We start from the raw sequence: 57671 nt of genomic DNA on the forward strand, positions 1-57671 counted from the left end.
CTATGTACATATTACCCGGTGAAGTTGCCAGGTCGAGGGCGTTATTTTCTTTTCCGGGCACTCTTACACTGGCATTATCGTAGGTTACATCTAATATTCCATGATTAGCAAAAGACGTTACATCTGCAATTTGTGCACCTGAGGAAGGAGCTTCTGCAAATGGCCAGTTGCCGACAAGTCCCGACGTCAGTGCACGGAAATCCCATACATCTCCCGTGGTAACACCAAGAGCATTAGAAGCATCGATTCTCCAATAATAATTGGTTGCCGGATTTAAATTATTAAGCTGATATGATGGTGTAGCAGAATAAGGTACGGTAGCAATATTGCTTAAATTTAAAGGATCTGTTCCAAAATAAATTGTATACGCTGTTGTATTTGAACTGCCATTCCATTTTAAAAGCAGGCTTCCATTGTTCAGCTCAACGTTATTATTGCCGGTTGTCGGAATCGGATTACTCGCTTTTACGGGAGCTGATGGAATCGGCGGTGTGATTACTGACGTATTGGATGTGTAAACTGAAGATTCTGAAGCATTTGTTGCTTTAACTCTATAATAATATTGAGTATCAGGCGTTAAACCGGTTTCATTATAACTTGTTGCATTCGCCCCCAAAGTTGCAATGACTGTAAAATTAGTGCCATCAGTAGAACGCTCTACAATATAATGAGTTTCATTCGTAGCATTATCATTCCAATTAACCGTCAAAGAACTTGAAGGTGAAGTTCCTGTAGATGTTACTGCATTCGTGAAATTCACATTTGTTGGCGGAATAATGAAATCCGGAGGAGTTATATTGGGTAAATTGTTAATATAAACTTCAATATTCAGATATGGAGCATGTGTTGTGCTTACTGCCAAAGCATCGAAGACATTTGGATTCAGTCCGTTGGCTGTTTCCCACGCATCCGGCATCCCGTCATTATCCGTATCCAAAGGAGCCGGCGCACCATAAACGTGTCCTGCACCGCCATTGGTAAACCCAAATTGAGCCGTTAAATCAGTTTGCACATACACATAAGTGGCTGTTGTCCCTTTTGACAGTAAATCTGAAATCATTAAACCATCTACCTGATCACGTCTTGGATAAGATGCTCCTGCATTTGCAACAATTTTGTCGTATGCCTGCTGAGCGGTTAATGTCGGGTTTTTCATTGGATAATCGTATGGGCTGGCCATTATTGCTGCCGGATCTCCTACGGGATATCCTGTTAAGTTTTGAGGGACTGCACCTCCATCCAAAATTCCGTTTTTATTATTGTCAAAATAATTTCCGGAACCATATAGATTGAAGTTGGCATTTCCTACGCTGAAAGGAGTGGTAACCGTATTGCTCGTATTTGGACCTCCGATAAAATAATTGTTGATGATATTGGCAAAAGAGCTTCCCGCCGAATCTCCGCCCATAATATATGCTTCTCCGGATTGTGTGTGCCCATATGTATTTCCATAGTTACCCCAGTTGTAAACTACATTATTGACAAACTCATTAATTCCTTTTATTTTATTATTACGGGTTTTATTGCAGATATATAAATTTCCGATCAGACTGATCTTACCTCCCGGCGGCGGTTGCATTAATCCTCCCGCAGAATGATTATGACGGTGCATTCCTTGTCCTATAATAGAATTCTGAATCGTTATATTATCGGGACTTGTTCCGTTATTATCCCAGTTAACAGAAAATACCTCATCTGTTCCCCAGGTGAAAGTCATGTGATCCAAAATAATATTAGCTCCGTTGGCTATTCCTGAGGCGTCCTGATTTTGAGATGTTCCGCCATAACGGATACGAAGATACCGGGCAATCGTGTTATTGGCTCCGGTAAATGAAACTCTGGGACCTAAAAATACGATCCCTTCTCCGGGCGCTGTTTGTCCGGCAATTGTGGTATTAGCGGCCACAGCAACAACCGATTGTAAATTAACAATACCGCCCACTTTAAATATCACAAAACGCCCCGGCTGGCTTACTGCATCACGGAATGAACCGGGACCGCTGTCATTTAAATTGGTAACCAGATAAATCTGAGGATTTGCAGCACCTCTTGCTCCCGTAGTATATCTTCCAAAACCGGTAGCTTCCGGAAATGCCAATGTCTGGGCACTAAAATCAACAGTGGATAATGCTAATCCACAAAACAGTAAAGATTTAAGGGTTGACTTAAACAGTAGAGATTTATTTTTCATAAATATAATTTTGTGTTAACTAATCTATCCACAAAACCAGTAATGAGCATCCTGCCCCGTCCTGCCGATCTCTATATCAGGTAATTATAAAAAACATTACTTTCTGCATTTAGTTATTTAAAACTGATACGTCCAAAATAATCAAGATTCTCCATTACTGTTTCTTATTGGACATTACTACCTACTAAAACATCAGCAAAAAAGCTTCATACCTATAATTTTGCCATAAATGAAAGGGCGGCATCGTGTATATTTTTGTGGAACTAAATGATGAAGTCTGTTCTAGAATAAAATATGGACTCAGTACTTTTAAGCCTCAACTGTTGTCAGGCGTTTTTAGCCGTTATTGCTAATGATTTTGGAGAAACTTTTGCATTATTTATTGCCTTAGAATCTGATGACTAAAAGGAATAGAATCTGTTTCCAATCTTCGTTTTGGAGAGCAGAAAGAACAGCTAAGTATTTCTATTTGAATGAGTTTCTGAACTCCAAAGGCGAAACGTTTGTCTTTGTTTTGAAAAGCTTGCTGAATGATTGTGAATGTTCAAAACCCAATTCGTAAGCAATTTCTGAAACGGAAAGATTTGTCGTTGATAGTTTCTCTTTAGCCTTTTCTATGATTGTGTTCTGAATATATTGTTGTGTATTCAGCCCTGTCAGTGAACCCAACATATCACTCAAATAGCGTTGCGACAGCTTTAATTCCATGCTGATATATTTCACGGACGGCAGACCATCTCTCAAGCTGTTTTCTTCTTTAAAATAATTGTCTAAAAGTTTGTCCAAAGAAGCTATGATATCATGATTGACCGCTTTTCTTGTGATGAATTGGCGATTATAAAAACGATTACTGTAATTAAGCAGCAATTCTATTTGTGATACCAGAACATCCTGGCTGAAACTGTCAATATTGTTGGCTAACTCGTTGGCTATTGTCGTAAATAAATTGGCTGTAATTTCTTTTTCTTTTGCCGACAAAAACAAGGCTTCTGAAATATCATAAGTGAAAAAACCATATTTATGTATCGTATTTGCCAATGAATAATTTCGTAAAAAGTCAGAATGAAAATACAAAGCAAAACCTTCGTAGTTTTCTACATCTTCCGGCGAAAAAACGATTTGTTTAGGTTTCAAAAATGCTAATCCGCCTTCTTCGAAATCGTAATGTCCTTGTCCGTATTTTATTTGACCCTTGAATGTAGGCTTAAAGGAAATTTTATAAAAATCAAGACTTATTTTTTGTCCTTTTGGAAACTTTTCAATCGAAACCTCATTATAATCAACCAATCCAACCAATGGGTGCAAAGGTGCAGGAAGTTCCAGTTCCCGCATAAGTTGAGATATGCTCTTAATGTGCTTTATATTAGATTGTCGTTCCATTTTATATTACGAATTTAATCAATTTTGTTTTGACGGACGAATAATGATGTCGCCAATCTCTACATCGGCTGGCTGGCTTATTGCATAAATCACTGCATTAGCAATAGCAATTGGATTTATAGCAATTTGTTCCATCTCATTTTGGATAGTTGCTTTCATTTCTTCATTTTTTAGGTTGTTCGCAAAATCTGTTTTCACAAATCCGGGCGAAATGCCCGTAATACGTATGTTTCCGTTTGACTCCTGACGAAATGCTTCTGCAATAGTACGAATGGCATTTTTAGTTCCGGCATAAACCCCTTGCATTGGAACAATCTTTATTCCTGCAGTAGAAATGATATTGATGATATGTCCTGATTGTTGCTGTTTGAAAATAGGAATTGCAGCAGCCATTCCATACAAAACACCCTTGAGGTTAATGTCAATCATTTCTTCCCAACCATCAACATCCACTTCATCAATGCGACTTAATTGACTGACACCTGCGTTGTTTACAATTACATCTAATTTCCCGTAATGTTCAACTGCTGTATTTACGAACCGCACTAAATCGGCTTTGTTTTTCACATCAATTTTAGTAAAGGTGGCTTCGCCACCTTTACTTTTAATTTCTTCAACAAGTTGTTGCAATTGTTCTGTCCGCCTTGCACCCAAAACAACCTTTGCACCGTTTTCTGCTAATTCTATTGCAATGGCTTTCCCCATTCCGCTGCTTGCACCTGTCACGGCGACAACTTTTCCTTTAATATTCTGCATTGTTGCCGGTTTTTATCTGTCAATCTGTTTTTCTAAAAATTCAGGATAGCGGTCGCCTACGAGTGTAATTCCATTGACTGTTGTGTCAATTTTTGCAAGTTCATCGGTTGTTAATACTACATTTGTACTGTCAATATTTTCCTCTAGTCTATGTAATTTTGTAGTCCCGGGAATTGGTGCTATCCAGGGCTTTTGAGCTAATAGCCAAGCCAATGCTAATTGTCCGGTCGTCACATTTTTTTGTTGAGCAATCTCAGAAAGCGCGTCCACTAAAACCAGATTGGCCTTTATGTTTTCTTCTGTGAAACGAGGAATAATATTTCTACGGTCGATATCCTCTAATTTTTTGTTTATGATGCCTGTGAGGAAGCCTTTGCCCAAAGGACTGAACGGAACGAAACCAATTCCTAACTCTTCTAAAGCGGGTATGATTTCATTTTCCGGTTCACGCCAAAATAAAGAATATTCGCTTTGCAATGCTGATACAGGTTGAATGGAATGTGCTTTTCGAATTGTTTTAGCACTTGCTTCCGATAAACCGAAGTATTTTACTTTGCCTTCCTGTATCAGATCTTTTACTGTTCCTGCAACATCTTCTATCGGAACATTCGGATCAACTCTGTGCTGATAAAGCAGATCAATGTAATCTGTTTTTAATCTCTTTAAAGATGCTTCGGTTACTGCCCTGATCGTTTCTGGTCTGCTGTCTAAACCAACTGCCGGTCTGGCATCTTTACAGCCGAATTTTGTAGCGATCACTACATCTTTTCTATAAGGCTGAAGTGCTTCGCCAACAAGTTCTTCGTTGGTATAAGGCCCGTAAGCTTCTGCGGTGTCAAAAAACGTGATCCCTCTTTCAACTGCGTTGTGTAGTAGTGTTATGGCATCTGTTTTATCAAGACCTTTGCCATCCAAAAAGTTTAAACCCATACAGCCAAAGCCCAATGCTGAAACCTCTAATCCGCTATTTCCTAATTTTCTTTTTTGCATAATTTCTTTTTTTAATTATTGTAAAACTGACTTAAATTTCAAGTACAAAATTCTTAATTGCCGTCCGATGAAATGTATCTGAATTGGTATTTGTTGTAGTCAAATTTTCAAACGTTTTTTACACATTATAAATTAGTCCACTGCCTTTTATCTAACGATTTGATAGCCGTCATCTCATCGGAAGACAACTCAAAATCAAATGCATTGAAATTTTCATTTATCCTTTTCATATTCGCTGATTTTGGAATAACCACGACATTTTTTTGAATTAGCCATCTCAGCACTACTTGGGCAATGCAGAGAGAAAACGATTTAGGGGTACAATATCATTTAATGGAATTTAGATACTGCCAAATCTTAGCAGAACCCGGATACAAAAGCAAGGAAATTTCTTTATGGAAAGTCCGATCATCCTTTTAGCGGTGATCATCTGGTTCTTTAATATTTCCAACTCAATTGTACAGCATCGATATATGAAATTCTGTGGCATTTTTTAAATTTCTAATATTGCCACGATTTTGCCACAAACTTGTGAAGTGTTATTGAAAACTTAGTAATTCATATAAAACAAAAAAATCCTGCAAAATCAATGTTTTGCAGGATTTACCTATTTTTAGTGCTTTTTAAAAACTTTAAAATTGCACCTGGCGGAGAGTGAGGGATTCGAACCCCCGGACCTGTTACAGTCAACAGTTTTCAAGACTGCCGCAATCGACCACTCTGCCAACTCTCCCTGAACTCCGGCTATGCCTTCGTTTTCAGTGGTTCAAATATAAAGCGTTTTTTAATTTCAGCAAAATATTTATCCTAGAAATTTTAACAAAACTTAATAATACACTAGAAATCAATCCGATTATTTCATACAGAATTTTAACTTATATCGATTCTGACCTGAGTACAAAAGGTATTTTTATATCGCAAAACAAAGAATATATAATTTTTTGATTTTTAAAGTTAAACAATGCCCCTTCGCTTATTTATGAAACACAAATATCTTAACTGGTTTTATTTTGATAAGCGAAGCGGCTTTGCTTAGCCTGAATATCCATCTATCGGAAAATTCCTTGTCTACCATTGTGATAAATAAATAAAAATATATAAAACAGTTTCGGCTAAAGCCTGATTGATTTTTTTATCTCTTTAAACGGGCTAAAGCCCGTTCGAATTGAATTAAGTTCAGTTATGTTTTTATACAGCAGACTTAAAAATCTTTAGATCTCTCCTTAATTAGCTTATCTCCTTCATGTATCTTAATGGTTCAAAAAATTATTTGAAAAATCTACGAGAACTTTTTTCTCACAGATTTATCTGATTGAACTGATTTTTTATCATTGAAAAATAAAAAAGCGTACCCGGAAGTACGCTTCATATCAATTTTGATTTGCTTATTAATGTAATTCAGCAAGGTATTTCTCTGCATCCATAGCTGACATACAACCGCTTCCTGCTGCTGTAATTGCCTGTCTGTAAATATGATCCTGAACATCACCCGCCGCAAAAACTCCCGGAAGATTCGTTCTTGAAGATCCTTTCTCTGTCAGGATATATCCGTTTTCATCCAAATCTATCTGGCCAACGAAGATATCGGTATTCGGCTTATGACCGATGGCAATAAAGATTCCGTCAACATCAATGGTAGAAGTTTCCTGAGTCTGGTTATTGATTACCACAGCTCTCTCCACAAGGCTGTTCTCTCCTTCAATACCGATTAATTCATGATGAAATCTCACTTCAATATTCGGTGTGTTGTCTACTCTGTGGATCATCGCTTTTGAAGCTCTGAACACATCTTTTCTTACCAGCATGGTTACCTTTCTGCATAGTTTAGCAAGATAAGTAGCTTCTTCTGCGGCCGTATCTCCTGCTCCAACTACCACAACATCTTTTCCTTTATAGAAAAATCCGTCACAGGTAGCACAGGCAGATACTCCTCCACCTGCATATTTTTTCTCATCATCAAGGCCTAAGTATTTTGCCGTAGCACCGGTGGAAATAATAACTGTTTTAACCAGAATTTCTTTATTTCCTGCATATAGCTTGTGAACTCCACCCACTTCTTTGGAAAGCTCAACTTTAGTGATCATTTCGTAATGAACTTTAGTATCAAATCTTTCTGCCTGCTTCTGCAAATCCATCATCATTTCCGGACCTGTAATACCGGCCGGATATCCTGGAAAATTGTCAACCTCAGTGGTTGTAGTTAATTGTCCGCCCGGCTCCAAACCTGTATACAATTCAGGTTTTAAGTCTGCTCTTGCTGCATAAATTGCCGCTGTGAAACCAGAAGGTCCAGATCCTACGATAACACAATCTAAAATGTTTTGCTCCATATTTTGCTTTTCAAAAGATTATAAAATTAACGAGCGCTAATTTCGTAATTTTTAATGTTTTATTAAAGTTATTTTAATGATACTTGTCAATATCGAATATGTGAATTGTCAATTGTTTTTTTGAGGCTAAATTGCGAAAGGGCTGAAAAGCTGAAAGGCGAAATTGTAAAAATTGCAAAATCGTAAAATCGTAGATCATAGATTATGAAACTGTCAATTCGTTTAACTTACCTTTCCCAACTCATAACTCATAACTTATAACTTATAACTTATAACTTATAACTCATAACTTACTAAACCTTCAGCTTAATCTTATCCACATGAATAATCTTGTACACCAGTTCTTTGATCAGTTCGGCTTCGCTCATATTCACGGCTCCCAGACCTTTTCCTTTCATATCAAATTCTCTCAGGATAGAGATCACCCTTGTTGCATGTTTTAAAGGATATAATCTTGCACTTTCAGCGTAATCTTTTATAAAATAAGGATTGATTCCCATTTGGGAAGCGATGGTTTGCGGTGACTGTCCCATCATCGTCTGATACATAATCACATTGGAAAAGTAATTATACAGGCTTGCCAGCATCATTACAAAAGGATTGTTTTTAGGGTTTTTCCCCATAAAATGAGCAATTTTAAATGCTGCATTGGCGTTTTTTGTTCCTAAAGCTTTCTGTAATTCAAAGACATTGTATTCTTTACTGATTCCGATATGGTTTTCAATAATGCTTCCATCGAGAACCTCATCGTTTTTAAGAATGATTTTAAGCTTATTCAGTTCGTTGGCAATTCTTGAAAGGTCGTTTCCAAGGTATTCTGCAAGAAGATGGGAGATATTCGGAGCTGTTTTAATGCTTAATTTGATGCATTCATCAGCAATCCATTTCGGTAGATTATTTTCTTTGATTGATTCGCTCAGAAAAAGGGCTTTTGCCTTATCCAGGGCTTTTGTAACTTTTTTCCTGCTATCCAGCTTTTTATGTTTGTGGGCAAAAATGAGAACTGTAGACGGAACTGGATTTTCCACATAAGCTTCCAGAATCCTGTTTTCTTCTTCATTAAGCTTTAAATCCTGGGCTTCTTTTACAATAATCACCTGCTTGTCGCCCATCATTGGAAACTGCCTCGCCAATGAAAGTATTTCCTGATAAGAAGTATCTTTTCCATAAGCAACAGTCTGGTTGAATGCTTTTTCATCTTCTTCCAGAAACTCATGTTCAAAGGCTTTTACAACAACATCAATAAAGTAAGCTTCTTCTCCGTGGAAAAAATAAATCGGTAAAACTTCTTTATTTTTAATATTTTTGAGGATTAAATCTAATTCTTTCATCTTTATAATGGAACTTCCAAAACTGAACTTTCAGGAAACTTTTGATTTTAAATTCAAGAAAGACAAAGATAAGTTTTTTATTTATGATTTAGTTCGTAAAACTTACCTTTTGCTTACCCCTGAAGAATGGGTACGGCAGCACTGGATACATTATTATCTTACCATAGAATCCTATTCTGTATCGGCTTTAATTACAGAAAAAAAGATTGTTCTGAACGGTTTAACCAAAAGAGTTGACCTGCTGATTACGGAAAAAGCCCAACCTAAAATACTGATCGAATGCAAAGCTCCGCAAATTAAATTAACGGAAAAAACTTTTGAGCAAACTGCAAGATATAACTCCATTATCGGGGCGAAAGAAATTATTTTAACCAATGGTTTGCAGCATATCAATGCATATTTTGAAGACGAACAGTATCAGTTTTATAAGCCGTAAAAATCCAGCATAGGCAAAAAACTTTTATTCATAAATCACATAATTGATCTTATCTACCCCTGTATTTCCAGTTTTAGAATCATAGGCATAAACAATAAGCTCATAATTACCTCCTTCTGCAATCGGCACACTGGTTTCAAATAAATTGGTGGAAACAAAGGACAGGCTGGTTTCGCTTAAATAAGTTCCGTTTCTTTTTAAAATTGCTTTGATTTCAAATTTATCCGGATTCCATACTCCCCCTTTTTCAACAACACAGCCACACATCATCACTACATTGGCCTCAATGGGAAGCTTTTTATCTTTAAGTGATTTCAGCGCCATATATTGGTGGGTACGGGGTTTTAAAATATCGATGATAAAGCCCGGAATTTCCATAATAATTCCATCACCCAGAATATGCTTTCCCGGAATGAGCCAAAGCTCTGTGCTCACGATAGCCTGTGCCTGCTTGTTGTTGAATGGCGAAAGCACCTCAACATTCACAAAGGTAGGTTCGGTAATATCAATTTTAGCTAAAAACTGTGCCGTTCCATCATCCACAATCGAACTCTCCCTTGTTTTGGGCACCTTCATGATCAGATCTGTATTTCCGGTGCTGCCGCTTGTTTTTCCTTCTGCTAAAATCTTATTGTTGATCTTATTTCTGATGATGACATAAGCACCTCCTAAAGAACTGCCGATAAATTTTGCGTCTCTGGCTTTAGCCCTGATAATAATTTGGGTTTCCGTTGCTGAGCAGGCAAAACCACATACAAGAAGAAGGCATAGGAATAAATTTTTCATAATCATTTATTTTGGTAAAATTGTTTTTAAATATTCTTGTTTAAACTTGTAATAAAATGAAGATCGTTCCAGTGCATCGTCAATCCCATCCAGATACTCAAAAATACCCAGGTCTTTATTTATAACCTCGAGAATGGCAGCTTCACAACTATTCCATAACGTTTCAAACTGAGGCATAAGTCGAATGGCTTTGGCTGAAAGTGATACCATTTGCTTTCTTTTGTCAGCTTCGTCATTTTTCACCACTAAATAGCCTTTGCTGTTCATTTTTTTGATTGTAATCACCAGCGAAGGATGTGAATATCCCAAAGAGTTGGCAATATCTGCAATGGATAATTTTTCTTTGTCTTTAAGCAGCATAAAAATAAGATACCAGTTCGGTTCAATATCATAATCCAGCTCTTTATACAACTTTTTAACGCCTTGTGCCATCCTTTCGCTTATTCTTTTCAACCTGGAATCCAATGCTTTGTAGCCAAGTTCTTTTATAAAATCAGAGTTCATTGAAATATTTAATGCTGTAAATATATAAAAAATTAGTGAACTGTATAGTTGGCTATATATTTTTTTTTATTTATTTAAAAAATGATAAGGAAAGAACGGGCTTACAGCATGTTGATAAGCTCACCATCTAATTCCGAATGTTAAATATTTTACAAATCGGGTGTCCGGATGCTTCTAAATAAAAAAGTTTTGTGAATTTTGTGTTATACTAATTTTAAGCAAATTCAATAAGAAAGAATTAATATGGAAATTAAAAACATTGTATTCGATTTTGGCGGCGTTTTAATGGATTGGAATCCGAGATATTTTTTCAAGGATTACTTTAATGATGATGAAAAAATGGAATACTTCCTTACCCATATTGCACAACAGGAATGGAATGAGGAGCAGGACCGTGGAAGAAGTCTTGCTGAAGGAACGGAAGTTCAGGTTAAAAAATTCCCCGAATGGGAAAAAGAAATCAGGGCGTATTATGATAACTGGACGGTCATGTTAAAAAGTGACATCCCTCACAATGTTGAAGTTCTAAAGAAATTGGGTAAAACCGGATATCAATTATACGGTTTAACAAACTGGTCGGAGGAAACATTTCCGTACGCTTTGGAAAATTATGACTTCTTCCAGCTCTTTAATGGAAAAATAGTTGTTTCGGGAACAGAAAAACTGATCAAACCGGATCCGAAAATCTGGCATGTTTTATTGGAAAGATATGATCTCCAGGCCAATGAATCTGTTTTCATTGATGACAATCCAAAAAATATTGAAATGGCACAGTCATTAGGTTTCAATACAGTTCATATCACTCCGGATACAAATTTAGAAGAAGAGCTCAATAGTTTAGGGGTGAAATTTAAATAGACGTTTATTAACAAAATTCTATTAATCCGCATTATAAGTTATTTTTATTTAATTTAGATGAGGATTTTTATTGATCCTATGCAGAGAAAAACAGAAATAATAAATTATTATCATCGATTTTCTTGCGTAATACCTGTTTAATGATCTACAAAATTACAAAATATGATACGTTCAATCTTATTCACTGCTTTATTGATGACCTCAGGCGCTTTATTCAGTCAAAAACTCTCAACAGTTTCCTATCAGGACGGTTCTCAGAAATTAAACGGCCTTGTAACTTCCAATGCCGGAAAAAAACTTCCGGGAGTTTTGATTCTTCCCGCCTGGAAAGGGATAGATGACGAAGCTAAAATTGCTGCCGCTGAGCTTGAAAAACAGGGTTATATTGCCTTCATTGCCGATATTTACGGAGAAGGAAATATTCCTGCCGACAATACTGCTGCAGCAAAAACTTCAGGTTATTACAAACAGAATTATGAAGCTTACCAGAAACGCATTGCATTAGCCCTTGAACAGCTTAAGAAAAGCGGGGCCATACCGTCAAAAATTGCTGTTATAGGGTATTGTTTCGGTGGTACCGGAGCTTTAGAATCAGCAAGAGGAAATTTGCCTGTAGCAGGTGTTGTTTCTATTCATGGAAGCCTTACAAAGGATCAGACCAGAAAAAACGGAAACATCACATCTAAAATCTTAGTTGAAAATCCGGCTGATGATCAGGGAGTGACCCAACAGGATTATGACAACCTTATCAAAGAGATGAATGAAGGAAAGGCAGACTGGCAGATTATTACTTACGCGCATTCAAAACACACGTTCACAGATCCGAAATCGCCGGATTATAATGAAGTAATGGCAAAGAGAGCCTGGAACCATACGTTGATGTTTTTAAAGGAAGTTTTAAATAATTAATATAACAATCTCACAGTGTAACCCGTGTAACAATTTTGAAATCATTCAGAAAATCATTGGTACACTGTTAGATTATCAGATTGGTACATTGCTTAGTCTACACCCTCTTCTTCCCTGTGCACAAGCTCTATTGAAAATGCAGGAAGACAGATGGCAATGTATTCACAAGGCTCTGAATAAGGATTGCTGTACCGAACTCTTGCCCCTTTTTCAATAAGAATGCTCTGGCCTTTTTCTAAAACAACTATTTCACCATCAATCTCAAATTGCTTTTTTCCTGAGACAATGATGGTAAATTCATCGAATTCAGGCGTCTGATGGGGTTCACTCCATTCCGGAGGTGCCACCATATGGGCGATGGAGATATTTGGATTCTGGGTTGAGTTTCCCCAATGCTCTTCAATTAATTTTCCATCTGTAGTAGGAACAACAAATGGAGATTTCTGAATTTTATATTTTTTCATTTCTGCCAGTTTTCTTTTGTTATTTCATATACAAAATTAGTTCTCGTAGGCTCTCCGAAATAAGCAACCTCTTCTTCGGCAATTTTCTGTCCGCCAAGCCTTTCCAAAGCGATTTGCGAACGAAAATTTTCTTTTCCGATATGGAAATGAACCTTATCTACAAATCCGAAGATATAATCCAGCATAAGCTGTTTGATCTGCGGATTAATTCCTTTTCCCCAGGATTTTGTCCCGTAAAAAGTGTACCCTATAAAAATACTGTTGTTCTTTTCATTAAAATCATAATAACGGCTGCTTCCCAGCACATCCCCGGAAGCTTTATCCATTATTTTAAAAGCTCCTTTACTTTCAATGGCTCCTTTGAAAAAGTTTTCAAAGACTTCTCTTTTATAGCGGTCTTTATTGGGATGCTGCTTCCAAACTTCAGGATCAGAAGCCACTTCGTATAAAGACTCAAAATCCCCTTGCTGTAAGGGGATTAATTGATATTCCCGGTTTTCTAAAACCGGTTGGATAGAAAAATTCATTTCTTAGCTTTTTGTTTTTGCAGCGTCAGATTCTATTTTCTTGATTTCTTTCAGCTTATCGGAAATTTTGATAACGGCATCCAGTTTTGCAGGCTTTAAAGCAACTTCCGCCTGAGCCATATCCCATTTGATCACTAAATTCCCTGAGTTTTCGTCAGTAGGGTTTAATGTGATCTCAAACCATTCCTGTTTGTCTGCCAATTTATTAACAGGCACTGTAACGTCTACCACATCCTGTTTAGGATCGTAGGTATAGGCTCCCCATTGCTGGAAATCTTTATTTAAAATTACTTTCCATTCTTTTTCCGTAGGAATGATGAATAAACCGTAAGTACCTGCCTGTACTGTTTTTCCACCGAAGTTAACGGCCTGTCCGAAGGTGATTTTTGTAGATGAATTGGCTCCCGCTCTCCAAACCTGTCCGTAAGGAACCAGTTCTCCGAAGATCTTACGTCCTTTTACGCCCGGTCTTCCGTAATCGATGGAGATTTTAGACATTGAAAACTGCTGTTCTACCTTTTGGCGTGGGCTCAATGCCGGAACGGAATAATCCTGAGCTAAACCAAATACTGAAGCCGATATGCAAAGTGCAAATAGTAACTTTTTCACGTGTAAATTTTTCTTTAAAAATACGAAAATCAAAACAAAATAGCCTTCTCCAATTCCAATAATTTTTGCTTTCTCCAGATTCCGCCGGCATAGCCTACCAGTTCGCCATTTGATCCGATAACACGGTGACAGGGGATTAAAATTGCAATTTTATTAATGCCGTTTGCAGTTCCCACCGCTCTTATTGCTTTGGGATTTCCTAAAAATTCAGACTGCTGTTTATAGGTACGGATCTCTCCCATCGGAATCTCACGCAAAAGCTGCCATACTTTTTCCTGAAACTCAGTTCCGGTAATATATAAAGGGACTTCAAACGTTGTTCTCTTCCCTTCAAAATATTCTTTCAGTTCTTCTTCCAGTTGTCTGAAGTGCTTATTTTCACCCTGCACAATTTCTGCATTCAAAGCTTTTGACAATGAAATAAACTGTTTTTCCATATTCTTCCGGTCGGTGAATTCAAGTAAACAGATTCCTTTATCTACGGCGCAGGCAAACATATCTCCGAGTGGAGTTGATATGGTTTTAAGATGTATGATTTCCATATGTTTTAAATAAAAAAACCTTGTCAGTAAAAAAACTTACAAGGTTTAAATGTATATATTTTTTTATTAACATCCGTAAATTGAGGAAACTCTTCATGATGATCAATAAAAAGGTAAAATAAATAACTTTTATTTTAACCTCAACTTTTTATTTCCAGCACTCTTTTCGCCTGCTCAATATGTCTCAGATTATGATAGATAACAAAACGAAAGGTATCGCCAAGCTTCAGTTTGATAAGTTTTGAAATGCTGATCCCGGTTTTTGTTTTTTCAAGATCAATGGTTTTTGCTCTTTCCAATAAGTCTGACAATTGATTTTGCTGTTCGATAAATGCATTTAAAACATTTTTATCCAATCGGCTGTGAATGGGATTCATTTCTTTAACGGTTTTCATCGTCTTCAGCTTTTCTTTCGGAAGCATCATCTTGGCAAAATAGTTTCCTAAAATCCCCGGCGAAAAAGTGTTTTTTGGTGCTGAATCAGAGATTAAAATTCTTTTTTTAATTTCAGGAATATAAAAATTCCCATAGCGATTAAGATGTTCGAAACATTCCAAAACACTCCAGCTGTTTTCCGAAACCCTGTAATTTAGCTCATTTTCCGACTTATCCAAAAGTGTTTCAGTATATTGAATATTCTGACGAGTGATTTCTTTTAATTCTGAGATTAGCTGTAAGGAAGAAATTTTCATTGATGATTTTTATGCAAATTTCAGGATTGAGTTTTTTTTAAATATTGACTGAGCTCAAGATTTTTTTAATCTTGACAAGGTCTCCGGGCTCATTCGCAGATAATTGGCAATATGTTTGTCCGGAATTTCCTGAAACAGCTTGGGGCTCCTGTTTAAAACCCTTTCAAATCTCTTTTTCGGGGAGCTGATGAGTAAATCTTTTTCTCTTTCAAGCTGTTGCAATACCAGATCTTCTAAAATGAAATTCCATAGTTTCAGATTTTCATCACCGGAATGGATAAATTCATAGAAATCTTTTTTTGAAGCTACTCTTACTACTGTTTTTTTTAGGGCCTGAATATAAAAATCCGATGGCTTTCCGGATAAAAAAGAATCCAGTGAAACAATAATATTTCCTGTATACCCGAAACGGATAATGCGTTCTTCGTCTTCATCCATGATAAAAATCCTTACACTTCCGTTTTCAATAAAATAAATATGGGTATCTGTCTCTTCTTTCACTTTCAGAAACTGATATCGCTGAATTGTTTTTTTCGTCTGAAACAAGTCGGCATCAAGCAATGTTTGGATAATATTCACAGAACTAAATTCATTAAATTAAAATTAAGAAAATTACAAATGTTTCAATAATTATTTCTTTTTCATCCCAAAAATAAGGGGTAATTTTCAGGTATAAAACTTTTAATCATTAACTCATTAAACAAATGTTCAAAAAAACAAATATCATCTTCCTTCTCATTGCAGTGTTCTTCAATGTTAATGCACAGGAAACAGTTCCGTTCCGGCTTACAAAATACAATAATATCATTGTAAAAGCGCTGGTGAATGAAAAAGATTCACTGGATCTTATGTTTCAGATTGCGATGGGTGATGCCTCAATTTCTCCTGAACGCACGAGAAAAGCAGATCACATTATTTTTGATAAGGACGAAATCAGTGATAATAATACGGTACAGATAGGAAACATTTCAAAGAAAAGCATCCGTTTTTTTGATAATGAAATTTCAGGACATGAAGCCGACGGAAAAATAGGAACAGGATTTTTTGCAGGAAAAGCATTCAAAATCGATTATGATAACAACCAGTTTGTTATTTATGACCAGCTGCCGGATTTAAAGGAATACCAGCTTATTACGGTGTATCCGGAGAGAGATCAGTTATTCATCAATGCTGATAATATTATTGACGGAAAGCAGCAGGAAGGGCATTTCCTTCTTCAATCCGGGTATTCCGGCGGGTTACTTTACAATAACCAGTTTGCGGAAGACCATGAGCTGGATAAAAAGCTGCAGGTCACCGGAGAAAAAACACTGAAAAATTCCAGCGGGAAAAGCGTGATAACCAAGCAGGGAATTTTACCGAAATTCAGAATAGGAAATATCATTATGGAAAATGTTTCTGCCGGATTTTTTGCCGGAGATCTCAAAACACAGAAAGTAAGTTATTTCGGAGCAGATACCCTGCGAAGATTTATCTGGATCTTTTCTGCTGACAGGAAAACAGCCTACATTAAGCCCAGCAAATATTTTTCTGAACCTTATTTTAAAATCAATTAAAAATAAAAATCCCCGGTTTATGATAAGCCGGGGATTTTTTATTAACGGATTTTTCATCCGACATTAATATTTATTGAGGCATTGCTTTCCATTTCTGAAGAATCGAGGTATAAAAATACATGAAGATAAAGCCACAAACCAGGATAATATAGCTTAGGTTAACATCCAGAATTTCTATAATATTATTGCAGCCCACATATTGTCCGTATTTATCGATTGATTTACAGTTGGCATCCTGATGAAGACTAATAATCCCGAAAATAAGGAATACAAAAAGAACAAATCCGTTCATCGAAATATTGACCAGAACCGAAGAAACCAGTTTTCCGGCTTTCTTCATCATGAATAAAGGAACAGAAAGAATTGCCAGGGAAATAACCAAAGTAAAATATGCAACAAAAAATTTCTCATTCCCTTTTACAGATAAAGAATATAAAACTGTAACCAAAGTAACAAAAAGAATTAAAACTCCCGCACTGATCACGCTGAACAACAATGAACGTAAACCTGTAATCCTGAAGCTAAAAATAAAAGTGGACAGGAAAAATGCGATCCAAAGATAAACATGGATATTTTCCCTGAAAAATTTGTTAGATTTTACGAAATCCACATTGGATAAAAACTGGGAAAGATTGTCCGTATAATAAAAATAACGGGTCATATTATTCTTAAAATATTTTTCAGGAGAGATCTCTTTATTCAGTTCCGGGTTGAACATTTTAATTGTAATCGTATCATTTACGATAACACCATTCTCATCCACTACGGCTGCTGAATCTTCAAGAGCGGCATCAACTGCATCATCTTGAGCATACTGATCACCTGGATTATTTTCGAATTTTTTGATGAAATACCTTACCTCAAAATTTGGATTTTCCGGAGCGTACACCATTTTTGTCCATTCATCGGCATCTATATTATTTTTTATCCCAAATTCTTTTGAAATTTTTAAAAAGTCAGACAGCAAATTTTTAAGCTCTGTAGAATTATTTTTATTGAGAAGCTCGGTCGTTTCTTTATTAATTTCAAATCCTTTCTTTTTGGACTGGTCATTATTGTAATTTTCCTGATAGCTGTCATATCTATAGTGGTCCGGATAATCTTTTTCATTAGCATCATAGAAAACATCTGAAAAATTGTAAAAAGACAAACCCGTCGTTTTAATATAGGGTGAAACATCCACCACTTCTTTTTTGAAATAATAGATTTTAGTGCTGTCCTTTATTTCAGAATAGGCAATGGGTGTTTTATTGGATTTTTCGGGTTCAGGAATAGCGTAATTTTCGTACCGGTCCTGCTGACGGGAAACTTTAGAATAAACGGAGTAATATTGATAAACCCTGTTATAATACACAAAGTATTTTTTATTGCGGTCTATTTTTTCAATTTTTGTTTCGCAGTACAGATCATAAAAAGGTTGTGGAAATTTCCTGTTATCCAAAGTATACTTCGCCAGATCCTGCGAAAGAAACGGATATGTTTTATTAATCACTTCTACTTTTTTTACCATTTCATCATCCGGATATTTGTTGTTGACAAACATCTCAAAGCCTGTCATATAAGAGAAATAAAATGTGATACAGGAAAACAGGATGATAAAATACTGTACAAACTGTGAAAACAGCTTCCATTTTGAAGAAGGATAAAAGTTTTTGAACGCATTGTTCTTAAACATCATGATCAGCCAGCCCACAATCATCAGAATAGAAATAATGAGATGGATGAAAATAACTCCACTCCTGAAATAATCGTCTTTAACAGAGTATTTCTGTAACGAAACGGGATTGCTGTGGGATAGATAACCGATGATAAAAAACAGGATATGAATAATTAAACTTGCCAGAAGCATCCACACTATTCTGGTGTTCCAGACCGTAGGATATTTTTCCAGCAGATATTGATTGAATTTATTTATTTTTTGCATTTCTGGTCAGATTAAAGGGAATTAACTTACAAAGAATCTTCTGGTAGAAGATGAAATATTGCGGATATAAACAATATCTGTTTTGGCATTGCCCAATGCCGTCATTACCTCATGAAACTCAGTTTCTGCAGAGAAATAAGCTACATATACTCCACCATTGAAATTGAGTTTTTCCAGATTGAAATTCTTGAAAACTTCAAGCAGATCTTCTCTTGAACATGGAGCATCCATTTCAATGATCAGCTGATCATTTTCATTATTTTTCAGGTCTGAATTGTCTTTGTATTGCCCGTTTTTCAGGAAGATCACTTTATCCGAAATCTTTTCTACTTCGTATAGCTGCTGTGAGCTGAGAATTAACGCAATCGGATGATTTACCGAATTGGCAATTGATTTTAAATCCTCAAGGATCACCTGTTGAGCCAGCACATCAAGATTGGCTAAAGGTTCATCCAAAAGAAGAATCTCAGGTTTTCTCAGAAGGGTTCTGGCTAATTCAAAACGCATTTTATATCCTGATGAAAGCTCACTCCACTTAAGGTGTTTATAATTCCATAATCCGAGGCGGGCAATCATCATCAGGGTTCTTGTTTCATTTTCTTCAGGATTGATCCCATAGTTGGAAAATACGAATTTCAGATTATCTTTAAGGCTTCCATACCATTTTGCTGTTCTCTGCGGAATATAAACCAGTTTGGTACGGAGATCATAATCATCTTTGGGATTTTTATTGAATGAATAATCTAGTCCACCTTTATTAAAAGAAATTTCTTTAGCCAAGATCCTCAAAAGCGTTGTTTTTCCGTTTCCGTTCTCGCCCACCAATCCATAGACCTGGCCTTTATTGATTTCCATGGAAACGGGTCCCAGAGAGAAACGGTTGCTTCCATAGGACTTTACAATATCTTTTGCTCTCAGAACAGATTTTTCCAGCGGATATTCCGGCACCTGGATTTTTTCAATTTTCTGAAGAAGTTTTTTTGATTTTTCGATGAGTTCTCCTGTTTGATCCGGATATTGTTCTTTCCAGTCTGTCAGGGCGATGGCTTCTTTATAAATCTCCATGTTCTGGGTATCCATTGCACAGTCCAGCAATTTTCTAAAACCTAAAACCGTGTCTTTATTCTCAAAAAAATGATAGACTTCACCTACTCTTTGCTGATGTTTCGTCATTTGGTTTTTGTATTATTAATTTAGATTTTCTAAAGATAGAAATTTTTGATTCTTAAATACGGAAATAAAAAACAACAAAGAACTAAATTATATTCTTTTGTCTTGAAACAAAAGAAACAAAAAATTCAAGACTTGGAACCTTTCACTAAAAATTAATGATATTCACTAAAAATTCTAAACTCGAGCGGATTTAATAGTTTCATTTTGTTTCAGTCTTTCTCCCGCTCTCAGACAGTAGAATTTTCTTAACGTTCACATCATTAATTTTCTTAACGTTACAGTTTCCTATGTCGTTTTAATTTAGAGTTGAGTTAGCAATAGAGATTTATTTACATTCCCATCGAAGACATCATCATCGACATATAATAATTGGCGCAGTGTAATGAGTTCATCAATATGATTTCTTTATTGGAAAATGTTTCAAAAGCGTCGGATGTTGTTATCTGATATTCATAATTCATGATATTCCATTTCAGATGTGGTTTCATGATCAGAAGCTCGACCCCGTTCTGGTCTGTAAGTGTAAATGAATCTTTGAAAATACCTCTATGCTTAAAAACATAACTTTTCTTTTCATCATCAAAGTAAGTTTGTACAACAATTTCTCCGTTCCAGTTCATTCTGAATTTCAGAAATACTTTTTCTCCCTGTTTAAGCTCAATCGTTGTTCCCCAGAAACCTTTAGGTTCAACCTGGTAGCCTGAATTTTCAGTTTCTATTATTGCATTAAACTTAAACCAACTTTGGTAAGAAAGCTTACCGATTAAGTTACCGTCTTTTGTCACATCAAAAGATAAAGAGCTGTTTGATTTTGCCTGATATTCTGCCATGGTTATTTTAATTTGATGGAATTTATCTGTTTTTAAATTTTCAAAGCGGGCTTACCTGTTTCTCCAGTTTTTTATTTCTATTCTGTACCTGTCAATATTCATTTTCTCACTTTGGAGCAGATTATTGCTTATTTCTTTTCCGTTTGTAAATTTTGTATAAACTACAATTCTGTTTATTGTCGGATCAATTATATAAATAGAATCAAAGGCCTTTCCACAACTTTCATTAAAATCTTTTTCAAGGATGATCTTAGCAATTTCTTCATTTTGAGAAAAGAAATATCTTTTGGTATAATTTCCACATTCCGGATGGCCGTTAAACTCAATGCCTTTCAGTTTTCCGGCTTTCAAATAGGCATAAGTAGGATGCAATCCATCCCCGTCAAATAATATTTTATCTGAATCAGAAACAAAATTTTGAAATTCGTTTTCAAATTTGTTATGATACGAACACTGAGGTAACAAAAATAAAGCTGAGATATATAGTAAAATTTTAATATTTACTCTCATAAATCTTTAACTTCTATCCATAAGTTGCTAATAATGCCGAATTTACACAAATTCTATCAATGAACAAATAATTTAATTCACCCAACAAAAAAACCTCACAGATTTTTAAAATCTGTGAGGTTTAAAATATTTATTTTTTGAAATTACATGGTTTCCATTTTGAAGCTCATACTTTCAATCACTTTCAATATGGCTTCTACCGTATCCATTGAAGTCAGACAAGGGACACCGTTTTCCACACTCATCCTTCTGATCTGGAATCCATCTCTTTCAGCCTGTTTCCCTTTTGTAGTGGTATTGACAACATACTGCACTTTTCCTTTCTGGATCAGGTCGATCAGGTTTACACTTTCTTCTCCGATTTTGTATCCTATTTTGCATGGAATTCCTTTTTCTTCAAAGAATCGAGCCGTTCCTTCCGTAGCCCAGATTCTGAAACCTACTTCATGGAATCTTGCAGCCAGATCAGCAGCTTCCTGCTTGTGTTTATCAGCTACCGTAAAGAGAATTGAGCCGTGCATCGGAACTTTTCTTCCTGCTGCGATCAATCCTTTGTACAGCGCTTTTTCCAAGGTGGTATCTTTCCCCATTACTTCTCCCGTAGACTTCATTTCAGGGCCTAAAGAGATGTCAACTTTTGTCAGTTTTGAGAACGAGAACACAGGAACTTTTACAAATACCCCTTCTTTATTCGGTACCAGTCCGTTCTTGTAACCTAAATCTTTCAGCTTTTGTCCTAAGATTGCTTTTGTAGCCAGATTAGCCATCGGAACATCCGTGATTTTGGAAAGGAAAGGAACCGTTCTCGATGAACGTGGATTCACTTCGATTACAAAGACATTTCCTTCGAACAAAACATATTGGATGTTCATTAATCCGATCACATTTAATCCTTTAGCCAGTCTTTCAGTGTAATCGACCAGAGTATCCAGTTCTTTTTGAGAAACATTCTGCGGCGGATACACTGCGATTGAATCTCCCGAGTGAACTCCCGCTCTTTCGATATGCTCCATAATTCCCGGAATGATTACCGTTTCACCGTCACAGATCGCATCTACTTCCACTTCTTTTCCGGTAATATAACGGTCTACCAATACCGGGTGTTCCGGGCTTGCGTCTACCGCATGTTCCATATAATGCGCCAGTTCCGTTTCCGTATACACGATTTCCATCGCTCTGCCTCCTAAAACGTAGCTCGGACGTACCAAAACCGGATAACCGATCTCATTGGCAATTTTTATCGCTTCTTCTTTGGAAGTGGATGTTTTTCCTAGAGGTTGGGGAATTCCCATTTCCTGAAGTGCTTTCTCAAATTTATCCCTGTTCTCGGCTCTGTCAAGATCTTCCAGTGAAGTTCCCAGAATTTTCACTCCGTGGCTTGCCAGTTTATCTGCTAAGTTGATGGCTGTTTGTCCTCCGAACTGAACCACCACTCCTGTTGGTTTTTCAAGCTCGATGATGTTCATTACATCTTCTTCCGTTAATGGTTCGAAGTATAATTTATCAGAGATTGAGAAGTCTGTGGAAACAGTTTCAGGATTATTATTGATGATAATCGCTTCGTAGCCCATTTCTTTGATCGCCCAAACCGAGTGCACCGTTGCATAGTCAAACTCAACTCCCTGTCCGATTCTGATCGGCCCGGAACCAAGAACGATGATCTTTTCTTTGTCTGAAACCACACTTTCATTTTCTTCTTCGTAAGTTCCGTAGAAATAAGGGGTTTCACTTTCAAATTCTGCAGCACAGGTGTCTACCATTTTATAAACCGGCATCACTCCGTTTTCTTTTCTGAAATTGAAAACTTCTCTTTGAGTTGTATCCCAAAGAACAGCGATATTCAGATCGGCAAAACCTAGTTTTTTCGCTTTGATTAAAGTTTCCCTGTCAAATTTATGGTCTGCAATTTCTTTTTCGAAATCAATCAGTTTTTTGATTTTCCAGATGAAGAATTTATCTATTTTACTCCATTCTACGATCTGCTCCCAGTCATAACCTCTTCTTAAAGCATCACCGATAATGAATAATCTTTCATCATCACAAACTCTTATTCTTCTTTCGATTTCTTCTTCTGTAAGGGCTAAAGCCTGTTTTGTTTTTAAGCCTAAATGCCTGATTCCCGTTTCCAGAGAGCGGATCGCTTTTTGTAAAGATTCTTCAAAGTTTCTTCCGATTGCCATTACTTCTCCCGTTGCTTTCATTTGTGTTGAAAGTCTTCTGTCTGCCGTTTCAAATTTATCGAAAGGGAATCTCGGGAATTTAGTCACCACATAATCCAGGGCCGGCTCGAAGCAGGCATATGTTTTACCTGTCACCGGATTCATGATTTCATCCAAGGTTAAACCTACCGCAATTTTAGCAGCAATCTTAGCAATCGGATATCCTGTTGCCTTACTCGCTAAAGCTGATGAGCGGGATACTCTTGGGTTTACTTCGATGATATAATAGTTGAATGAATGCGGGTCTAAAGCCAGCTGTACGTTACATCCACCTTCAATTCCCAAAGCTCTGATGATTTTCAGGGAAGCATTTCTCAGCAACTGATATTCTCTGTCGGAAAGCGTCTGAGACGGTGCTACCACGATAGAGTCTCCGGTGTGAACTCCTACCGGATCTATATTTTCCATGTTACAAACCACAATTGCATTGTCGTTGGCATCACGCATTACTTCGTATTCGATTTCTTTGAAGCCTGCAATTGATTTTTCGATAAGACATTGCGTCACCGGGCTGTATTTCAGTCCTAATTCTGCGATCTCTTTCAATTCCGTTTCGTTGGAAGCGATACCTCCTCCTGTTCCACCCATTGTGAAGGCAGGACGAACGATCACGGGATACCCGATTTCATCAGCGAAATTTAGAGCTCCTTCCACGGTGTTTACAATATCGGATTCAGGAACCGGCTCATTCAGCTCACGCATCAGCTCACGGAATAAATCTCTGTCTTCCGCTCTGTTGATCGCAGAAAGAGTTGTTCCCAATACTTCAACTTTACATTCTTCAAGAATTCCTGATTTTTCCAGCTCTACCGCCATATTCAAACCAGTTTGACCTCCAAGAGTCGGTAAAAGTGCATCCGGACGTTCTTTTCTGATGATGTGACTTACAAATTGCAGTGAAATCGGCTCGATATATACTTTATCTGCGATTTCCACATCCGTCATAATCGTTGCCGGGTTTGAATTGATCAGAATCACCTTATAGCCTTCTTCTCTCAGAGAAAGACAAGCCTGTGTTCCCGCATAATCAAATTCCGCAGCCTGCCCGATGATGATAGGCCCGGAACCTATTACTAAAATTGTTTTTATATCTGTACGTTTTGCCATTTTACTTTTTTTAGATACCAGATGTCAGATTTCAGATTTCAGACTTTCCAGTGTTGTTTTTTACTTTTAGATTAGATTTGAATGTATATATCATTCGTTGGATTTCATTCAGACTAGATATTAAACTGTTCACTTTTTCTACATTTAATAAATTTAATTCCCTTGTTAAAATTAATTGTGTCTGCAATTCAAAAGAGGAAGCATTTGCAATACCAAGAAAATGATAAAATTCTCTGTCATTATTTCTTCCTGCTCCTTCCGCGATATTGGATGGAATAGAAACTGCAGATCTTTTAATTTGAGAAATCAAACCAAATTTTTCATCCCCGGGCAATTCAGTACAAACTAGATAAACTTCTTTTGCAAGTTCTATTGATTTCTGCCAGAAAAGTAATTTCTCAAAATTGTGCATGATAAAGTCTGTTATCTGATGTCTAATATCTGAAGGTCTTTATTTATTCTTAAAATCTTCCATTAATTGAATAAATTCGTCGAACAAATAGTTTGCATCTTCCGGGCCGGGGCTGGCTTCCGGGTGGTACTGTACTGAGAAGCAAGGGTGGATTTTGTGTTTCAATCCTTCGTTGGTTCTGTCGTTCAGGGCGATGTGGGTTTCAATTAAATCCGTGTCTTTAAGGCTTTCCTGATCAACTGCGTAACCGTGGTTTTGAGAAGTGATGGAAACTTTGTTTTTTTCCAGGTCTAAAACCGGGTGGTTTCCACCTCTGTGCCCGAACTTTAATTTGAAAGTTTTTGCTCCGCAAGCCAGACCGATCAGCTGATGTCCCAAACAGATTCCGAAGATCGGAACTTTTCCTAGTAACCCGCGGATCATCTCCAATGCGTGTGGATTGTCTTCCGGATCACCGGGACCGTTTGAAAGCATTATTCCGTCAGGATCCATTAATAAAATTTCTTCTGCCGTTGTATCTTGTGAAACTACGATGATATCACAGTTTCTTTGAGAAAGTTCTCTGATAATTCCTAATTTGGAACCGAAATCTACCAATACTACCTTGAAACCTCTTCCCGGGTTGGCGTATGGTGTTTTTGTGGAAACCATTTCTACCTGATTCGTAGGGAATGTTGTAGATTTCAATTCTTCAGCTACTGCATTTTCATCTGCATCAGCATTTACAATTTTTCCTTTCACAACTCCTGAATTACGAAGAATTCTTGTTAGTCTTCTGGTATCGATTCCGGAAATTCCTGAAAGGTTTTTCTTTTTGAATAATTCATCTAAAGTGATCTGTGTACGGAAATTGGATGGTAAGTCACAGATTTCTTTTACAATAAGCCCTTTAATGGCAGGCTCGATACTTTCATAATCATCTCTATTAATGCCATAGTTTCCGATAAGCGGATAAGTCATGCAAACAATCTGACCGCAGTATGAAGGATCAGAAATCAATTCCTGATAACCTGTCATTCCTGTATTGAAAACCACTTCTCCGGCAGTTTCCAATTCTGTTCCGAAACCTTCTCCATGAAATACTTCACCGGACTCCAGTATTAATTTTTTCTTCATTTTTATTTATCTCTTTATTCTATTTTTTCTTTTTTAATCTCCCTCTGAATAAGAAGAATTTTAGTTTTGTCTGTTATTTAAAAGTGTGACCTTTTTGTTCCAAAGCCTCCTTCAAAATTGCCATTCTTGCGAAAACACCGTTCTGCATCTGTTTAAAGATTCTTGAACGTTCACATTCCACTAAATCTGTATCGATCTCCACTCCTCTGTTGATCGGTGCGGGGTGCATAATGATCGCTTCTTTTTTCATGGCTTTCTCTCTTTCTTTGGTCAAACCATATTTTCTATGGTATTCGGATGCAGAGAAACTCATTTTTGAATCATGTCTTTCATGCTGGATTCTTAACAGCATCAGAACATCCACTTCGTGAATCAACTCATCTACCGCCAGATAAGTCCCGTTGATTAAAGCTCCTTCATCAAACCATTGTTCCGGTCCTGAGAAATATACTTTTGCTCCTAACCTTCTTAATGCTTCTGCATTGGAGTTCGCAACACGGCTGTGCTTTACATCGCCGACGATTCCGATTTTCAGGCCTTCAAATTTCCCGAATTCCTGGTAGATGGTCATCAGGTCCAGCATACATTGTGAAGGATGGTTTCCTGTTCCGTCTCCTCCATTGATTACAGGAATGCTGATGTTTTTCAGTTCTTCAAAGTAGCGGTCTTTCTTATCTCTTATCACCACTAAATTTACGCCTAAGCTTTCTATAGTTTTTACTGTATCGTATAAACTTTCGCCTTTATTTACAGAACTGTGAGATGCGTCGAAAGGTACTACCTGTAAACCCAGTTTTCTTTCGGCGATATCAAAGCTTGTTTTCGTTCTTGTGCTGTCTTCAAAGAAAAGATTTGAGCAAAAAACTTCTCCTTCAATTTTAGCAGTTTTTCCATTGGCAAAAGCAAGTGCTTCTGTCAGTATACTGTTGATTCTCTCGGTACTTAGTTCTGTAATCGTAAACATAATATCTTAATTTTTTACATAAAAAAAGCGAAGACAAAATCTTCGCTTAATAACAATAAATATCGTAAAGGGCGCTTTCGCCCGGTAAATCTAATGATATAAATACTCTTTTATTCATTAGGTGCAAAGATATAAAAATTTACCGACATGGCAAAACCTAAATTCAAAAAAAATTAAAAACCTTAATTCTTCATTATTTTCATTTTTTCTTAATATTTTTGTTATCATCAAACTACCGTATGGACGCAAAAGATAAATTAATTCTCAGCATTATTCAGGAGGACTCTACTTTTTCTGTAAAAGAAATATCAGAAAAGATCGGTCTCACCTTTACTCCAACTTACGAACGTATCAAACAGTTAGAAAAACAGGGAATTATCGAAAAATATGTTGGGCTTCTGAATCGGGAGAAACTGGGCCTTAATATCGTCGTTTACTGTAATGTCCGCCTTAAAGAGCAATCTCAAAAAGTGCTTGAAACTTTTGAAAAAAACATTGGAAAATATGATGAAGTACAGGAAATCATCAGTCTTTCCGGCGAATATGATTATATGCTGAAGATTATCGCAAAGGATATTAATTCTTACAATGATTTCGCGGTCAACGTTATTTCAAATATTCCTAATATCGGGCAATATCACAGCTCCATCGTTCTGCATGAAGTAAAAAAGTCTACCAAATTTAAAATCGATTTAGATTAAAAGTAAACCATTAAGAAAGTTTAAGTGATTAAGAGCATTAAGTATTTACATACAGATATAAGAATGTTTTCTTAATTAAACTTAAACCCTTCATTGATCTTAATGGCTCAAAATTTAACCCAATAATTTATTTTTCAGCTTATTAAACTGGTATTCAATTTTATCGAGACAAAGATTTCCAATGCTTCCCTGATGGGTATGATTTAAGTTTCCTGTTTCGAAATCAAATTCATTATTTTCAATTTCCCGGCCTACCTTCACATAGGCATCACGAAAAGAACTTCCGTTTTTTACTTCTTCATTGATCTTCTCTACGCTGAAAAGGTATTTATATTTCTCATCTTCTAAAATCCCGTCTTTAACCTGAATATTGGGTAAGGTATAGCTTAGAATTTCCAGGCATTCTTTTAATGAATCAATAGCAGGAAACAAAATTTCTTTCGTCAGCTGAACGTCTCTGTGATATCCTGACGGCAGATTGGTGGTCAACAGAATAAGCTCATTCGGCAAAGCCTGTATTCTGTTGCATCGTGCTCTTACCAACTCAAAAATATCGGGATTCTTTTTATGGGGCATAATGCTGCTTCCCGTGGTAAATTCTTTAGGAAAGCTTATAAAATCAAAGTTCTGACTTAAATACAGGCATACGTCATAAGCGAATTTCCCAAGTGTTCCGGCTAATGTTGCCATAGCCATCGACAATATTTTTTCCGTTTTTCCTCTTGTCATTTGAGCATAAACGGAGTTATAATTCATCGATTGAAAGCCCAAATTATAGGTTGTACTTTCACGGTTGATTGGAAAAGAAGAACCGTAACCGGCAGCTGAACCCAATGGATTTTTATTGATCATATTTTTAACTGAAAACAGCATTTCAATATCATCTGACAGGGCTTCTGCATATGCCCCGAACCAAAGCCCGAAGGAAGACGGCATCGCAATCTGCAAATGGGTATATCCCGGAAGTAAAACATTTTTGTGCTGTTCTGCCAGCTGGATCAATATCTGGAAAAACCCATCCGTTAAGATTGTTATTGCCCGGATTTCGTCTAACAGATACAATTTAATATCCAATAAGACCTGATCATTTCTGGATCTTGCGGTATGAATTTTCTTTCCGGTATCACCCAGTTTTTCAATCAGGATCGCTTCAACCTGCGAATGGATATCTTCTGCTTCTTTATCAATTTCAAAGGTTCCGTTTTCAATATCTTTTAATATTTCAGACAAAACAAGCAACATCTGCTCTGCTTCCTCACTGGAGATAATTCCAACTTCTGCAAGCATTTTACAGTGAGCCATTGAGCCCTGAACATCATATTTTGCTAATCGCTCATCGAAATCCAGGTCTTTTCCTACTGTAAATGTATTGACTAATATATTGGTGGCAAGGTCATCTTTCTGCCATATTTTTTTCATAATGATTACTATTTAAATATTATAGTATTTGATTTAAAATTTGTTTTGACTTCGCTCAGCATCATATCCTTATTACGATTACCACCAAGACTTTAAGTATTTTCCACATTCAACAAAAGCCTTCATTTTTAATTTTCTTTTTGCATAAATCTTATTAAAAACTTTCTTCTTCATTATTGATGCTGAGCTGGGTCAAAACATTGTTTCGGAGCCGGAAGTTTGAAGCCGGAAGCTGGAAGTACTAATAATCCATACTCAGCTTCCCTCCTCCATCTTCCATCTTCTCTCTTTTTATAAAACTTTCTCCAGAATTTCAATATAAATATCAATTCCTTCTTTTATTTCATTGATCTCAATAAATTCATCCGCTGTGTGGGAGCGCCTGCTGTCTCCTGGGCCGAGCTTCACCGATGTACATGGAATGATTGCCTGATCGGAAGATGTCGGTGAACCGTAAGTGGTCCTGCCAATTGATAAACCTGCCTGTACAAAAGGATGTTCTTTTTCTATCTTTGAGGAATTCAATCTTAGGGATCTTGCAGTAAGCGTTGATTTCATTTGTGACTGAATGATTTCAAAGGCTTCTTTATTGGTGTATTCGTCTGTAACTCTTACATCCAGCGTAAACTGACATGCTTCCGGGACCACATTATGCTGAACTCCTGCATGTATTCCGGATAATGTAATTTTTACTTCACCCAGATCATCCGAAACTTTTGGAAACTTAAAGTTTAAAATGGTTTGCAGATCTTCCAGGCATTTTACAATAGCGTTATCATTATTGGGATGGGCAGCATGAGAAGGGGTGCCTTTCATCTCCCCGTCAATAACCAGAAGCCCTTTTTCTGCAATCGCCAGGTTCATCTGCGTTGGCTCTCCTACAATAGCAAGTTCCACATTCGGAAGTTGCGGAAATAAAGCTTCGATCCCATCAAAACCTGAAATTTCCTCTTCTGCCGTCAGAGCAATGATTAAATTATATTTTAAATCTTCTTTTTCATAAAAATGTAAAAAAACCTGAGCCATAGAAACCAGCGAAGCTCCTGCATCGTTACTGCCTAAACCATAGATCCTGCCCTCTTTTTCAATTGCCAAAAACGGATCCAGAGTATAAGCTTTATTCGGCTTAACCGTATCATGATGTGTATTGAGCAAAACAGACGGTCTGGTTTCATCAAAATGTTTATTGACTGTCCAGATGTTATTTTTAAAACGATGTGCAGGGATGTGATGCTTCTTAAAAAAGCGTTCAATCTCTACCGACGTATTGTATTCATCTTTGCTGAATGAAGGTATTTCAATCAGCTTTTTGAGCAATTCAACTGCATTATTGAGCAATTCGTCTTTATGATAAACAGATTTCAGTTCCTGCATGGTGGTTTTCTATATGGTTTTTCAATTCGGTTTCTTTGATTAAGAACACTTTATTTACATTATTTTTTATTGCGGCCAGTGCGTTTTCAAGCTTTGGCAAAATCCCTTTATGGAGTTTTCCGGTCTCTTTTAAAATCGAAAAGCTTTCTTCCGAGACATTTTTAATAACTGAATCGGGATTATCTACATCTTCCAGCACTCCTTCTTTATCAAAACAATACAACAATTCAACATCATACATTTCAGATAAAGCCTGCGCTATTACAGAAGCAATGGTATCTGCATTGGTATTGAGAAGATTTCCTTTTTTATCATGGGTAATCGCTGAAAAAACAGGAACCAGATTAAGACTGATCAGTTCTGAGATCAGTTTTTTATTAATGCTCTGTGGATTAATATCTCCTACAAATCCAAAATCGATTTCAGGGTGAATTCTTTTTTCCGCCTGAATTATATTGGCGTCTGCACCGGAAAATCCGATTGCATTGCAGTTTTTCTGCTGAAGTTTTGCTACTATATTTTTATTGATCCCACCTGCATACACCATCGTCACAATATCCAGCGTATCTTTATCCGTAATCCTCCTCCCATTAATCAACTTCTGAGCTATTCCCAGTTTATCGGCTAAAGTCGTTGCCAGCTTTCCACCGCCATGAATAAGGATTTTCTTTTCTTTAATTTCTGAAAACTGTACCAGAAACCCATTCAACAATTCCTCATCGTCAATCAATGCGCCGCCTATCTTTATGATGTATAATTTTTGTTTCATTGTTTTATAGCTAGGTATATCTATCATGGATAGGACTGCATCCTATCTTTTGTTAAACCGCCACGTTGTGGCTCTGACTTCCTGAAGCCCTTTTTATATTTATTTCTTAATGATTTCATCTAAAATTTCAGAAAAAACGGCCTGTGCAGAGAAAATCCGGTTTTTTGCCTGCTGATAAATAATGGAATTCTCACCATCCATTACTTCATCGCTTAATTCTACATTACGACGAACGGGAAGACAGTGCATTATTTTCGCTTCATTCGTACCGGCCAGTTTTTCATTTGTCAGCATCCAGTTTTCTTTTACTTCAGGCATTGTTGCATATTCATCAAATGACGACCAGTTTTTTACATAAATAAAGTCTGCATCTTTCAGAGCTTCATCCTGATCATGAATCACCGGAGTATTTTTTGTGAAGTTTTTATCTAAATCATACCCTTCAGGATTCGTAATCACAAAATCAACATCCATCTGCTGCATCCATTCTGTAAAAGAGTTTCCCACCGCCTGGGCAATCGGTTTGATGTGAGGAGCCCAGGTCAGCACAACTTTAGGCTTTTGCTCTTTGTTCCAGTTTTCTGTGATCGTGATACAGTCAGCCAGACTCTGCAAAGGATGACGGGTTGCTGATTCCAGGGAAATCACCGGCACTTTTGCATGCTTTTCAAACTGACTCAAAATACTTTCATTTACGTCATCTTCCTTACTTTTCATTCCTGCAAAACAACGAACTGCAATGATGTCACAATATTGGTTTAATACTTCGATGGCATCTTTTATATGTTCTACCGTATCTCCATTCATCACCGCTCCGTCTGCAAATTCAAGGTTCCAGGCTTCCTGTGCTGCATTTAAGGTTAAAACATTTAGTCCTAAATTCTGTGCTGCAATCTGACTGCTTAAACGGGTTCTTAAGCTCGAATTTAAAAATACAAGTCCTATGGTTTTTCCCTTTCCTTTCTCCGTTTCCGAAAGTGGGTTTTCTTTTATCTGTAAAGCTTTTTTTATGATTTCCTGTAAGTTTTCTACATCGCTTACAGAGGTGAATTTTTTCATTTTAAATTGATTTTAAAGATTTTTCATCTGTGTTTTTTGGTTATTCTAACTATACTTCGTTTCATTCAGAATGACAAGGCGCATAGTTAAAACTTTGCATTTAAGCTTTATCGGCTTTTTAAATTTCCTCAAGAACCGTTTTCAAAGCATTGATGAAAATATCGGTTTCTTCTTTTTTAATATTAAGAGCCGGCAAAATCCTCAGCACCGCTTTATCATTAGAATTTCCCGTGAAAATATAATGACCGTAAAGCAGGTTTTTCCTCACCTCAGCACAATCACGGTCAAGTTCTATCCCGATCATAAGACCTTTCCTTCGGATCGATTTGATATGTGGGAAATCTTTAATCTCATTTTCAATATAATCACCCATTTCCCGGGTATTTCCGATAAGGTTTTCATCTTTTATCACATCCAGAACTGCAATTGCTGCTGCACAAGCCAGATGATTTCCACCGAATGTCGTTCCCAGCAATCCATTGCTTGCTTCAAATTTCGGATGAATTAAAACCCCGCCGATCGGAAAACCATTTCCCATACCTTTGGCTGTGGTAATGATATCCGGCTTAATTCCAAATTCCTGATGGGCAAAAAAATATCCGCTTCTTCCGTACCCTGACTGTACTTCATCCAAAATCAGAACTGCATTGTATTCTTCACACAATTCTTTGATTTTAAATAAAAATTCGGCTGTCGGAATCATAATTCCGCCCACTCCCTGAATCCCTTCAATGATTACGGATGAAATGTCATTTCCCTGAGCTTTAAAAATATTTTCAAGCTGTTCGATATCATTCCATTCCGATTTGATGAAGCGTTCAGAATAGTTTACCGGAGCTACAATTTTCGGATTATCCGTTACAGAAACCGCCGCTGAAGTTCTTCCGTGAAATGATCCTGAAAAATAAAGCACTTTACTTTTTCCATTATGGAAAGAAGCGAGCTTTATAGCATTTTCGTTAGCTTCTGCTCCTGAATTGCATAGGAAAAGATTAAAATCTTCATATCCCGAAATTTCACCCAGCTTTTGCGCCAGTTCGGTCTGCAGATTATTTTGCACTGAATTGGAATAGAAAGAAATTTTTCCCAGCTGATCTTTCAGTTTGCCCTGATAATACGGATGATTATGCCCGATAGAAATCACGGCATGACCACCATAAAAATCAAGGTATTTTTCTCCTTTTTCATCCCAGAGAAATGATCCCTGAGCTTTTACAGGATTTATGTTAAATAATGGATATACGTTGAATAAATTCATTTTAGTTGTGAGTTGTTAGTTGATGGTTGAGAGATTTGAGTTTTCGAGTTAGAACTCTTAAGTCTTTTTATACTCTTAGAATTGAATTGATCATTTTAAAATTCACTATTGACTTATTGACAATTAACACCTTAAAATGCTACCGGTTTCAATCCCAGACCTAAATGCTCTTCCCACTTCATTGCAATATTCATATTCTGAACCGCCTGTCCGGAAGCTCCTTTTAATAAATTATCAATCGCTGAATGAATGACCACCACATTCCCGTTCTTTTCTATATGAATCACACTGCGATTGGTGTTGACAACTTGTTTTAAATCAATTGGCTTTTCACTTACTTTCACAAAAGGCTCATCTGCATAAAAATCCCGGTACAACTGATAAATATCTGAAAGTTCTAAATCTGTTTTCAGGGTTGAACTTGTAAAAATTCCTCTTGCAAAATCTCCCCGCCATGGAACAAAATTCAGGTTTACTTCTTTTTCATTAAAAGCATTTAACTGCTGTACAATTTCTTCCACATGCTGATGTGTCAAAGTTTTATAGGCCGAAATATTGTCATCACGCCAGGTAAAATGAGTTGTCGCCTGCAAAGACTGACCGGCTCCTGTGGAACCCGTAATTCCTGTTGTATACACTTCCTTCAGTAAACCTTTTTCTGCTAAGGGCAACAATGCCAGCTGAATGGCTGTTGCAAAACATCCCGGATTTGCAATACTTTTTGCCCCTGAAAGATTTTTTTTATTGATTTCCGGCAAACCGTAGATAAAGTTTCTGTTTCCGAAGTTTCCATCCAAACGGAAATCATTTCCCAGATCAATTACCAGAGTTTCGTCTTTAACAGAATTTTGAGACAGCCAATTCTGACTTTCTTTGTGAGGAAGGCACAGAAAAAGAATATCCACTTCCTGCGGCTTATCCGTCAGAATCATTTCACAAACCGTCGCTAAATCCGGGTACAAATCAGAAATATTTGTCCCCGAATTAGAACGACTATATAAAAAACTCAATGACACATTGGGATGAAAAGCCAGCAACCGCACCAATTCACTTCCCGTATACCCGTTGGCTCCTACAATTCCTGCTGTTTTTTTCATTATTGATTATTTGGATTAATCATTTTGGGGTTATTCATTATTGATAGGATTTCATTCTATCCTAAATTAAATCGTTCCTTCGGAACTCATTAAATTGATTAATGTTTTGAATTAATCTGGTGATATATGTTCAGAGAATTGCTTACTATTTTTGTGTATCCTTTCACATCTTCTCCCGTCCAGGCTCTGTTTGCTTCGCCATAGCTTCCGAATTTATCTGACATTAAATCATGATCAGACTCAATTCCGTTTAATACAAAGCGGTACGGATGAAGGGTTATAAAAACTTTACCGCTTACAGTTTCTTGAGAATCTGATAGGAAAGATTCTATATTTCTCATAACCGGATCAAGAAATAATGCTTCGTGAAGCCAGTTTCCGTACCAGTCGGATAACTGCGACTTCATCATTTGCTGATATTTCGAAAGGGTATGTTTTTCCAATAAATGGTGAGCTTTGATAATTACCGATGCGGCGGCGGCTTCAAACCCTACTCTTCCTTTAATCCCTACAATGGTATCGCCTACATGAATATCACGGCCGATTCCATATGCAGAAGCCAATTCCTCAATTTTTTTGATTGCATATACCGGGCGTTCAAAGCTTTCGCCATTCACTCCATTAATTTCCCCGTTTTTAAATTCAATTTCCAGTTCAGTCGGCTCAGTTTTTTTAATCCGGGAAGGAAATGCTTCTTCGGGAAGAGAATTTCTCGATGTTAATGTTTCCTTTCCTCCAACGGAAGTTCCCCAGAGCCCTTTATTGACAGAGTATTGTGCTTTATGAAATTCCATTTCATAGCCGTGGTTTTTCAGAGACTCAATTTCCTCTTCACGGGATAAAGCCATATCACGAATCGGCGTTATAATTTCCACATCCGGACACATCACTTTGAAAATCAAATCGAAACGAACCTGATCATTTCCTGCTCCTGTACTTCCGTGAGCAATGGCATCAGCATTTATTTCCATCGCATATTTTGCAATTTCCTGAGCCTGAATCGTACGCTCAGCACTTACAGAAAGCGGATAGGTATTGTTTTTCAATACATTCCCGAAAATCAGGTATTTTACACATGAATTATAATAATCTTCCTGAGCGTCAACGCACCTGTATTTCTTTACCCCAAGATTTAAGGCTTTTTTCTCCAATTCTTTTTCCTCTTCTTTAGAAAAACCTCCGGTATTTACAGTTACTGCAAACACTTCATATCCCAGCGTTTCACTAAGATATTTAGCACAGTAAGAGGTATCAAGGCCTCCGCTAAACGCTAAGATGACTTTCTTTTTCATCTGTTTCTTTTTTATTATTATTAATTTCAGGCGAGTTTTGTTCGGTATATTTATGCTCTTCCTGATTTATTTTATGATTAAATTCATTTTCGGGCTGACTGACAGCCTCATTTTCATTACTATTTTGCGGAACGAAAAGCATTGCCGTACACAGGCAGTTTTTACGTTCTTTTTTAATTAGAATTTCATAATTAACACAGTTTTTACAACCATTCCAAAATTCTTCATCCTGAGTCAATTCAGAATAAATAACAGGTTTGTAGCCTAAATCACTGTTGATTTTCATTACGGCAAGCCCTGTCGTCAACCCAAATACTTTTGCATCGGGATATTTATCTCTTGACAGTTGAAAAATCTTATTCTTGATCAAAGTTGCCACTCCTTTATTCCTGAAATCCGGAGACACAATAAGGCCTGAGTTTGCAACAAACTGACCGTGTGACCAGGTCTCGATATAGCAGAACCCCACCCATTTTCCGTTTTCAGTAGCAACCACAGCATTGCCTTCTGAAATCTTTTTAGTTAAATATTCTATGGAACGCTTCGCGATCCCGGTTCCTCTCCGTTGTGCAGAATCATACATTTCCTGCTGTATTTCACTTACATACATTAGATGTTTGGACGAGGAAATTTCTATTTCCATTTATTTATCTGAATTTTTTGGCAAATTTAAAGTATAATAACTTTAAAAACCAAATTAAAAAGATATTTTTTTTGTTTAAATACAAATAACAAGATATTATATCTTATTTAAAATTTATAAATTTGCTAAATTGTTATATATTTGCTAAAATACTATACATGGAAAATAAATGTCCTAAATGCAACAGCGATAAAGTGGTCAAAAGCGGAATCATTAATGAAAAACAAAGATTCCGTTGCAAAGACTGCAATTATTATTTTACCGTTAAAAAATTAGGCAAACAAATCGATGATTATTACGTAACAAAAGCGCTTCAACTCTATCTTGAAGGTTTGAGTTATCGTGAAATAGAGCGCATTATAGGAGTTTCTCATGTAACTATAAGTTCGTGGATAAAAAAATATAATATTACAAGACCACCTCATTCGGAGTTCCATCCGGTATATAAAATCCTGAAGCAAAATGAGCTTATTGAGTACATGGCCAAAGAAGAAAACATCAAAAATTCAGGTCTCATTATTACCCAGTTTGCAGATAAGTATATGCTGATTAAGTGGGAAAGGTTTAAAAAATAAATTTGGAGAGTTATAAGTCATTAATTATGAGTTATAAGTTTTCGGAATGCAGTAAAATCTAATTTAAACAATATATAATCAGATATTTATATAGTTTTAAATTTTAAATTCAAATAAAAAAAAACAATACTTCTCCAACTCATCATTCATAACCTTAAACTCATAACTATATACCTACCATTAATATATATTAAATTTTCTTAAATAGATTATTAATTCCAATTTGGCATTCATAAAATAAGCACCAAAAAATTGATAATTTATGAAGAAAATATTCACATTTATTGGATTAGCCCTAATCAGCAATTCTTTATATTCTCAAGGCTCTCCTGATTACGGAAGCGGATTAAAATTAAATCTCAACCCTGAAGGAGACAAGTTTGTCAGATTTATTTTATGGGATCAGTTCTGGTTAAGAAACACAGAAATGAATCCCGGAAGCATGGTTGGCGGTGAACCAACAGATAATGCATGGAGCCTGGGAAACCGGAGACTCCGGGCATTGGCTTATGCACAAATTTCCAAAAGATATATGATTTTAGTTCATTTCGGAATTAATAATCAGACTTTTATTAACGGTGGTGCTACCGGAACAACAGGCACCGGCGGTTATGGAAACGGAAAGAAAACTCAACTGTTTTTTCATGATGCCTGGAACGAATATGCAGTACTTCTTCCCGGGGAAGCAGGGAAATTCAGTTTAACATTGGGAGCAGGATTGCATTATTATATGGGATTATCCCGGATGACTATGGCTTCCACTTTAAATTTCCTTACGGTAGACTCTCCCGTTTTCACGTGGCCGTTGATCGATAATTCGGATCAGTTTGCCAGACAGCTGGGAATGTTTGCTAAAGGAAAATATGGAAAATTCGAATACCGGTTAAGCCTGAACAAACCTTTTGCAACAGATCTCGTTCCGGCTAATGTTACAGATCCTTCAAAAGCCGTAGCTGTAGACAACAACGGAAACCCAAGTTTCTCCAAAGCCGGTTATTTTGAATACCAGTTCCTTGATGAAGAATCCAACACGCTTCCATTCAAAGTAGGTTCATACCTGGGAACCAAGAAAGTTTTCAATATCGGTGCCGGTTTTTACCATCAGGCAGACGGAACAAGAACTTCAGTCAATTCAAATATTGAAAAACATGACATTACCCTTTTAGCAGTTGATGCTTTTGCCGATATCCCGCTTGGAAATGCAAAAAACAAAATGGCAGTTTCCGCTTATGCAGGTTATTATAACTATCAATTCGGGCCCAATTACCTGAGAAACCTGGGAACGATGAATATTGCCGCTTCTGATCCTAATTTTGCAGGTGAAAAAGCCATTGCAGGAGCAGGAAATCTACAGCCAACAATCGGGACAGGTAATATTATCTATGCTCAGGCGGGATTGCTGTTACCAAGCCAGGCTGAAAAACCAAAAATCAGAATTCAGCCTTTTGCCGCTTATACTCACAAAAATTTTGAAGCGTTCGATAAATCTTCCTCACAATTTGACGTTGGCGCCAACTGGTTTATAGATGGCCATCATGCTAAAATCACGACACAATATTCGACAAGGCCGGTTTATACAAGCCCTACTGAAAGTCCGAAATCAAAAGGTGAATTTATTGTTCAGTTTCAGATTTACCTATAAACTTAGTATATCATAAACCATTAAGAAAAATGAAGATGTTAAGACGGTAAACACAACGCCGAATAAACTTGCAGTGAACTTAACTATTCTTCATCACTTAAAATCCCTTAATGGTTTAAAAATAAACTCAATACAATTTTGGATGAACTAATATCATTTTCATTAACATCAAAAATCAAGCAATATGAGCGAAAACCATCACGAGAACTATGAGAATATGACCGAAAAGCAGAAAAACCGCACCATTTGGAGCGTTATCACTGCTTCATCACTCGGTACACTGATAGAATGGTATGACTTCTATATTTTCGGAAGCTTAGCCGTTGTTTTAGCAACAAAATTTTTCCCGGCAGATAATCCTACCGCGGCATTTTTATCTACACTGGCCACTTTTGCCGCCGGATTTGTAGTCAGGCCGTTCGGAGCTTTGTTTTTCGGAAGATTGGGAGATCTTATCGGAAGAAAATATACTTTCCTGGTCACTTTACTGATTATGGGATTCTCCACTTTTCTTATCGGGTGTATTCCCAGCTATGAAACGATCGGGTTTCTTGCTCCCGTCCTGGTCTTAATTTTAAGATTACTACAGGGGCTTGCTTTAGGCGGAGAATACGGAGGTGCTGCCACTTATGTTGCAGAATATGCACAGCCCAACCGCAGAGGTTACTGGACCTCATGGATCCAAACCACGGCAACGGCAGGTCTTTTCATTTCATTAATTGTAATTTTGGTTACCAAAAATACACTTTCCGCAGAGGAGTTTGACGGCTGGGGATGGAGAGTTCCTTTCTGGATTTCGATTCTGATGGTGGGAGTTTCTTACATCATCAGAAAAAACATGAAGGAATCACCACTTTTCGCAAAAGCCAAGAGTGAGGGAAAAACTTCTAAAAATCCTTTAAAAGAAAGCTTCGGGAATAAGTATAATTTTAAGTTTGTCTTACTGGCTTTATTCGGAGCTGCGATGGGACAAGGGGTAATCTGGTACACCGGGCAGTTTTATGCCATGAGCTTCCTTCAAAAAGTAATGAATGTAGAATCTGCACAGGTAGATTCGTTAATGGCCACTGCGTTGTTTTTGGGAACTCCATTCTTCGTGTTTTTCGGATGGCTGTCTGATAAAATCGGAAGAAAAGCAGTAATGATGACGGGAATGCTGGTCGCTATTTTAGCTTACAGGCCTATTTACGACAGCATGTTTAAAAGTGTAACTCTTGAAAACAAAACGGTAGCAGCCAATGGGATCACAGAGAAACGCACGGCTAAAATTCACAATAAAATTATGACCGACAGTCTGATAACGTTTCACAAAGAAACTTTATTTACAGACGGTACTTTAATCAAAAAAGACAGTATTGTTCACTGGTCAGCCAATGGTCCGGTTATAAAAGACGGTAAGGCCGAAGAGCCGAAAGTTTCCCAGTCTTTAATATTAAATGATGACACAAAATGGTATCTGGTATTTCTGGTATTTATCCAGGTGATCTTCGTAACGATGGTTTATGGCCCGATTGCAGCATTCCTTGTGGAAATGTTCCCGGTAAGAATCCGTTATACTTCAATGTCTCTGCCTTATCATATCGGTAACGGTGTATTCGGCGGGCTTCTTCCGGCAGTGGCTACTTATCTGGTTACCGTAGGAAAAGATGCGGGACATCCCAGCTGGTATCTTCAGGGACTTTGGTATCCTATTGGTGTCGCAACGGTCTGTCTGATCATAGGATTGATATATCTTAAAAATAAGAATAATAATATTCATGATTAAAGATTAAATCACTCAAATTTTTATTAATTTTAAAACTACTAAAATGAACGGATTAAAAAAAATATTTGGCATTCTCTGGATTTTAATTGCACTGGTTGTAGGATATTTCGGAATAACAGTAATGGGGATTCCAAAGATCACTTCCGGAAAGCAGGAAGATCTGGTTTTCGGTATCATCATCCTGTTTGTGCTGATGCCGATTATCTCGGGAGGATTGGGAATTTTCGGATATTATGCCTTAAAAGGGGAATATTCCGACGACAAGATTTAAATATAAAAGCTTACTGATAATTGATGAATGATGACAACAACCATCCATTCATCAATTATCTTTTATCAATCATCATTATGAAGAAGAGACACGAACAAAAACTGATTATCCTGAGCATCGGGCTGATGATTGCCTTCAGTATCCCGATTTCATTATTATTTAATAGTGAAAAGGAGATTTCCGGCTTCCCGATGATTCTGGTATATATATTCGCTGTCTGGATGGTTTCCATCATTATATCTTTTGTAATCATAAAAAAGTATGATGAGTAGTTTCGCGTTATTTATCGTAGTCCTGATTTATCTGGCTCTTTTGTTCTTAGTAGCCCATTTGGCAGAGAAGAAGAGAAGTAAGCTGTGGATCAATAATCCTTATATTTACGCGTTATCGCTGGCCGTGTACTGTACAGCCTGGACTTATTACGGCAGCATCGGTGTTGCAGCAACCAGCGGGTTAAACTACCTTCCCATTTACATCGGTCCTATTATGATTATTCCTGCATGGATATTCATAAATACAAGGATTGTAAGAATTTCGAGGGTAAATAAAATAAGCAGTCTCGCCGACTTCATTTCTTTAAGATACGGAAACAGCAGAAGTTTCAGTGCGATTATTACGATTGTCTGTCTTTTTGCCATCATTCCTTATATCGGACTGCAGATTAAGGCTATTTCCGAAACGTTCCATCTGGTTACGGAAACCCCTATGTCAAAAAATATCCTGACAGACAATGCTACTTTTGTGGTGATATTAATTGCTTTATTTTCATCCTATTACGGAACACGATATGTAGACGCGTCAGAAAAACGTCTCGGAATTATATCCGCGATCGCATTGGAAAGTTTTTTAAAGCTGTTTTTCATTATTATTTTAGGCTTATTTGTTATTTATTTTGCATTTGACGGGTTTTCAGATATTTACGAAAAGGCAAGCAAATTTGAAGATTTCAAACAAAAAAATACATTCAATGGGATTGAAGGTGCTTTAAACTGGATGATCTTGTGCATGATTTCGGCTACAGCAATTTGTATTCTTCCAAGACAGTTTCATACTGCTATCATTGAAAACAGGCAGGAAAAACATATTAAAACAGCAATCTGGTTTTTTCCGCTTTATCTTTTGATTTTCACCATTTTTATTTTTCCGATCGCCTGGGGCGGAAGACTTATTTTTGAGGGAGAAAATGTGAACCCTGAGTTTTATTCCATATTAATTCCACAGCATTTCAATAATACCCTTATTACCGTTTTGGTTTTTCTCGGCGGGTTGAGCTCAAGCATCTCAATGATCATTATTTCAGCAATCACCTTGTCAATCATGCTTTCCAATAACCTCATCATTCCATATGGTTTACTCGGGAAATTTAAATCTGAAAATGAGGTTCAGAATACCAGAAATATCACCAACATCAGGAAGATCAGCATTTTTGCCCTGGTGATTATGGCATTTGCCTTTTATAAATATTTCATTCTTAAAACATCGCTGGATTCTGTAGGATTGATTTCATTTGTAGTGATCTCACAATTGGCTCCGGCCTTTTTCGGAGCACTGTTCTGGAGAAGAGGAAGCTATAAAGGTGCTGTTGCCGGACTTCTCGCCGGATTAGCGATCTGCTATTTCGGATTGATCATTCCGCAGTATTATTTTTCTTATAACCAGGAATTTAAATGGGTTTTAAGAGATATGTACAATTTTTTTGATTTCTTTAGTATCCCTTACCTGAGCAGAATCTCACAGATTTTCTTCTGGTCAATTCTGGTTAATACCGCCCTGTTCGCTATCATCTCCGTAAGCATTAAAGGCAATTACCGTGAAAGAAATTTTGCCGAATTGTATGTAGACATCGACAAGTATATTCAGAATCATGAAAATGCTTTTATCTGGCGCGGAACTGCGTATGTTTCGGATATTAAAAATATTCTTGAACGCTTTTTAGGGAAAAATAAGACAGAACAGGCTTTACGGATTTTCAATTTAAAATATAATATTGATTCACAGACAGAAACCGCAGACTCAAGGTTTATTAAATTCTCAGAAAACCTTCTGGCAGGAAGAATCGGAACTGCTTCTGCAAAAATTTTAATTGAAGGTGTAACGAAAGAAGACAAAATATCATTAAAAGAAGTCCTGAATATTTTAGAAGAATCTAAAGAAACAATTACATTAAATAAAAAACTGACTGAACAATCTGAAGAGCTGAAACAGCTTTCTGATGATTTAAGGAACGCTAATGAAAGTCTGATTATCAAAGACCGTCAAAAGGACGATTTCCTTGATTCCGTCGCCCATGAACTGAGAACCCCGATTACAGCCATCCGTTCCGCCGGGGAGATTTTAGCAGATGATGACGATATTCCGTTGGATATCAAAAGAGAATTTTTAAACAATATCATTACAGAATCTGACAGGCTGAGTGAAATTATTAACGACATCCTCTATCTGGATAAATTGCAGCATGGTGAAATCGTTCTGCATATCCAGCAAAATAATATTATTGAAACCTATAAAAAAGCGGTCAACCCGCTTCTGCATCTGATTCAGCAAAAAAATATCCATTTAAGTGAAGTGAATCTTTTAAATCAGTATATATTTGAATATGATGAAGCAAGAATGATTCAATTATTTCAGAATATATTGGGAAATGCTTTAAAATTTACAGATGAACAGGGAACCATACAAACGAAATTATCTGAAAAAGAAAATGAATTGATCATTAAAATTTTCAATACAGGAAAGAATATTCCTGAAGAGGATCTTGAAATGATTTTTGATAAATTTTACCAGTCTAAAAACCAGAATATTTTAAAGCCAACAGGAAGCGGACTCGGATTAGCCATTTCAAAAAAAATAGTACTGGCCCATCACGGAACGATACAAGCTGAAAACAGCGGACTGGGAGTTACTTTCACGATAAGTCTTCCTGAAAAAATAATAAATGAGATTAAAAATGAAGTTGAACAAAACTAAAGATAAACCATGAAAAAGATAATCATTGCTGATGATGAACACAAAATATTAATGTCGCTGGAATACAGTTTCAAGAAAAACGGCTACGACGTTTTCATTGCAAGAGACGGAACCGAAGTCCTGGATTTCCTGAAAACCATGGTTCCCGATGTTATTTTACTCGATATTATGATGCCGAACCTGGATGGTTACAGTACTTTGGAAATCATCAAGCAGGATAAAAAACTAAAAGACACCAAAGTCATTTTCCTGAGTGCAAAAAACAATCCGAAAGATATTGAGAAAGGCCTGGAAATGGGAGCTGATGCTTATGTTACCAAACCTTATTCTATTAAAAAATTGATGCAGCAGATCGAAGACATGTTTTGAAAGCCAGGAACAAAATAAAAGATAAAATTATACCATTGTCATTCTGAACTAAGTATGGGCATAATGAAAAACTTACCTTAAAACGAAGTTAAACTTAATTTTCTTAAAAACTTAACTGAATCTTAATGGTTAAAAGTTTAAACATTAAGATAGAATTTAGAAATTAAGATCATTAATAGATGGATTTGCTTCGACAGTTCAGCACAAATTTTAATTCTTTATAATGACAAAAACACAAAATTAATATGAATGCAGATACCCTATTTAAAAACAGTATAGAAGATAAAGAGACTTTCTGGAAAGAGCAGGCTCAGGAAATAAAGTGGTTTAAATTTCCCGGTACCATTCTTTCCCTGGATGAAAATAATTATCCCCAATGGTTTGCTGACGGAGAACTCAATATGTGCTATTTATGCATTGATAAACATATTGAAGAAGGTTTCGGGGAACAGATTGCCATTGTTTACGATTCCCCCGTTACCAACCAAAAGAAAACCTATACTTTCAATCAGGCTAAAGAAGAGATTTCAAAATTCGCCGAAGGGTTAGCTTCCTTGGGATTAAAAAAAGGAGATACGGCAGTTATTTATATGCCGATGATTCCACAGACGCTTTTTGCCATGCTCGCCTGTGCACGTATCGGGGTGATTCATAATGTAGTTTTCGGAGGGTTTGCACCGCACGAACTGGTAGTGAGAATTGACGATTGTAAGCCGAAAGCTTTGATTACAGCCACTGCGGGAATTGAAATTGCTAAAAGAATTCCATACTTACCTTTAGTTGAAAAAGCGATTGAATTAGCCCAGGATAAAGTAGATCATATTATTGTTTACAACAGAAAATTAGTTGACAATCAACATGAAATGTTTGACGGACTGATCGATTATGAGGAATTGGTAAAGAAATCAAAGCCGGCTGATTGTGTTTCCGTAGCATCTACCCACCCGCTTTATCTGCTTTACACTTCGGGAACTACGGGAAAACCCAAAGGAATTACACGGGATACCGGAGGTTATGCTACTGCCTTGAAATTTTCCATGAAGTATATCTATGGAATTGAACCGGGGGAAACTTATTGGGCAGCCTCGGATTTCGGTTGGGCTGTTGGTCATAGCTACAGTGTTTACGGGCCTTTACTGAACAGAAATACAACGATTATCTTTGAAGGAAAACCGATTATGACACCGGATGCCGGAACATTCTGGAGAATTATTTCCGAATATAAAGTTTCGGCCATGTTTACAGCTCCTACTGCGATCAGAGCGATAAAAAAAGAAGATCCTGATGGCGAACTGGTGAAAAAATATGACCTGTCCCATTTCAAAAAACAGTTTTTAGCAGGCGAACGTTGTGATGTTGCCACTTTAGACTGGTTTACAGAACATATCGGAGTTCCGGCCATCGATCATTGGTGGCAGACCGAATCCGGATGGCCGATGCTGGGACTGATGACTTTTGATGATCAGTACAAGATCAAAAGAGCTTCTGCCGGAAAACCCATTCCCGGATATGATGTTAAAATTTTTGATGAAAACGGCTATGAGCTTGATCCTCATCAGGAGGGTTACCTCGTTATCAAACTTCCGCTTCCTCCCGGTGCCATGCTGGGAATCTGGAATGATTATGACCGTTTTCAAAGCAGCTACCTGTCACAATATAACGGCTATTATTTTTCCGGTGACGGCGCTATAAAAGATGAAGACGGATATATTTTCATTACAGGAAGAGTGGATGATGTAATCAATGTTGCAGGGCACAGGCTTTCAACCTCTGAAATGGAAGAGATCGTTTCATCTCATCCTGATATTGCGGAATGTGCTGTTGTGGGAATAAATGATGACTTAAAAGGTCAGATTCCGTTCGCAACGGTTGTTTTAAAAAACGGGGCATCCATATCCGAAGAAGATCTGGAAAAAGATATCATCCGGATGGTTCGTGAGAAGATCGGTGCCGTAGCTTTTTTAAAAAACGCAATGGTTGTTAAACGTTTACCGAAAACCCGTTCGGGGAAAATTTTAAGAAAGCTGATCAGGACGTTATTAGACGGAAAAGACTTTCAGGTTCCATCAACGATTGATGATGAAAAAATCATCGATGAGATACAGGAAAAAATACAGCATTATAGGGCTTAAGCCGTAAATTAACCATAAATTTAGATCTATAAATTCAAATTTCAAAAACGAAAGAAATATGAGAAATTACTTAATAGAAGATTTACCGCATTATTTTGAAGAGTATAAGAAATCTATTAAAAATCCTAAGAAATTCTGGGACAAAATAGCTGATCAGAACTTTGTGTGGTATCAGAGATGGAGCAAGGTTGTTAAGTACGACATGAACGAAGCTAAAATCACCTGGTTTAAAAATGCCAAGCTCAATATTACCAAAAACTGCATCGACAGGCATCTAAATGAAAGAGGGGATAAAACAGCGATCATCTGGGAACCCAACGACCCGAAAGAAGAAGCATTGCACATTTCTTACAACGAACTTTATACAAGGGTAAACAAGACCGCCAATGTACTGAGAGAAATGGGCATCGAAAAGGGAGACCGTGTATGCATTTATCTTCCGATGATCCCGGAACTTGCCGTTACAATGTTAGCCTGTGCCAAATTAGGCGCTGTACATTCGGTGATTTTTGCGGGATTTTCAGCCAATGCTGTTGCTTCAAGAATCAATGACTGTGAGGCTAAAATGGTGATCACATCAGACGGAAGCTACAGGGGAAATAAAGTTTTAGACCTGAAAAGCATTGTCGATGAAGCCCTTGAAAAAACACCGAGCATAGAATCTGTTTTAGTGGTAAAAAGAACCCACAATGAAGTCAAAATGAAGGATGGCAGAGATTACTGGATGTCTGAGCTGTACGATAAAGCGTCTCAGGATTTTGTTACGGTGATCATGGATGCCGAAGATCCGCTTTTTATTCTTTATACTTCCGGTTCTACGGGAAAACCCAAAGGAATGCTTCATACCACCGCCGGATACATGGTGTATACGGCTTATACATTTAAAAATATTTTCAATTACCAGGAAAATGACATCTACTGGTGTACTGCTGATATCGGTTGGATCACAGGACATTCGTACATCCTTTACGGACCATTGTGCAACGGAGCTACGACAGTAATCTTTGAAGGAATTCCTACTTATCCTGAACCGGACCGTTTCTGGGAAGTTATTGAAAAGCATAAAATCACCCAGTTCTATACCGCTCCTACGGCCATCCGTTCTTTGGCTAAAGAAAGCGCGGAATGGGTGGATAAACATGATTTAAGCTCATTAAAAGTAATCGGATCTGTTGGAGAACCCATTAACGATGAAGCATGGCATTGGTTTAACGATCACGTTGGCAAGAAAAAATGTCCGATCGTAGATACCTGGTGGCAAACGGAAACCGGCGGAATTATGATCTCTCCTATCCCGTTTGTAACTCCTACAAAACCTACTTATGCTACCCTGCCTCTGCCGGGAATACAACCGGTTCTGATGGATGACAAACGCAATGAAATTACAGGAAACCAGGTAACCGGAAACCTTTGTATCCGCTTTCCGTGGCCGGGAATTGCCAGAACGATCTGGGGTGATCACCAGCGCTATAAAGAAACTTATTTTACCGCCTTTCCGGGGAAGTATTTTACAGGTGACGGTGCTTTAAGAGATGAAGTAGGTTATTACAGAATCACCGGGCGTGTAGATGATGTGATCATCGTTTCCGGGCATAATCTTGGAACCGCTCCTATCGAAGACAGCATCAACCAACACCCTGCCGTCGCAGAATCAGCAATTGTGGGCTATCCTCATGACATCAAAGGAAATGCTTTATACGGTTATGTGGTACTGAAAGAAACCGGTGAAAGCCGTCAGAGGGAAAATCTGAAAAAGGAAATTAACCAGTTGATTTCAGACCAGATCGGTCCTATTGCGAAGCTTGATAAGATACAGTTTGTTTCAGGGCTTCCTAAAACGCGTTCAGGAAAGATCATGCGTAGGATTTTAAGAAAAATTGCGGAAGGTGATTTCAGTAATTTCGGAGATATTTCAACATTATTAAATCCTGAGATTGTGGAGGAAATAAAAAATGAAAGACTGGGTTAACTTTAACCATTAAGATTTCATTAAGACTATAAGTTTAGTTAAGATAATTATTCTAAAAATAAAAGGCGTAGAAATGATCTACGCCTTTGTTTTATCAGTTATTCTTTTATAATTTTTATTGCCTGTCTTCCGAGATTGGAATGCACATTCAATAAATAGTTACCTTTCGGATAATTAAAATCCAGGGAATATTTTTTAGTTTCTTTAGTCTTTACATCATCTTTCAAAATATTTTTGATAAACTTCCCTGAAGCTTCATACAGTCCGATAATAATATGATCCGAATGTAAAAAATGAATATCCAGATTCAGCTTGTCTTTTACAGGATTCGGAGCTACATCTATGCGGAGTTTTCTTACCAGATGATCTTCCGTCATTTCCTGCGTCCCAAGATTACCGACTGTCATTTTATAGATGCTGGCTCCTGCAGCATAGGCTACATTATTATTTACAAAAAATATCCTGTTTAAAGTACTACCCACTCCGGTATTAGTCCATGTATCTCCGCCGTCAAAAGTTTCATAAAAACCTGTATTGTGACCTCCCATCCAACCGTGGGTTGATGAAGTAAAACCAACAGCCTGCACATACACATCAGGAAAATCTTTAGATTCCCATGTAAAACCTCCATTGAATGATTTTATCAGTTTCCCGGAATTCGGAGTTTCAGATTCAATAGACCCAAACATTTTATTGTTATCCAGAAGCTGCATTTTCCAGACATATTCAAACGGGATATTGCTGTTGTAAATTTTTGTCCAGCTGGCACCTCCATCAGTCGTCTTAAGAATTACCGCCCCGTCATCATCGCTTCCACCTACAAAACCTACATTCTCATCAATGAATACAATTTCCACCAGGGCAAAAGCATAAGCAGACATGTCAATATACTGCCATGTATTCCCGCTATCGGTAGATTTTATAATAAAGGCCGGAGAAAACCATGCCCCACAACCGTATATTGTAGAAGTTCCCACACAATCCAAACCACATATTGCCTGCGGATATGGTGATATATTGGTCACTCTCTGCCAGGAATTCCCGCCATCGCTAGTTTTATAGAAATTTTCACTTAATGTTCCCAGAAATCCGACATTTTCATTTAAAAATTCAATATTTCTGTAATATTCGTTAGCCGGGGAGCCCACTGTTTGCTGAGCCCAGCTGCTTCCGCCATCTGTAGTTTTGAAGACCGCTCCGTTTCCGCCACGTGCTGCCCAACCCAGATTTTCATTGAGAAAAAATACATCATCAAACCTGCCCCCATTAGAAGTGGGATAAGAAAATGCGGTCCAGTTATAAGTTTGTGCCTGAAAGGCTAATGATAAGAGAAAAAAAGCCATTAAAATTATTCTCATGGTTTATTTTGTTTTTGGTTAAGCAGCAAATTTGAGATTTTTGTTATTCGTATGCAAATAATTCTCAACAATTTGAAAATTAAATCATTAAAAAACACAAAATGTTCAAAAGTATCTACATACTCCACCAGTGACTGAAAAACAAAACATTTTTTAAGATTAAACTGCGTAAACAGTCAGCATATTTTAACACTGGAAAAACAGTAATTCAAATTTCATAAATTTAAACACATGTTCAATAGATATCCTCAAATATTTTAACTAAAAATTATAGATAAAATAAAAATTAAACAATTTATTTAAAAATATTGCAACGTATTATAATTTATTAGTATCTTTAAGTACAAATTTAAAACTATTGCTTATGTCAAATATATTAGCTGGATTATTTGAACATCACAGCGATTACAAAAAGCTCGAAGCTGATCTTGAAGATTCAGGATTCGAAAACTCAGATTATATTGTATATCTTGATGATGCCCATCACGGCGCTCAATACCTTGCGAGTGTTGCTGTAAAAGATACCGACCAGGTAGATAACGCCCGGAATATTTTTAACCGGAATTCTGTTTTAAAAACCTATCTGTTTGAAAATATGAAAATTGAACAGGCTGATTATAATAATATCAAAAGCTATATAGATGCCCGAAATAAAGCTGAAATCCATAACAGCCCCGATGTCAGGATTAAAGCATCAAGCAGTGGCATTGATTCAGAGGTGAAATTTTAAAACCATTTAAGAATAAATTCTAATAACCGGAAATCCGTGGAGTATTCTGCGGATTTTTTGTTGTTTGAAAAGTGAGAAAATTTTCGTATTTTCGTGTAATTATAGGCTTTTACACAAATGAGTTACGACTTAGAACAGGAAAACAAGGAAATCCTTGCAAGATATAAAGATCTGATTTCAAATACTTACAGAACTCTGGACGAGGAAAACAATAAACTCATCCGGAAGGCATTTGATATTGCATTAGATGCCCACAAAGATCAGAGAAGAAAATCCGGGGAACCTTACATCTACCACCCTATTGCCGTTGCGAAAATTGTCGCTACGGAAATCGGTCTGGGAGCAACTTCCATTGCCTGTGCGCTTTTGCACGACGTCATTGAAGATTCTGATTATACTTATGAAGATTTAAAGAAAATTTTCGGGCCTAAAATATCCAATATCGTGAATGGATTGACCAAAATATCCATCATGAACCATCAAAATATCTCTGTACAGTCTGAGAATTACAGAAAACTGCTGCTGACGCTTTCCGAAGATTTCAGGGTTATTCTGATTAAAATTGCCGACCGCCTGCATAATATGCGTACGCTGGAAAGCATGGCTCCGGACAAGCAAAAGAAAATTGCTTCCGAAACGGTTTACATCTACGCTCCGATGGCTCACCGCTTAGGCTTGTACAACATAAAATCTGAGCTTGAAGACTTATCATTAAAATACAACAATCCGGAGATCTACAGCGAAATCACTGAAAAATTAGAATTAGCGAAAGAAAACCGGGAAAGATATATTGAGGAATTCAAAACGGAAGTTACCCAGAGATTAAAAGAAGAAGGTTTAAACTTTACGATAAAAGGCCGTGCAAAGGCCATTTCATCGATTTACAGAAAAATGCTGAAGCAGGGGGTTTCTTTCGAAGAGGTTTTTGATAACTATGCCATCAGGATCATTTATAAATCGGATGCCAAAAATGAAAAGTTCCTGGCCTGGAAGATTTATTCCATCGTTACGGATGTTTACCACAGTAATCCTTCCAGAATGCGCGACTGGATCACCCAGCCCCGTTCTACAGGATATGAAAGTTTACATCTTACTGTACTTGGTCCCGATAAAAAATGGATTGAAGTGCAGATCCGTTCCGAAAGAATGGATGAAATTGCTGAAAAAGGGGTTGCAGCCCATTACAAATACAAAGAAGGCTATAAGCAAACCTCTGACGACAAAAATTTTGAAAGATGGGTTACCGAGATCCGTGATGTCCTTGAGCAGCAGCATGATCTTTCCACGACAGAACTTTTGGATAATATTAAACTTAATTTATATTCAAAAGAGGTTTTTGTATTTACTCCAAAAGGGGAAATCAAGATTTTACCAACCAATGCAACTGCTTTGGATTTTGCATTTGCCGTTCACTCTGATCTGGGAATGAAATGTCTTGGAGCCAAAATCAACGGTAAGCTGGTCCCTATTTCTTATGTTCTTCAAAACGGAGATCAGGTAGATATTCTTTCTTCACAAAATCAAAAGCCTAAATTCGACTGGCTGGAATTTGTAGTGACTTCAAAAGCAAAGTCAAAGATCAAAGGTTACCTTAATTCTCAAAAAAACCAGCTGGTAGAAGAAGGAAAAGAAATCCTGCAAAGAAAGCTGCGCCATGCGAAGATCAACTTTAATGATGAAGAGATCAACAAACTTCAGAAATTCTTTAATTTAAAGACATCCCAGGAGCTGTTCTTAAAATTCCAGACCAATGAGCTGGATGCAAGCAGCCTCAGGAAATATATTGAAAGTAAAAACGTATTCAACAACATTCTTTCAAGATTCAGGAAATCTCCTACTAAAAATGCAGTCTATGAAGAGCCGAAAGAGGTAAATCTCGATATGATTGTTTTCGGAAAAGATGAGGAGAAACTGAACTACACCTATGCAAAATGCTGCACCGTGATACCGGGAGATAAAATTTTCGGATTTATAACAATCTCAGACGGAATCAAAGTGCACAGTGACAACTGCCCGAATGCCATCAACCTGAGGGCACAATATGACTACAGGGTAATTCCTGCAAAATGGGTAAATGCCGAAAGTTTCAAAAACAGAGTGAAAATTGAGATTGAAGGTCTTGACAGAATGGGTATGATCAACGATATTACAGCGGTCATCAGCGGTACTATGGGAATGGATATGAAGAGTATGTCTATTGAATCCAACAATGGGATTTTTACCGGGAATATCAATCTCGAAGTCAAAAATAAAAACCAGCTGGAAGAGACATTTAAAAAATTAAATGCCATTAACGGAGTTTCAAGAGTGAGACGTTTACAATCTTAAGCATGAATTTAAGTTTATATTTTAAAAAATTTTTCAAGAGCAGCCAGTCTTCAGGAATCATACTGATTTTTTGTGTGGCGATCTCTTTACTGATAGCCAATTCTTCTATGGGAAAAGGTTTTCAACGACTTTTAGACCGGGAAACAGGAATTGACCTTTTTCATTTAAAATATCCCATAAGCATCTGGATCAATGACGGACTGATGGCTGTTTTCTTTCTTCTGGTCGGCCTTGAAATTAAGAGAGAGCTGGTGGAAGGCGAGCTTTCATCTTTCAAAAATGCTTCATTACCCATCTTTGCAGCCGTTGGCGGAATGATAGTTCCTGCGGTTATTTATACCTTTTTTAATTCCGGAACAGAATATCAGAACGGTTGGGGAATTCCAATGGCAACGGATATTGCTTTTTCCTTGGCCATTATTTCGATGCTGGGAAGTAAGATTCCCAATTCCATTAAAATTTTCCTTGCTGCTCTTGCCATTGTTGATGACCTCGGAGCCATTTTAGTGATTGCCATTTTTTACACCGATCAGATTCATTGGATGTACCTGTTTTTATCTGCCGGGGTGGCTGCCTTATTATTCCTATTAAACTTTTTAAAGGTTACCAAACTGGTTTTTTATATTATTCCGGGCTTATTTTTATGGTATTTCCTGCATCATTCAGGGATCCATGCGACCATTGCTGGCGTATTGCTGGCGTTTTCAATTCCTACGAATGTTTCAAACGTAGAAATCTCACCTCTGGAAAAACTGGAACACAAGCTTCATGTTCCGGTAAGCTTTGTCATCATGCCTATATTCGCATTAACGAATACCAATATCGCGTTTAATAACGGAATGGTAGAAGGACTGACGAGCACTTTAGGTTTGGGAATTATCGGTGGATTGATTCTCGGAAAACTCATCGGAATCAATTTGTTTTCTTTTATTGCGATTAAATTTAAACTGAGCTCGCTTCCGCAGAACAGTTCCTGGCCTCAGATGCTGGGTGTAGGCTTGTTGGCGGGAATCGGTTTTACCATGTCTATTTTTATTGCCCTGCTTTCGTTTAAAGGGGAAATAGATATTCAGGATGAAGCGAAATTTGCCATTTTAATAGCTTCCTTTGTAGCAGCTGTTGCGGGATATTTAGTCTTGAGTTTCAGTTCCAAGGAGAACACAGAAATTTCTGATTAATTTTTGTTCAATGTCCTTGTGTGAGCTTCCTCTCCTTCCAAATTCGGTTCGGTAGATGAGTGATAGTGTAAGGCTTCTTTTTTAAGTTCATCAGACAATAGTTTTTCTATTCTGAGCTTTCTGATTGCCATATTAAGTTCATTTCCGAATAACAGCAGATATACGTTGACGTTAACCCAAACCATCAGTAGTATCATACTTCCAATGGAACCGTACAGCACGTTATATCTTGCAATATCTTTAACGTAAATTGCAAAAATGAAGGTGGTGGCCACAAATAAAACGGTTGTTAAAATAGCTCCCGGAATTGCCTGTCTGAACCTTGTAATTTTTACCGTTCCCAACCAGTAAAACATCGCCAGAAGAATAAAATAAAACAAAGGAAAAGATACAAAACCAATGATTTTGGAAAGGTTTTTCACCAGCCAGGAAATGTTGTAGGCAGGCGTAAAAAGCTTCATTACAACCTCTACGTAATATACTCCGAACAGTGCAAGGAAAACGATCGTAATAAAACCAATGGTAATAAAGAATGAAAGTATAAATTCTTTTACATCGCTTAATTTCTCTTCGGAATTTTCATTAAACCCGTTAATCAGGGAAAACGTTCCGTTGGTTGCAAAAACCAAAGCCAGGACAATGGTCAGGTTACTGATTCCTTTCATATTCGGAATAATGCTCTGTTCAATATATCCTCTCACATCGGTTTCCATATTGGATGGAAAAACATTATGGATCAAAACCTCGAAAATATAAAACTGAAGCTTATCATAATGAGGCATATAAGGCAAAACAGATAACAGGAAAAGGAGGAACGGGAATAAACTGATCGTAAAACTCCAGGAAATAGCCGCTGCCTTTCGTCCGATTTTCCCTTTAAAGATCCCCGAAATATAGATCTGGAACATCTGCCAGAGCGATATCCCTAAAACCGGGATATGTATATTATCTAAGAATTCTTGTACTTTCAGGATAAATCCAGGAACTTTTATACCCATTTTTCTCTCTGTTTTATTTTAAAATCTGATCTATTTTATCAAAATTCCTATTGACAAATTTAGGGGAATTAATTCTCATTCCCACTCCCATTCTAAACTGCCACTGTGTAGTGGAATAAAAGTTTTCATTAGAATTATTGACCCAGTTGACCTGAGCACCGCCTCCAAAAAACCATTTTCCGTTGTCATAGCCTAATCTAGCATTGGAATTAAGGCCAAAATTAAATTCATGATAATCTTCCCCGATCAATTTTGAATAATTTACCTGCGGATAAAGCTCTACGACTGCATACCAGTTATTTTTAATTATCCTCTGCATTCCGACTCCGCTTCTTAGGGCTATCCTTATATCTTTTGTGGGTGGCTGTTTTGTACTTCCATCATTCAGTTCCTGTCCTTGATAAATCAGCCGGTCAATATCTTTCATTATATTATACTGATAAAACAATCCGCTGATCACTACGAAATCATTTTTCAGAGGTTTATACGTCATATTGGTATAGCTTCTGTAACTTTCTTTATTGCCTACCCACAGATAACTTGTTTCACCTTTGAAAGACCGGTACTTTGCATCAGGAAAAATAAGATAATCATCGGATATTGCTCCAAAATCCAAACCGTCTAAAAAGGAATAAAAAAATTCTTTTGTACTTTCCAGATACAGTCCTTTTATTTGGCTATAGCTCACAGATTGTCTTAGCTTAGGTGTCAGAAAAAAAGCAAATCCCAGGTTAAAATATTTTGTTTTTCCTTTTGTATCATCATCATTATTGATCCTGATCAGCTTCGGGGCGAAAGAAATACTTGCATCAAGCCATCTGTATCTCAGAAAAAATTCCGTATAAAAGGAATCATTGGGCTTCAATAAAAATGTCTGATGCTCAGAAAGCAACCCGAAGGAATTGTTTATATAGCTTACCCCGGTTACCAGCGAGATTTTATGATGATCTTCTTCCAGATATTTTTTACTGTCAAACTCATTAACTTCCTGACTGAAAGAAGATAACGGAAAATATAAAAACAAACAAGAGATCAATCTCGATTTCATCATAGGTGTGGCAATATTGTAAAAATACATATTTTTTAAATAATGCTGCAGGCTCTCAATGACAATCCCGGTAAAAACAGGCGTCTGATATGGAAATAATTCTTTAAATTATGAATATCTTTGACCTTTGAAATAGATTATACTCCTTATGCGAATCAGTTTACTTTGTATCGGTAAAACAGATGATAAAGAAATCACCTCTTTAATTAATTATTATCTCAACCGCCTTCCTAAACACTGGAATTTTGAAATCATCGAAATTCCGGATATCAAAAATGCCAAAAACCTGTCTCCTGATCTTTTAAAGAAGGAAGAAGCCAAACTTTTCATGCATCATATTGATAAGAATGACCTGGTGGTGATTCTGGACGAAAAAGGAAAACAGTTTACGAGCAGGGAGTTTTCACAAAAAATAGATACCTGGATGAATTCTTCCGTTAAAAAAATACACTTACTGATTGGTGGAGCTTATGGTTTTTCAGAGGAAATATACAGCAGGGCCAATGAAAAAATGTCACTGTCCAAAATGACCTTTACCCATCAGATGATCCGGCTATTCATTGTGGAACAGCTATACAGGGCTGATCAGATTTTACAGGGGAAACCTTATCATAATGATTAAATCAGGTGGCTTCGGGAGCCTCAGCCACCAGTGAAAATTATTTTTTCACTTCACATTTCGAATAATATTCAAGAAGCAAAGGTTTTTCGTAGCCTAAGCTTACTGCTTTATCCAGACTTGCACATGCTTCCTTCGGTTTTGCCGTTTCAAATAAGATCAACGCTTTATTTACGTATGCCTGGGCAAATTTAGGATCAATAGAAATCGCTTTATTCACATCAGTAAGAGCTTCCTTATTTTTCTTTAATTTAAAATAAACATCCCCTCTTCCGCTGTACAACAAGGATTCCGGTTTTTCAGAAATTAACTGATTATAATCTTTTAAAGCACCTTCCAGATCACCACTGTTCTTCTTAAGATTGGCTAAACCGGTTCTCGCATAAATATTATCCGGAGCAAAGCTTAAAATCTGGTTTAAATCTTTTGCAGCCAGATCTTTTTTACCCAAATTCTCATAAACTTTAGAACGGGTAAGGTACATCTCTGCATTTTCAGGTTCTATCTGAAGCCCTTTATTAAGATAGTCCAGAGCTGCCTGCTTATTCCCTTTCTGTCCATGAATGGAGCCCAGGTTGGCATAAACAGCTGCCGACATTGGATTTGCTTTTAATGCAGATTCATAAGATTTGAAAGCAGAAGTTGTTTTTCCCAATCTTCTTTGCGCAGTACCTAAATAATTGTAATAGGAAGACTGGATCTGCTGGATTTTTTCGCTTTGGGCCAGTTTTGAATATTGTTCTTCTGCACATTTATAATCTGCTTTTTTAAAGCATTCTTCTGCAGTTTTTGCATCCTGAGCGTAAAGATTAATTGAAATAAGTGTTAAAGCTAGAAAAAATAAATGTTTTTTCATGAGGTTATATTTTGTTTGTTGATTACTTTTTTTGCGAGCGCAGCAAATATCACTCCCAATAAAAGTCCAACAAACGCCCCCACCAAAATATCTATCGGGAAATGCACTCCTAAATATATGCGGCTGTAAGAAACTATT

General features: G+C 37.0%; 54 protein-coding genes and 1 tRNA gene (2 of these 55 only partly in view). 18 read left to right on the top strand and 37 right to left on the bottom strand.

Annotated features, from left to right (window positions below; all coding sequences use genetic code 11):
* From AB8P06_RS05680 to holA, 8 genes are all read right to left on the bottom strand, one after another.
* Positions 1–2191, bottom strand: the 5' portion of a protein-coding gene (locus AB8P06_RS05680) for a LamG-like jellyroll fold domain-containing protein (RefSeq protein WP_369839092.1). It extends 815 nt beyond the left edge of the window; the window shows 2191 of its 3006 coding nt (coding positions 1–2191); the start codon lies at positions 2189–2191; its stop codon lies beyond the left edge, outside the window.
* A gap of 465 nt (positions 2192–2656) precedes the next feature.
* On the bottom strand, positions 2657–3571 hold the full coding sequence (locus tag AB8P06_RS05685) for a helix-turn-helix domain-containing protein (protein WP_369839095.1): 915 nt from the start codon (positions 3569–3571) through the stop codon (positions 2657–2659).
* Positions 3572–3589: 18 nt separating this feature from the next.
* Positions 3590–4327, bottom strand: coding sequence for an SDR family oxidoreductase (locus AB8P06_RS05690; RefSeq protein WP_369839098.1), 738 nt, complete (start codon positions 4325–4327; stop codon positions 3590–3592).
* A gap of 12 nt (positions 4328–4339) precedes the next feature.
* The gene (locus AB8P06_RS05695) at positions 4340–5317 is read right to left on the bottom strand and encodes an aldo/keto reductase (RefSeq protein WP_369839101.1); all 978 of its coding nucleotides are present in this window, start codon (positions 5315–5317) and stop codon (positions 4340–4342) included.
* Positions 5318–5442: 125 nt separating this feature from the next.
* Positions 5443–5601, bottom strand: coding sequence for an aldo/keto reductase (locus tag AB8P06_RS05700; RefSeq protein WP_369839104.1), 159 nt, complete (start codon positions 5599–5601; stop codon positions 5443–5445).
* A gap of 361 nt (positions 5602–5962) precedes the next feature.
* A tRNA-Ser gene (locus tag AB8P06_RS05705) sits at positions 5963–6050 on the bottom strand.
* 655 nt (positions 6051–6705) lie between these two features.
* A complete protein-coding gene (gene trxB / locus AB8P06_RS05710; protein ID WP_369839106.1) occupies positions 6706–7647 on the bottom strand; it encodes a thioredoxin-disulfide reductase in 942 nt (313 codons plus the stop codon).
* A gap of 293 nt (positions 7648–7940) precedes the next feature.
* A complete protein-coding gene (gene holA / locus AB8P06_RS05715) occupies positions 7941–8978 on the bottom strand; it encodes a DNA polymerase III subunit delta (protein ID WP_369839110.1) in 1038 nt (345 codons plus the stop codon).
* A gap of 7 nt (positions 8979–8985) precedes the next feature.
* On the opposite strand from holA, the gene AB8P06_RS05720 reads away from it, so the two are divergent.
* The gene (locus AB8P06_RS05720) at positions 8986–9414 is read left to right on the top strand and encodes a type I restriction enzyme HsdR N-terminal domain-containing protein (RefSeq protein WP_369839112.1); all 429 of its coding nucleotides are present in this window, start codon (positions 8986–8988) and stop codon (positions 9412–9414) included.
* Positions 9415–9438: 24 nt separating this feature from the next.
* Here AB8P06_RS05720 and AB8P06_RS05725 read toward each other — a convergent pair whose 3' ends face one another.
* Together AB8P06_RS05725 and AB8P06_RS05730 are read right to left on the bottom strand one after the other, a co-directional pair.
* Positions 9439–10200, bottom strand: coding sequence for a hypothetical protein (locus AB8P06_RS05725; protein WP_369839114.1), 762 nt, complete (start codon positions 10198–10200; stop codon positions 9439–9441).
* Positions 10201–10206: 6 nt separating this feature from the next.
* Positions 10207–10704 carry a MarR family winged helix-turn-helix transcriptional regulator gene (locus tag AB8P06_RS05730; RefSeq protein WP_369839116.1) on the bottom strand — a complete coding sequence of 166 codons (498 nt, stop codon included), beginning with the start codon at positions 10702–10704 and terminating at the stop codon, positions 10207–10209.
* A gap of 243 nt (positions 10705–10947) precedes the next feature.
* Here AB8P06_RS05730 and AB8P06_RS05735 point away from each other — a divergent pair, with 243 nt between their 5' ends.
* Positions 10948–11562, top strand: coding sequence for an HAD family hydrolase (locus AB8P06_RS05735; RefSeq protein WP_369839119.1), 615 nt, complete (start codon positions 10948–10950; stop codon positions 11560–11562).
* Between the two features lie 162 nt (positions 11563–11724).
* The gene (locus tag AB8P06_RS05740) at positions 11725–12471 is read left to right on the top strand and encodes a dienelactone hydrolase family protein (protein ID WP_369839122.1); all 747 of its coding nucleotides are present in this window, start codon (positions 11725–11727) and stop codon (positions 12469–12471) included.
* A gap of 92 nt (positions 12472–12563) precedes the next feature.
* On the opposite strand, the gene AB8P06_RS05745 is transcribed toward AB8P06_RS05740, so the two are convergent.
* The 6 genes from AB8P06_RS05745 to AB8P06_RS05770 form a co-directional block, all read right to left on the bottom strand.
* Positions 12564–12935: a cupin domain-containing protein gene (locus AB8P06_RS05745; protein WP_369839125.1), complete on the bottom strand. Its 372-nt coding sequence runs from the start codon at positions 12933–12935 to the stop codon at positions 12564–12566.
* Positions 12932–13462: a GNAT family N-acetyltransferase gene (locus AB8P06_RS05750; protein WP_369839128.1), complete on the bottom strand. Its 531-nt coding sequence runs from the start codon at positions 13460–13462 to the stop codon at positions 12932–12934. Before AB8P06_RS05750 ends, AB8P06_RS05745 begins: the two co-directional genes overlap by 4 nt.
* 3 nt (positions 13463–13465) lie before the next feature.
* Positions 13466–14071: a DUF2911 domain-containing protein gene (locus tag AB8P06_RS05755; protein ID WP_369839130.1), complete on the bottom strand. Its 606-nt coding sequence runs from the start codon at positions 14069–14071 to the stop codon at positions 13466–13468.
* A 29-nt stretch (positions 14072–14100) separates the two neighbouring features.
* A complete protein-coding gene (locus AB8P06_RS05760; RefSeq protein WP_369839133.1) occupies positions 14101–14613 on the bottom strand; it encodes a methylated-DNA--[protein]-cysteine S-methyltransferase in 513 nt (170 codons plus the stop codon).
* 140 nt (positions 14614–14753) lie between these two features.
* Positions 14754–15305: a DinB family protein gene (locus AB8P06_RS05765; RefSeq protein WP_369839136.1), complete on the bottom strand. Its 552-nt coding sequence runs from the start codon at positions 15303–15305 to the stop codon at positions 14754–14756.
* Between the two features lie 54 nt (positions 15306–15359).
* Complete coding sequence (locus tag AB8P06_RS05770) at positions 15360–15884, bottom strand: Crp/Fnr family transcriptional regulator (protein WP_369839139.1); 525 nt, start codon at positions 15882–15884, stop codon at positions 15360–15362.
* Between the two features lie 125 nt (positions 15885–16009).
* Between AB8P06_RS05770 and AB8P06_RS05775 the strand changes: the two genes are divergently transcribed.
* A complete protein-coding gene (locus AB8P06_RS05775; RefSeq protein WP_369839142.1) occupies positions 16010–16861 on the top strand; it encodes a hypothetical protein in 852 nt (283 codons plus the stop codon).
* A gap of 70 nt (positions 16862–16931) precedes the next feature.
* Here the strand turns inward: AB8P06_RS05775 and AB8P06_RS05780 are convergent, their stop codons facing one another.
* The 8 genes from AB8P06_RS05780 to AB8P06_RS05815 all read right to left on the bottom strand — a co-directional run bounded on the left by AB8P06_RS05780 (position 16932) and on the right by AB8P06_RS05815 (position 27116).
* The gene (locus tag AB8P06_RS05780) at positions 16932–18785 is read right to left on the bottom strand and encodes a hypothetical protein (protein WP_369839144.1); all 1854 of its coding nucleotides are present in this window, start codon (positions 18783–18785) and stop codon (positions 16932–16934) included.
* 21 nt (positions 18786–18806) lie between these two features.
* Positions 18807–19958 carry an ABC transporter ATP-binding protein gene (locus AB8P06_RS05785; protein WP_369839147.1) on the bottom strand — a complete coding sequence of 384 codons (1152 nt, stop codon included), beginning with the start codon at positions 19956–19958 and terminating at the stop codon, positions 18807–18809.
* A gap of 329 nt (positions 19959–20287) precedes the next feature.
* Positions 20288–20788 carry a hypothetical protein gene (locus AB8P06_RS05790; protein ID WP_369839149.1) on the bottom strand — a complete coding sequence of 167 codons (501 nt, stop codon included), beginning with the start codon at positions 20786–20788 and terminating at the stop codon, positions 20288–20290.
* 51 nt (positions 20789–20839) lie between these two features.
* A complete protein-coding gene (locus AB8P06_RS05795; RefSeq protein ID WP_369839151.1) occupies positions 20840–21298 on the bottom strand; it encodes a hypothetical protein in 459 nt (152 codons plus the stop codon).
* Positions 21299–21441: 143 nt separating this feature from the next.
* Positions 21442–24624, bottom strand: a complete 3183-nt coding sequence (carB, locus tag AB8P06_RS05800; RefSeq protein WP_369839154.1) for a carbamoyl-phosphate synthase large subunit — start codon at positions 24622–24624, stop codon at positions 21442–21444.
* A 31-nt stretch (positions 24625–24655) separates the two neighbouring features.
* A complete protein-coding gene (locus AB8P06_RS05805) occupies positions 24656–25036 on the bottom strand; it encodes a four helix bundle protein (RefSeq protein ID WP_369839157.1) in 381 nt (126 codons plus the stop codon).
* Positions 25037–25075: 39 nt separating this feature from the next.
* Positions 25076–26152 (bottom strand): carbamoyl phosphate synthase small subunit, encoded by a 1077-nt coding sequence (locus AB8P06_RS05810; protein ID WP_369839159.1) that lies wholly within the window; start codon positions 26150–26152, stop codon positions 25076–25078.
* Between the two features lie 73 nt (positions 26153–26225).
* Entirely contained in the window at positions 26226–27116 is an 891-nt protein-coding gene (locus AB8P06_RS05815; protein ID WP_369839162.1) for an aspartate carbamoyltransferase catalytic subunit, read from the bottom strand.
* A gap of 239 nt (positions 27117–27355) precedes the next feature.
* Between AB8P06_RS05815 and AB8P06_RS05820 the strand changes: the two genes are divergently transcribed.
* Positions 27356–27817, top strand: a complete 462-nt coding sequence (locus AB8P06_RS05820; RefSeq protein WP_369839165.1) for an Lrp/AsnC family transcriptional regulator — start codon at positions 27356–27358, stop codon at positions 27815–27817.
* Between the two features lie 114 nt (positions 27818–27931).
* Here AB8P06_RS05820 and argH read toward each other — a convergent pair whose 3' ends face one another.
* From argH to AB8P06_RS05860, 8 genes are all read right to left on the bottom strand, one after another.
* Positions 27932–29236, bottom strand: coding sequence for an argininosuccinate lyase (gene argH, locus AB8P06_RS05825; RefSeq protein ID WP_369839168.1), 1305 nt, complete (start codon positions 29234–29236; stop codon positions 27932–27934).
* 291 nt (positions 29237–29527) lie between these two features.
* Positions 29528–30610, bottom strand: a complete 1083-nt coding sequence (locus AB8P06_RS05830; protein ID WP_369839170.1) for a M20 family metallo-hydrolase — start codon at positions 30608–30610, stop codon at positions 29528–29530.
* Positions 30582–31379 (bottom strand): acetylglutamate kinase, encoded by a 798-nt coding sequence (argB, locus tag AB8P06_RS05835; RefSeq protein ID WP_369839173.1) that lies wholly within the window; start codon positions 31377–31379, stop codon positions 30582–30584. Before argB ends, AB8P06_RS05830 begins: the two co-directional genes overlap by 29 nt.
* A gap of 99 nt (positions 31380–31478) precedes the next feature.
* Complete coding sequence (locus AB8P06_RS05840) at positions 31479–32438, bottom strand: N-acetylornithine carbamoyltransferase (RefSeq protein ID WP_369839175.1); 960 nt, start codon at positions 32436–32438, stop codon at positions 31479–31481.
* Between the two features lie 118 nt (positions 32439–32556).
* Positions 32557–33696, bottom strand: a complete 1140-nt coding sequence (locus AB8P06_RS05845) for an aspartate aminotransferase family protein (RefSeq protein ID WP_369839178.1) — start codon at positions 33694–33696, stop codon at positions 32557–32559.
* Between the two features lie 131 nt (positions 33697–33827).
* A complete protein-coding gene (argC, locus tag AB8P06_RS05850; RefSeq protein ID WP_369839181.1) occupies positions 33828–34793 on the bottom strand; it encodes an N-acetyl-gamma-glutamyl-phosphate reductase in 966 nt (321 codons plus the stop codon).
* A gap of 98 nt (positions 34794–34891) precedes the next feature.
* Complete coding sequence (locus AB8P06_RS05855; protein ID WP_369839184.1) at positions 34892–36085, bottom strand: argininosuccinate synthase; 1194 nt, start codon at positions 36083–36085, stop codon at positions 34892–34894.
* A complete protein-coding gene (locus tag AB8P06_RS05860; RefSeq protein ID WP_369839187.1) occupies positions 36057–36728 on the bottom strand; it encodes a GNAT family N-acetyltransferase in 672 nt (223 codons plus the stop codon). Before AB8P06_RS05860 ends, AB8P06_RS05855 begins: the two co-directional genes overlap by 29 nt.
* A gap of 158 nt (positions 36729–36886) precedes the next feature.
* Here AB8P06_RS05860 and AB8P06_RS05865 point away from each other — a divergent pair, with 158 nt between their 5' ends.
* The 9 genes from AB8P06_RS05865 to acs all read left to right on the top strand — a co-directional run bounded on the left by AB8P06_RS05865 (position 36887) and on the right by acs (position 48418).
* Positions 36887–37303 (top strand): IS1/IS1595 family N-terminal zinc-binding domain-containing protein, encoded by a 417-nt coding sequence (locus AB8P06_RS05865; RefSeq protein WP_369839190.1) that lies wholly within the window; start codon positions 36887–36889, stop codon positions 37301–37303.
* 262 nt (positions 37304–37565) lie between these two features.
* Positions 37566–38945: a porin gene (locus AB8P06_RS05870; protein WP_369839193.1), complete on the top strand. Its 1380-nt coding sequence runs from the start codon at positions 37566–37568 to the stop codon at positions 38943–38945.
* 184 nt (positions 38946–39129) lie between these two features.
* Positions 39130–40710 (top strand): MFS transporter, encoded by a 1581-nt coding sequence (locus tag AB8P06_RS05875; RefSeq protein ID WP_369839196.1) that lies wholly within the window; start codon positions 39130–39132, stop codon positions 40708–40710.
* A gap of 43 nt (positions 40711–40753) precedes the next feature.
* Positions 40754–40981 (top strand): DUF6814 family protein, encoded by a 228-nt coding sequence (locus AB8P06_RS05880; protein ID WP_369839198.1) that lies wholly within the window; start codon positions 40754–40756, stop codon positions 40979–40981.
* Between the two features lie 77 nt (positions 40982–41058).
* Entirely contained in the window at positions 41059–41253 is a 195-nt protein-coding gene (locus AB8P06_RS05885) for a hypothetical protein (protein ID WP_369839201.1), read from the top strand.
* Positions 41246–43948: an ATP-binding protein gene (locus tag AB8P06_RS05890; protein WP_369840044.1), complete on the top strand. Its 2703-nt coding sequence runs from the start codon at positions 41246–41248 to the stop codon at positions 43946–43948. Before AB8P06_RS05885 ends, AB8P06_RS05890 begins: the two co-directional genes overlap by 8 nt.
* A 9-nt stretch (positions 43949–43957) precedes the next feature.
* Positions 43958–44317, top strand: a complete 360-nt coding sequence (locus tag AB8P06_RS05895; protein ID WP_369839204.1) for a response regulator transcription factor — start codon at positions 43958–43960, stop codon at positions 44315–44317.
* Between the two features lie 245 nt (positions 44318–44562).
* Positions 44563–46449 (top strand): AMP-binding protein, encoded by a 1887-nt coding sequence (locus tag AB8P06_RS05900; RefSeq protein WP_369839207.1) that lies wholly within the window; start codon positions 44563–44565, stop codon positions 46447–46449.
* Between the two features lie 28 nt (positions 46450–46477).
* A complete protein-coding gene (gene acs / locus AB8P06_RS05905) occupies positions 46478–48418 on the top strand; it encodes an acetate--CoA ligase (protein WP_369840047.1) in 1941 nt (646 codons plus the stop codon).
* Between the two features lie 98 nt (positions 48419–48516).
* Here acs and AB8P06_RS05910 read toward each other — a convergent pair whose 3' ends face one another.
* On the bottom strand, positions 48517–49776 hold the full coding sequence (locus AB8P06_RS05910) for a YCF48-related protein (RefSeq protein ID WP_369839210.1): 1260 nt from the start codon (positions 49774–49776) through the stop codon (positions 48517–48519).
* A gap of 364 nt (positions 49777–50140) precedes the next feature.
* On the opposite strand from AB8P06_RS05910, the gene AB8P06_RS05915 reads away from it, so the two are divergent.
* The 3 genes from AB8P06_RS05915 to nhaA all read left to right on the top strand — a co-directional run bounded on the left by AB8P06_RS05915 (position 50141) and on the right by nhaA (position 54012).
* Positions 50141–50506 (top strand): hypothetical protein, encoded by a 366-nt coding sequence (locus tag AB8P06_RS05915; protein WP_369839213.1) that lies wholly within the window; start codon positions 50141–50143, stop codon positions 50504–50506.
* A 117-nt stretch (positions 50507–50623) separates the two neighbouring features.
* Positions 50624–52834, top strand: coding sequence for a RelA/SpoT family protein (locus AB8P06_RS05920; protein ID WP_369839216.1), 2211 nt, complete (start codon positions 50624–50626; stop codon positions 52832–52834).
* Positions 52835–52836: 2 nt separating this feature from the next.
* On the top strand, positions 52837–54012 hold the full coding sequence (nhaA, locus tag AB8P06_RS05925) for a Na+/H+ antiporter NhaA (protein WP_369839219.1): 1176 nt from the start codon (positions 52837–52839) through the stop codon (positions 54010–54012).
* Here nhaA and AB8P06_RS05930 read toward each other — a convergent pair.
* Positions 54009–55010 carry a YihY/virulence factor BrkB family protein gene (locus AB8P06_RS05930; protein ID WP_369839221.1) on the bottom strand — a complete coding sequence of 334 codons (1002 nt, stop codon included), beginning with the start codon at positions 55008–55010 and terminating at the stop codon, positions 54009–54011. The genes nhaA and AB8P06_RS05930 overlap by 4 nt on opposite strands.
* A gap of 13 nt (positions 55011–55023) precedes the next feature.
* A complete protein-coding gene (locus tag AB8P06_RS05935; protein WP_369839224.1) occupies positions 55024–56088 on the bottom strand; it encodes a DUF4421 family protein in 1065 nt (354 codons plus the stop codon).
* Between the two features lie 118 nt (positions 56089–56206).
* On the opposite strand from AB8P06_RS05935, the gene AB8P06_RS05940 reads away from it, so the two are divergent.
* Positions 56207–56680, top strand: a complete 474-nt coding sequence (locus AB8P06_RS05940) for a 23S rRNA (pseudouridine(1915)-N(3))-methyltransferase RlmH (RefSeq protein ID WP_369839227.1) — start codon at positions 56207–56209, stop codon at positions 56678–56680.
* A gap of 37 nt (positions 56681–56717) precedes the next feature.
* Here the strand turns inward: AB8P06_RS05940 and AB8P06_RS05945 are convergent, their stop codons facing one another.
* On the bottom strand, positions 56718–57533 hold the full coding sequence (locus AB8P06_RS05945; protein ID WP_369839228.1) for a tetratricopeptide repeat protein: 816 nt from the start codon (positions 57531–57533) through the stop codon (positions 56718–56720).
* Positions 57530–57671, bottom strand: partial view of a phosphatase PAP2 family protein gene (locus AB8P06_RS05950; protein ID WP_369839231.1) — the 3' portion only. The gene runs 425 nt beyond the window's last position; 142 of the gene's 567 nt are visible here — the last part of the coding sequence; the start codon falls outside the window, past its right edge; it ends in the stop codon at positions 57530–57532. Before AB8P06_RS05950 ends, AB8P06_RS05945 begins: the two co-directional genes overlap by 4 nt.

Origin of the sequence: Chryseobacterium tongliaonense (assembly GCF_041224435.1) — a bacterium.
In the GTDB taxonomy this organism is placed as follows: domain Bacteria; phylum Bacteroidota; class Bacteroidia; order Flavobacteriales; family Weeksellaceae; genus Chryseobacterium; species Chryseobacterium tongliaoense.

Bases quoted from the DNA above. Each gene is read 5' to 3' on its own strand.
- AB8P06_RS05685 (WP_369839095.1), bottom strand. From the start codon at position 3,571: ATGGAACGACAATCTAATATAAAGCACATTAAGAGCATATCTCAACTT.
- AB8P06_RS05690 (WP_369839098.1), bottom strand. From the start codon at position 4,327: ATGCAGAATATTAAAGGAAAAGTTGTCGCCGTGACAGGTGCAAGCAGC.
- AB8P06_RS05695 (WP_369839101.1), bottom strand. From the start codon at position 5,317: ATGCAAAAAAGAAAATTAGGAAATAGCGGATTAGAGGTTTCAGCATTG.
- trxB (WP_369839106.1), bottom strand. From the start codon at position 7,647: ATGGAGCAAAACATTTTAGATTGTGTTATCGTAGGATCTGGACCTTCT.
- holA (WP_369839110.1), bottom strand. From the start codon at position 8,978: ATGAAAGAATTAGATTTAATCCTCAAAAATATTAAAAATAAAGAAGTT.
- AB8P06_RS05720 (WP_369839112.1), top strand. From the start codon at position 8,986: ATGGAACTTCCAAAACTGAACTTTCAGGAAACTTTTGATTTTAAATTC.
- AB8P06_RS05725 (WP_369839114.1), bottom strand. From the start codon at position 10,200: ATGAAAAATTTATTCCTATGCCTTCTTCTTGTATGTGGTTTTGCCTGC.
- AB8P06_RS05730 (WP_369839116.1), bottom strand. From the start codon at position 10,704: ATGAACTCTGATTTTATAAAAGAACTTGGCTACAAAGCATTGGATTCC.
- AB8P06_RS05735 (WP_369839119.1), top strand. From the start codon at position 10,948: ATGGAAATTAAAAACATTGTATTCGATTTTGGCGGCGTTTTAATGGAT.
- AB8P06_RS05740 (WP_369839122.1), top strand. From the start codon at position 11,725: ATGATACGTTCAATCTTATTCACTGCTTTATTGATGACCTCAGGCGCT.
- AB8P06_RS05745 (WP_369839125.1), bottom strand. From the start codon at position 12,935: ATGAAAAAATATAAAATTCAGAAATCTCCATTTGTTGTTCCTACTACA.
- AB8P06_RS05750 (WP_369839128.1), bottom strand. From the start codon at position 13,462: ATGAATTTTTCTATCCAACCGGTTTTAGAAAACCGGGAATATCAATTA.
- AB8P06_RS05760 (WP_369839133.1), bottom strand. From the start codon at position 14,613: ATGGAAATCATACATCTTAAAACCATATCAACTCCACTCGGAGATATG.
- AB8P06_RS05765 (WP_369839136.1), bottom strand. From the start codon at position 15,305: ATGAAAATTTCTTCCTTACAGCTAATCTCAGAATTAAAAGAAATCACT.
- AB8P06_RS05775 (WP_369839142.1), top strand. From the start codon at position 16,010: ATGTTCAAAAAAACAAATATCATCTTCCTTCTCATTGCAGTGTTCTTC.
- AB8P06_RS05780 (WP_369839144.1), bottom strand. From the start codon at position 18,785: ATGCAAAAAATAAATAAATTCAATCAATATCTGCTGGAAAAATATCCT.
- AB8P06_RS05785 (WP_369839147.1), bottom strand. From the start codon at position 19,958: ATGACGAAACATCAGCAAAGAGTAGGTGAAGTCTATCATTTTTTTGAG.
- AB8P06_RS05790 (WP_369839149.1), bottom strand. From the start codon at position 20,788: ATGGCAGAATATCAGGCAAAATCAAACAGCTCTTTATCTTTTGATGTG.
- AB8P06_RS05795 (WP_369839151.1), bottom strand. From the start codon at position 21,298: ATGAGAGTAAATATTAAAATTTTACTATATATCTCAGCTTTATTTTTG.
- carB (WP_369839154.1), bottom strand. From the start codon at position 24,624: ATGGCAAAACGTACAGATATAAAAACAATTTTAGTAATAGGTTCCGGG.
- AB8P06_RS05805 (WP_369839157.1), bottom strand. From the start codon at position 25,036: ATGCACAATTTTGAGAAATTACTTTTCTGGCAGAAATCAATAGAACTT.
- AB8P06_RS05810 (WP_369839159.1), bottom strand. From the start codon at position 26,152: ATGAAGAAAAAATTAATACTGGAGTCCGGTGAAGTATTTCATGGAGAA.
- AB8P06_RS05815 (WP_369839162.1), bottom strand. From the start codon at position 27,116: ATGTTTACGATTACAGAACTAAGTACCGAGAGAATCAACAGTATACTG.
- AB8P06_RS05820 (WP_369839165.1), top strand. From the start codon at position 27,356: ATGGACGCAAAAGATAAATTAATTCTCAGCATTATTCAGGAGGACTCT.
- argH (WP_369839168.1), bottom strand. From the start codon at position 29,236: ATGAAAAAAATATGGCAGAAAGATGACCTTGCCACCAATATATTAGTC.
- AB8P06_RS05830 (WP_369839170.1), bottom strand. From the start codon at position 30,610: ATGCAGGAACTGAAATCTGTTTATCATAAAGACGAATTGCTCAATAAT.
- argB (WP_369839173.1), bottom strand. From the start codon at position 31,379: ATGAAACAAAAATTATACATCATAAAGATAGGCGGCGCATTGATTGAC.
- AB8P06_RS05840 (WP_369839175.1), bottom strand. From the start codon at position 32,438: ATGAAAAAATTCACCTCTGTAAGCGATGTAGAAAACTTACAGGAAATC.
- AB8P06_RS05845 (WP_369839178.1), bottom strand. From the start codon at position 33,696: ATGAATTTATTCAACGTATATCCATTATTTAACATAAATCCTGTAAAA.
- argC (WP_369839181.1), bottom strand. From the start codon at position 34,793: ATGAAAAAAACAGCAGGAATTGTAGGAGCCAACGGGTATACGGGAAGT.
- AB8P06_RS05855 (WP_369839184.1), bottom strand. From the start codon at position 36,085: ATGAAAAAGAAAGTCATCTTAGCGTTTAGCGGAGGCCTTGATACCTCT.
- AB8P06_RS05860 (WP_369839187.1), bottom strand. From the start codon at position 36,728: ATGGAAATAGAAATTTCCTCGTCCAAACATCTAATGTATGTAAGTGAA.
- AB8P06_RS05865 (WP_369839190.1), top strand. From the start codon at position 36,887: ATGGAAAATAAATGTCCTAAATGCAACAGCGATAAAGTGGTCAAAAGC.
- AB8P06_RS05870 (WP_369839193.1), top strand. From the start codon at position 37,566: ATGAAGAAAATATTCACATTTATTGGATTAGCCCTAATCAGCAATTCT.
- AB8P06_RS05875 (WP_369839196.1), top strand. From the start codon at position 39,130: ATGAGCGAAAACCATCACGAGAACTATGAGAATATGACCGAAAAGCAG.
- AB8P06_RS05880 (WP_369839198.1), top strand. From the start codon at position 40,754: ATGAACGGATTAAAAAAAATATTTGGCATTCTCTGGATTTTAATTGCA.
- AB8P06_RS05885 (WP_369839201.1), top strand. From the start codon at position 41,059: ATGAAGAAGAGACACGAACAAAAACTGATTATCCTGAGCATCGGGCTG.
- AB8P06_RS05890 (WP_369840044.1), top strand. From the start codon at position 41,246: ATGAGTAGTTTCGCGTTATTTATCGTAGTCCTGATTTATCTGGCTCTT.
- AB8P06_RS05895 (WP_369839204.1), top strand. From the start codon at position 43,958: ATGAAAAAGATAATCATTGCTGATGATGAACACAAAATATTAATGTCG.
- AB8P06_RS05900 (WP_369839207.1), top strand. From the start codon at position 44,563: ATGAATGCAGATACCCTATTTAAAAACAGTATAGAAGATAAAGAGACT.
- AB8P06_RS05910 (WP_369839210.1), bottom strand. From the start codon at position 49,776: ATGAGAATAATTTTAATGGCTTTTTTTCTCTTATCATTAGCCTTTCAG.
- AB8P06_RS05915 (WP_369839213.1), top strand. From the start codon at position 50,141: ATGTCAAATATATTAGCTGGATTATTTGAACATCACAGCGATTACAAA.
- AB8P06_RS05920 (WP_369839216.1), top strand. From the start codon at position 50,624: ATGAGTTACGACTTAGAACAGGAAAACAAGGAAATCCTTGCAAGATAT.
- nhaA (WP_369839219.1), top strand. From the start codon at position 52,837: ATGAATTTAAGTTTATATTTTAAAAAATTTTTCAAGAGCAGCCAGTCT.
- AB8P06_RS05930 (WP_369839221.1), bottom strand. From the start codon at position 55,010: ATGGGTATAAAAGTTCCTGGATTTATCCTGAAAGTACAAGAATTCTTA.
- AB8P06_RS05935 (WP_369839224.1), bottom strand. From the start codon at position 56,088: ATGTATTTTTACAATATTGCCACACCTATGATGAAATCGAGATTGATC.
- AB8P06_RS05940 (WP_369839227.1), top strand. From the start codon at position 56,207: ATGCGAATCAGTTTACTTTGTATCGGTAAAACAGATGATAAAGAAATC.
- AB8P06_RS05945 (WP_369839228.1), bottom strand. From the start codon at position 57,533: ATGAAAAAACATTTATTTTTTCTAGCTTTAACACTTATTTCAATTAAT.